The following is a 57,091-nucleotide window of genomic DNA, read 5'->3' on the forward strand; positions in this document are numbered from 1 at the left end:
GCGGGATCGGCGGCGACGCGACCGTGGCGCGAGGCGACCCGTTCCCACTGGGCCTCGTCGAGGTCGACATGGGCGACCTGGCCGGAGGCATGAACACCGGCATCCGTGCGGCCGGCGACGACGAGCCGCGTCTCGGAGCCGACGATGCGCGCCAGGGCATCCTCGATCGTCCCCTGCACCGTGCGCAGCGCCGGCTGTCGAGCCCAGCCGCGGAAATGCGTGCCGTCGTAGGCGATGTCGAGCCGGATGCGCACGACAGCCAGCCTAGGACACCGCTGTCGGCCGACGTGCGCGTCAGATGCCGCCGTCGATCGATCGGATCGTCGCCGACGGCTCGTCCGGCACCATGACCTGCGTGTCGCGGTTGAGGCTCTCGCCGCGGAAGAACCGCTTCGACCGCGGGAAGAGGTACCAGAGCACCATCAGCACGAGACCGATCGCGAGCGAGCCGATGCCGATCACGAACGTGCCGCCGATGCCGAAGAGCACCGTGTAGCCGTAGTCCACGTCGTACATGTCGATCGCCGACTGCACGAAGGCGCCGGTCAACAGCAGGCCCCCGACGAGGGGGAAGAGCCCCTTGAAGAAGAAGTCCCGCGCCGAGCGGAAGATGTCGGCGCGGAAGTACCAGACGCACGCGAACCCGGTGATGGCGTAGTAGAAGGCGATCGCGAGGCCCAGGGACAGGATGGAGTCCTGCAGGATGTTGTCGCTGATGAGCGTCATGCCGACGTAGTAGAGCGACGCGACGACGCCCATCACGATGGTCGAGAACGAGGGCGTGCGGTAGACGGGATGCACCTGCTTGAACCGGGCGGGCAGGGCCCGGTACACGCCCATGGCGAGCGTGCCGCGGGCAGTCGGCAGGATGGTCGTCTGCGTCGACGAGATGGCCGAGATGATCACCGACACCACCAGCACCCACCCGAAGGGTCCGAGCAGGCCGTCTTTGATCGCCAGGAAGAAGTCGTCGGCGTTCGCCTCGTTGCCGAGCCCCGTCCCGTCCTCGCCGAGGCCGGCGTACATCATCGCGGCGATGGTGACCCCGACGTAGGTGAAGAGGAGGATGACCGTGGTGAGGAGGGCGGCGCGACCCGGGATGCGCTGCGGATCCTTCGTCTCCTCGTTGAGCGCGAGACAGGTGTCCCAGCCCCAGTAGATGAACAGCGCGAGCAGGATGGCCTCGGTGAAGCCCGACCAGTCGGAGAAGCCGAACGGGTTGAGCCATGCGATGTCGAACGGCGTGGGGTTCGGGGCGGTGCCGGTGAAGAACTGCCAGAGTGCGGCGACGACGAAGATCGCCAGCGCCAGGTACTGGATCGCCAGCAGGATGTTCTGGATGCGCTCGCCGATCTCGACGCCGCGCCAGCTGACCCAGGTCATAGCGGCGATGAAGGCGACGGCGACCACGACGACGCGCCAGTCGTCGTTCGCGAGATCCTGGCCGATCAGCGACCAGAAGTAGACCGAGGCGATCTGCGCGAGGTTCGCGAGCACGACCATGCCGGCGACCGCGACGCCCCACCCGCCCATCCAGCCCACCCAGGGGCCGAACGCCTTGGTCCCCCACGTGAAGGTGGTGCCGCAGTCGGGCACCGCATTGTTCAGCTCGCGGTAAGCGAAGGCGATGAGCAGCATCGGCACGAAGGCGATGATGAACGCGATCGGGGCCTGCGCGCCCACCGCCAGCACGACGAAGCCGAGCGTCGCCACGAGCGAGTACACGGGCGCGGTGGATGCCAGACCGATGACGGTCGATCCCCAGAGCCCCAGGGTCCCCGCCGCCAGTCCCTTGCCGTCCGGCCTTTCCCAGTGGATGGGCGTCGTTGCTGCCATGCTCAGACAGTAGGGCTATCGCGGTTATCGCGTCAATGACTTTCTGTTCGCCACTGATTCCGCTTCCCTATCTATCTCAGACGACGGATTCCGCAGGTCTCAGTGACGGCCGAGCATATCGTCGGAGTGCTCGGCCACCCACGCCATGAGAGGGAGCATGCGCTCCATCAGATCGCGCCCGAGCGGGGTGAGGCTGTACTCCACGTGCGGCGGGACCGACGGGTAGGCCTCGCGGTGCACCAAGCCGTCGTCGGCGAGCGTGCGCAGCGTCGACGCGAGCATCTTCTCGCTGATGCCATCGACCTCGCGGCGCAGTTCACCCCAGCGGCGCGTGCCGTCCGACAGGGAGGAGAGCACCAGCACGCCCCATTTGCTCATGATGTGGTCGAGCACGACGCGGGTACTGCATCCCTGCTCGAAGATGGACGGCGCACTTTCGCGGATCTGCGCATAACTGACGACCATGTGGGTACCTTACTTCAAAGTGGGTACCCCCGAGCCGGAAGGTATCGCGATGCCGCGCGGTTACGGATGCTGTCATCCCTACGAAAGGAACCCCATGGCCATCCTCGTCACCGGCGCGACCGGACATCTCGGTCGCCTCGTCATCGACAGCCTCCTCGCCCGCGGCGCCTCCCCCGACGACGTCGTCGCCGGCGTGCGCGACCTCGCACGGGCATCCGATCTCGTCGACCGCGGGGTGCGCGCGGTCGTCGTCGACTACGACCGACCCGAGACGATCGCGGATGCGCTGCACGGCATCGACAGCGTGCTCCTCGTCTCGGGGTCCGAGGTCGGCCGTCGGGTCGACCAGCACCGTGCGGTCATCGACGCCGCGGCCGCCGCCGGCGTGACCAAGCTCGTCTACACGAGCGCCCCGAAAGCGACGACCAGCGATCTGGTGCTCGCCCCCGAGCACAAGGCGACGGAGGAGCTCATCGCGGCGTCGGGAGTGCCCGCGGTCATCCTGCGCAACAACTGGTACACCGAGAACTACGCCGGCACCGTCGAGCAGGCACGCGCGACTGGCGCGTTCGCGGCCAGCGTGGGCGACGGTCGCGTCGCCTCGGCGAGCCGACGCGACTTCGCAGAGGCCGCCGCCGTCGTGCTGCGCGAAGACGGACACATCGGACAGGTGTACGAGCTCGGCGGCGACGTGGCCTGGAACTACGACGAGCTCGCGGCCGCCGTCTCCGAGGTCGTCGGCTCTCCGGTCGAGTACCGCCGCGTCACGGCGGACGAGCACCTCGCCCTGCTCGCCGAGGCCGGGCTGGACGAGGGCACCGCCGGCTTCGTCGTGGCGCTCGACGCCGGTATCGCCGGCGGCGCCCTCGCCGACAGCGACGGAACGCTGTCCCGCCTAATCGGGCGGCCGACCACGCCGCTCGTCGAGGGCCTCCGAGCGCTCTGAAGCGCGCTTCGGGCGGGTCGGGCCTCTGACGCCCGACCCGCCGTTCGTCAAGCCCCTGGGGTGCGCGATGCCCTCCCCGCACGATGGGACGCATGGCCAAGAACGTGCGAACCATGGACTGCCGCCCCGCAGACGTCTTCACGGTGCTCGAGAACGGATGGCTCTACCCCTCGTGGGTGGTGGGCGCGTCGCGCATGCGCGACGTCGAGGCGACGTGGCCCCAGGAGGGCTCGAAGCTGCATCATTCGGTGGGTGTGTGGCCCGCGCTGCTCAACGACAGCACGCTCGTGGAGGTGTGGGACCCGCCGCGTCGCATGGTCATCCGCGCGAAGGGGTGGCCGATCGGCGAGGCGCGCGTCACATTGCGCGTGCGGCCGTGGGGAGAAGGCTCGATGGTGCGCATCGACGAGGAACCCGTGAAGGGGCCGGCGACGCTGGTGCCCGGCTTCCTGGCGGCTCCCATGCTGAAGTTTCGGAACGCGGAGACCCTCAACCGTCTCGCCTTCCTCGCCGAAGGGCACGCCCGATGAGGGTCGAGAGGGCGCGGCGCGAGCCCGGGTTCCGCCACCGCTGATGCGTCGAATCCTCCCCTCCCTCAGCTCCGGGGTGCGTGCGGCGGTGGGACCCGCACGACTGCTGCTCGTCGCAAAGACCGCGATCGCCGTGGGACTCGCGTGGACCATCGCGCCGCACATGCCCGGCGTCGTCGACGAGTACCCGTACTACGCGCCGCTCGGAGCGCTGGTGAGCATGTATCCCACCCTCATGGGATCCGCGAAGTCGAGCCTGCAGACCGTGCTGGGGCTGGCGGCCGGTATCGGACTCGCCAGCATCATCGTCCTGACCGTCGGCCCGACCTGGTGGTCGATCCCCCTCGTCGTCGCGTTGGGCGTGCTCGTCTCGGGCACCGGATGGTTCGGGGTCGGCCGCGAGTACGTGCCGATGGCGGCGCTGTTCGTGCTCATCATCGGCGGGCAGAACGCCGACGACTACTCCCTCGGATATCTGTCGCAGATGTCTGTGGGCGTCGTGATCGGACTCATCGTCAACGTCGCGATCGCGCCGGCTCCACTGACCGCGCAGGCGGCGGCGCAGCTGGAGAGCTTCCGCGCGCGCCTCTCCGCGCATCTGCACGACATCGGCGACGCCGTGACCGACTCGTGGCCCCCGGAGCGACAGCAGTGGGCCGACGACGCCGTCTCGCTCGCCGAGACCTCGCGCTCGGTGCGCGCCGCGCTGGTCGAGGCCGACGAGAGCCTGCGCGGCAATCCGCGGGCGTGGCGGCGGCGGCCGTCGACCGACGACGCGCATGCGCAGCTCGAGGCGCTCGACCGGATCTCGCAGCAGATCCGCGACATCTCCGAGACGCTCGCCGACACGATCTGGGACCGCCCCGGCGCGATCGACCTCGATCCCGCGCTTCCCGAGCCGCTCGCCGCTGCCTGTCACGCCGTCGCGGACGCTCTGGTCGTCGACGACCGGGAGTCCGCCGAGGCGCATCGTGCACGCGCACACGCGGCCCGTGCCGTGCGCAGGCTCGTCGAGGCCGTCGACGAGACGACCCGTGCGGCTGGACGCACGATGGGCCCCGGCGTGCTGGCGGCGATGCACCTCCGTCGCATCCTGATCCTCAGTCGGCCGCGTACGGGCGAAAGCCCGGCGGATGCCCCGGAGGCCGAGGAGCCCCGGGCCGACGACCGGGGATGAGTGCTGCGGCCGGTGCGTGCAGACCGGGCGCCCCAGGCAGATACGACAAAACCCCCGGGAGACCGGGGGTTTCATTCTGTAGCAGGAGCGGGGCTTGAACCCGCGACCTCACGATTATGAGTTACATGCGGTGGGCTGGTAGGTGCCGGTTGGTCGCCGATTGCCGCGCGATTCCGCGGATGGTGTCATCTCTGGTCACGGCTGGTTGAAGGTAGTTTCAGCGGAGCTACCGGCACAAAACCGGTACCCTCAAGGTTTCCGTCTGATGACCTCGGGAAGTGAACTGGTTGTCCGCGCCCACTCCGCAGCGTCAGCGGATACCCAGCCGAGCAATTCGAGGGCACGTGCAAAGTCCCCTGCCAGATCGCGGCTATGGATCGGTTCGTGGTGGGCCGCTCTGTTCCGCACAAAGTGAAGTTGCTGGAGGCTCGACTTAACCTCGCGTTGGCGCTGCCGCAGATCCCGAGCCCCATGCGGGAACGCACTGTGAGTCGCGGGGATCCAGAGTGAGGTGAGGTAGCGAGACTCCACGAGGTACCGCCAGAATCCCAACGTTAGTTCGGCGATCACTCTGCCGTGCACTTCGGCACGGCGACCCTTCTGGGTTGCACGGCTTCGGGCTTTAACAACATCAGCGCGCCCCTGTGGGTCCAACGGCACTCTGTCGAACCAAGCGCTCCCGGGGTGCTTGGTTTTCACCCACTGCTGGAGCTCTCGATCAAGCGCATTCCGGACCACGACTTCGACGATCCCGGTGAGTTCCATGACGCTGGCCGCCGCGGCCATGTTCCACTCGTACAGCCGGATCGCGTCGTCGACACTGCTAGACACCCTGAGATAGGAGTCGAGCCTCTCGGCAGTCAGCAGCGGTAGAAGTCTCGAGCGATCAAGTGGCTCCGGCATGCTGCGATCCCTCTAGGTTGACATCAGAAAGAGAATCCGTATGCTTATATGCGAAGACCCCGGAACGATCCCTGACTCCCGTCACATCGCCGGGGTTTCGTCTTTGCACCCGCGGACTAGACTCCCGGCCCTTGGGTGCTTCGCGTGACGGAGTCACCGGGAGTCTAGTCCGCGGGTGCTGTAGTCGAGCTAGGCGCGCCGACATATCTGCAAACTCGGATTGTGCGAATACGCGATCGCTACCGGCTACAACCTACCAACCAAGGATCTGAATCTAAAGCCCTAGATGCTTCGCGACGGTATACAGGTGATGCGAGACCTGCTGACGCTTGTTTCCGGAAAGGTTCGTATAGTTGCCGGACGCACGTTGCGTTTCGTAGCTAGTGAGTCCGGGAGACAGTTCAAAACGAGAGGGTGTCGCCGTGCGCTGGCGCTGAATATCACTCAGAACTTCTCGGAATTTGGTCGCTTGGGGATCGGTCTGCTCATCAGTTGCAGACACAAAGTGCTGAATCCACAGATCGGAACCGAGCTCAAACGTCAGGTGAATCGCGATAGCTCCGACCGGCCCGCCTCCATCCTTGAAGGCCCCGGGAAGCATGGTGAAATCGGAGAAGCCTCGGCGACCCGCCGCGCTCCATGAGGTGTGATTGTTTCCGAGCCACTCCTCGCCAGAGTAGTCCTTGTTCCGGGCTTCGCTGCGGAAATTGTCACTCACGTCGACTGTTCGGTTGGCCCCGAGCGCGGCGAGATAGTTGGCAGAACTCGCAGTCGCCAGAAAGAAGACAGTGTAGTCCGAACCGGAAAGGGCCGTCGAAAGATCCCCAGGTGCGAACTTGCTTGTTGCCAACACGATTCCGATCTTGCGACCTGGGTATGTGGCGACGAAACCCGCGATGTCCTTGAGGGTCGTAGTTGCCGTCTCCTTGAACGTGGGGTAGACCACCGGGTCGGCGAGTGTTGCGGCGAAGTCGCTCTGCCACGCGGCTTCGGCAGTCGCCTTCGAAAGCTTGCCCTGGTGTGGATTCACGATGACGTAGGCGGCCAGCGCTTTCGACTTAAGGTCGGAAAGAGTGGCAATGAGTTTTGCGGCTGGCTCAACCGGCTCGATGAGTGGGACGATGCGCTGCGGGGAGCCGAAAATGGAAGAGACGTCAGAGATCGCGTTGAGTTCCGCCTGACGGCTGTAAAGGTACGGAAAGTACATAGGGGCTCCATCGCTCGATTGGCCTCATGATGGCCTAGCTGAGTCTCCGCGTCAAATCGCGGCGAGCACAGCTTCCACCGGCAAAGTCAACCGTTGCTCAACACGTGCCGCGCCGATCGCCGAAAGCTCACTTCCATATGCCAGCGCCCGAAGGCTTGGCGGGAAAGCGCTGCTCGTCACCAGCCGTCGAGCGCTGACACTGCGTCCCTTGAGTTCTTCGATAGTCGCCGTGTGCGCTTGCTCACAAGGAAGCGTGGCGAAGATCTCATACATCTCATCGCGTGCAAAACCAGGGGCCGCGACTGACCTATGCCCCGTCTGCTTGAAGATGAGCGATTTTGCTTCGCTCGTTCGCAGAAGACGGAAGAGGTCGGCGTGGTGCAGACTTGCAAGGTTCGATGAGGCGGGGCGAACGACAGACAAGGAGCCGCGTCGACGGAGTGCTAGAAGCCCGACCGTTCCTGGGACGAGGCGCTCCGCCGACTCCACCCTTCGCTCGGAAACGACAACGTATACGTATTCGGCGTGACGACTGTAGTCCGCGAGTTGCGCGGGTAGCCGCGCAAAGGAATCTAGGTCGGTCTTCACCTCGTAAACAGTTGAAGTTCCGTTGAGTATCAGGAGATCGGCGACCGATGAACCCATCGGCTGCTCGAGTAGGGCCGAGGCTGTGGATGGCGAGTGCTTACCGACAATGATCTTCGAGACGATTTCGTTCTTGAACGCGTACTCACTCGGATAGCTGGAGAGAAGGCGCGCGTGTGCTGCCTCAAACGCATCGGCGAGCAACGTCGAAGTTGACTCGTCCCTTGCGAGCAACCGAGACACCCGCTCGGCAGCAACGCCGATTTCTGCCTTAGCCAGTGCCTTGAACACTGCTGGGGAGAATGCGGCGGCCAGTGCGCGCAGATCGGAGTTGGGCACGGGGAGAGTCTAAGGCAGTCGATGACGGTGTCGGCTGAGGAGCGCCCGGACCGCAGCGCAGCGAGTGGCGGACGCACCGCAAGTCGGACCCGTCCGGCCGGAGGCCGGGCTTGAACGAGTAAGGAAAGTTCTCACAGACCTGCGCTCATTCGTGCTGTCGAGGACACCTGTGGTGGAGCGGTAGATACATGGCCGCGGACACCGCTTGCCACTCGCTCGGCCTCGGCTGTGTGAGCGACGGGAAGGCTGAGCGTAGTGTTTCAGCGTCGGCGCTTCCGGCAATGAGTGCCTCAATCGCCTGCTGTGTACGTTCGTTGTACCTCCGCGCCAGCCCTTGCGCGTTCGTGTCTAGGGCCCCGGCGATGACAGCGGCCTTTGGACGCGGCACGTGGATGCGATGCGCATATGCGCTCAGCGCGCTGCGCAGGTCCTTCGAGGCAGACGCGAGCTTGTGTGCGGCGGAGATGCTGGCCGCCAATCCGGGCTCGACGTCGCTGTGGCTGGGGATCCGGGCGGCATGCAGGTTCCTCGTCTCCAGGCTGATCTTGAGTTCCAGCACCTCGATGAGGTCTAGGAGGACCAAATGGCACTCCAGACAGCGATCCCGGTGAGCTGCGAGGCGTACTTCCCTCGTGGCGCGTTCATGGTCGGAGAGATCGAGCCGGTCGTGAAGTGGTCTGACGACGGGGAACGTCAGGGCCAGGATCTGGACAAGAACACGGGGCACCCTCTGTGGCAGGTCCGCGTAATCGACGCCGACCCCGACGCACGTAAGGGGCAGAACGAAGTAACGGTGAAGATCTCGAGCATCACTGAGCCGTCGGCACCGCCGGAGGCGCAGGGGCTTCCGTTCCGGCCGGTGTTCTTCGAGGGGCTCTCCGTCACCCCGTACGCGAAGGAAGGGCAGGGATGTTGACGCGTACTTCTCGAAGCGTTGGAAGGCGAGCGTTTCCGACGGGATCCTCAGTTCTTGGACGGCGCTGGCGAGGAGTCTTCGGCTCGAAGTTCGCGGACTAGATGGCGGTGTCATCGTTGCGGGACTTAACGTGCCTGTCTGGGAAGGGTGGACCTGTCTCTTCCGTGTCCACCTTCCTCCAGGCCTCGTGAAGGAGGACCTGGTCTCGGCATCCGAGCACATTGCCCAGGCGTTCGGTGCTATCCGGGCCTCAGTCGAAGGCGATCGTCTCGACGCGCTTGTGATGCGGATTGACTACACCGTTCCCCTCGCAGAATCCTTCTGGTTCCCGCTCGGCGCCCCCTGGGATGGCCACAGCGTGCCGAGGGGACTGGCCGAGGACGGATCTGAACGGCGACTTCCTCTTGGTCCACACACGCTCGTCGCAGGGGCATCAGGGAGCGGCAAGACATCCCTGGTCTGGGGACTGCTTCTCGGTCTCGCACAGCCGATCCGTGATGAATTCGTCGAGGTCTGGGGCATTGATCGCAAGGGCGGCATGGAGCTTGCGATGGGGCGTGAGATGCTCACTCGAGCCGCGGACGATGCTCAGCGATCTGTCGCACTCCTGGAAGAAGCAGTCGAGCAAATGCAAGCACGAGCTCGTTCGCTTGCTGGTCTGACGCGGCAGCATATCGCGACCACGGAGAGCCCGACCATCGTTGTACTGACCGACGAGTTAGCGGCGCTGACGGCCTACGAAACGGACCGGGACATGCTCCGGCGTGCGAACGCCGCGATTGCGACACTCGCCTCTCAGGGGCGCGCAGTCGGCTTCATCGTCTTCGCATGTCTTCAGGATCGGGGCGCGCGCAGCTGTGCTCGCCGACGCCTTACCGGCACAAAACCGGCACAGCCTCCGCCACGGCGCTTCCGAGCAGCCACCCGGATATGACAAAACCCCCGGGGAACCGGGGGTTTCATTCTGTAGCAGGAGCGGGGCTTGAACCCGCGACCTCACGATTATGAGTCGTGCGCTCTGACCAGCTGAGCTACCCTGCCGCGACGCATCCGCGTTCTGCAGGCGGTTGCTGCGAGCCCCGAGTCAGGATTGAACTGACGACCCCTTCCTTACCATGGAAGTGCTCTGCCACTGAGCTATCGGGGCGTGCTGCCCCTCGCGGGGCAACCACACGAGAATACCATCACTGTGGCGTCCTCATGAAATCGAGTCGGTCAATACTCGTATCGACCGGCGTTCGCCTTGAGCCACGGCATCGGGTCGATGGTCGAACCGTTGACGATGAGCTCGAAGTGCATGTGCGCGCCGTAGGAGCGGCCGGTGTTGCCGGTCTTCCCGATGACGGTGCCGACCGTGACCTTGTCGCCGGTCTGCACCTGCAGCGAGCCGTACTGCATGTGCGCGTAGTGGCTCGTGATGACCTCGCCGTCGATCACGTGATCGATGTAGACGGTGACACCGTAGGCGCCACCCTGCTCGGTGGCAATACGCACCGTTCCGTCAGCGATCGCCTGGACGGGTGCGCCGTTGCCGGGCACGAAGTCGATGCCCTCGTGCAGACGGCCGCTGCGCATGCCGTAGCCGTAGCTCATGCCCACACCCACAAGGAACGGCCACTGGATGGCGGCCTCGGGGTCGTTGGTGAAGATCTCGTTGGAGTAGTTGATGCCCTGCTCGGCGGCGACGTCGATCATCGAGATGGTGCTGAAGGCGTCGGACCGGGTGAGAGTCTCGTTCTTCACATCGGACGAGGTGACGAAGGCTTGGATCTCGTCGTCGGCGGCGGACTTCTTCGTGTCTGCCGCGACCAGCGACGTCGACGCCGTGGTGGTGCCCTGAACGGCGGCGACGGCCTCGGCGGGGAGGGTCATCGACACGGCGAGGAGGCCGGCGATCCCCATGACTCCGACGGTCGCGCCGAGAGTGACGACCTTGCGGAGGCGCGTGCGGCGACGGACGACGTGCGGCTTCGAGGCGGCGGCCTCATCGGCAGCGGCGGGGGACGCAGCGGCGTCGGTCGGGGCGGATGCCTCAGCGGCCCGCTCATCGGTCGAGGTCGCGGCGGGGCCGAACGCCGATCCGCGCAGCGCGGCGCATGCCTGCTCGAACGCGTCGACGAGGCTGCTCTCCGCCCCGGCGGGGGCGTCGACCGGCGCAGCGGTCTCTGCGTCGGGGACGTCGGCCGGCTCGGGGCTGGGCGTCTCGAGGACGCCGACGTTCTCGATCTCGTCGACGACGTCTTCGCTCGGCGCAACGGCCGGCGGGGTCATCGAGGTGGCGAGGGCGGCGGCGATGAGTCGCTCGCGTGCGGCTCGACGGGAGGTCGGCGAGGCGGAGGGCTCGGACGAGGATGCTGTCGCGTGCGTCGTCGCTCCCGCCGCGGGGGCCTCGACGGCCGCAGTGCGGAGTCGGCTGGAGCGGCGCGTGGGCGCGGAGTCAGCCTGGGGATTCTCGAAGGGCAAAACGATTCTCTCGGGGTCGTACGTCAAGCTCGGGGGGCTCGTCTGTTCTCCCACCTTCGGGTGGTGAAAGTAACGATCGGATAAACCCTACCCTGCAGCGGCTGGGAAAGCCATGAGTTCTTCAACTTTGGACGATCCTCGCCAGGATCGCGTCGTGCAACGCCGGGGCGCCGGCCACCAGCAGCGGGCGCGAGGTGTCGACGTCGGTCCGTGAGACGGTGCCGCCGGCCTCACGAACCAGCAGCGCGCCGGCAGCGAAGTCCCAGGGCTTGAGCCCGCACTCGAAGTAGCCGTCGAGCCGACCGGCCGCCACGTAGGCGAGGTCGAGCGCAGCCGCGCCCATGCGTCGCAGGTCACGCGCGATCGGCATGACCCGCCGCACGGTGGCGATGTCGCCATCGTGGGTCGCCGGGTCGTAACCGAACCCGGTGGCGAGCAGCGCGCCGGCCTCGTTCTGCGGCGACACCTCGAGACGGACGCCGTCGAGCCACGCCCCTTCGCCCGCCGACGCCGAGAACATCTCCTCGAGGGCCGGGGCGAACACGGCACCCGCGAGATGCTCCCACGTCGCCGGATCCACTCCCCCGCGCACGGCGGCGATGCTGACGTTGTAGGCGGGGATGCCCGCGGCGTAGTTCACCGTTCCGTCGATCGGGTCGACCACCCAGGTGATGCCGCTTTCGCCCGAGGAGGCGTCGGACTCCTCCCCCAGGAAGCCGTCGCGTGGACGCTCCTCCGACAGTCGACGGCGGATGAGCGCCTCGACCTCGCGGTCGGCCTCGGTGACGATGTCGGCGAGGGAGCTTTTGGTGGCCGCGAGACGCACGCCCTCGCGGCGGCGCCGTCGTGCCAGCTCGCCCGCCTCGCGCGCCACCTCGACCGCGAGGTCGCGAAGGGCGCGGGGGGTGTCCGCGCTCATCGCGGGGGCAGCGGAGCGGGCGGCGGCGGGAATGCCCCGGGCTCACCGGGCCTCGGCTCCGTCGACGGAGCGGGCTCGTGGTGCACGGGAGCCTCGGGGCGTGGCGGCACGGTCCGAGACGACGACGACTGCTGCGGCGGCTGCTGCGCCATCGGGGGCTGCTGCGGCCACGTGGGCTGCGCGGGTGCCGGCTGCGCCACGGCGTGTTGCGGATCCATGTAGGCCGTGGCGGGAGCGGGCGGCTCGGGCGCGACGGGGAACGCGGCCGCCGGTACCGCCGGGAGGGCGGCCTGGGCGGGGAATGGCGTGGGCTGCCCCGTGTAGTACGCGTTCCAGTCGGGCGATCCGTCGGGCAGCGCGGGGAGCGGGGTCACGCCGTCGGCGTACGTCGGCCAGGCCAGCGGGGCGCCGGCGTGCGGAGCCGCCGCGGCGGGCTTCTTCGGGGCGAACAGCGCGTTCAGCAGGGGCACGAGCGTGGTGCCCACCGCGGCGAGGATCGTGAGGGCGGTGACGATGCGCCAGTACAGCTCGGGGTAGTCGAAGTTGTCGGGGAACGTGAGGTAGAACACGAGCATCCCCACGAGCGCGCCGAGCAGCACCACCGTGACGATGTGGATCACTCGGTTGAAGGTGCTCGGATGGCGGTACGCCGCCGGGGTGAACAGCCGCACGTGCAGCAGGGCGAGCTGCAGGATGCCGACCACCAGCAGCAGCTGGAAGAAGCGTCCGGCACCGTCGAAGTAGTAGCCCTGCTCGGGAAGCCAGATCTTGAACGCTCCGACGATGAGCGCGAGGATCCACGTCACCATGCTCGTCAGGGCGAGCCAGTCCGGGCGCTTCGGCGCGAGGCTCGCCTCGAGGATCGCGATGCCGGCGAACGCGGCGAAGAGGACGATCGTGAGGAACGCGCGTCCGATCAGTCCGTCCTGGTCACCGATCAGCACCCACACGACGCACACGAGCGCGGCGGCGATCAGTGCGCCGATCGCGATCCAGATCGTACCCCGTATCAGCAGGGATGTGTTCTTCTTCTCGCTGGCCACGGTCTCCGGCTGGGACATGACGATCCTCTCGTTCGGCGGCGATGCCCTCATCCTGCCATGCGAGCCGCTCGCCGCGCGGCCGCACACCCGCCAGAGGAGGAACGCGCAGAGAACGAACGCTGTGGAGGACGAGTCAGTCCGCTCGCCGCGTCGACCCCGCCGCGAACGCGGCGATGCGGGCTTGCGCATCGGGGGTCTCGAGCGATGCACCGATCGTCTGCGCCTCGACCTCCAGCTGCTCGACGAAGGTGCGCTCGGGGCGCGTGCGCACGAGCTGCTTCGCGCGCCCGTAGGCCTCGGCCGCGCCCTGCAGCCAGAAGCGCGCCACCTCCTCGGCTCGCGCGCGCACGGCCGCCCGCTCGGTCTCGGCATCCGCTCCGGCGACCTGCTGGGCGACGAGTCCCCACTCCACGGCCTCGTCGGCCGAGAGCAGACGATCCTGCAACACGAGCTGGAGCGCACGGCGCTGGCCGACGGCCTGCGCGAGCTGCGCGGAGACGGAGAGATCGGGGGTCAGGCCGATGTTCGCGTACAGGCTGCCCAGTCGCGATCGCGACCCGACGACCGCGTAGTCGCTGCTGAGCAGGATGCCGAGGCCTCCGCCGGCGGTCGTGCCGTGCGCGGCGGCCACCACGGGCACGGCCGACTCGGTGAGAGACCGGATGCCCTCGTTGATGACCCGGGCCAGAGCCGTGATCTCGTCGCCGGAGCCCCCGCGCGACGCCATGTCGATCACGTCGCCTCCCGCGCAGAACGAGGGCCCCGCGGCATCGATCAGCACCGCCCGCACGTCGTCGCGCCCGACCGCCTCCGCGGTCGCATCGCGCCATCCGTGCGCGAGGTCGGCGTTGAAGGCGTTCAGCCGTTCCGGCCGATTCAGTGTGAGGCGGGCCAGCCCCTCATCGACGGACAGCAGGATGGCATCGCTCATGGCATCTCCTTCGAGCACGGGACGGTGCCCTCAGCGTATCCGCGATCAGGACTGCTCCCACACGTGCGAGACGAATGTCTCCATGCGCCGTCGTGTGCCGTCGAGGCGGAAGTCGACCTGGCCCGCGGCGCGGATCTCGTTCGGCGCGAGGGGATGCGCCAGCCGCACATTGTCGTGGCACGACAGATCGGCGCACATGTAGGTGCCGAACGAGTTGCCCCGCTCCCCCGCCTCGCCCGCTCGACGGGCCGAGAAGAGGGTCACCTGGTTGCCGGGCTGCATGATTCGGCAGATGTTGCACATCCCCGAGCGGCTGCGCCCGGGATCCGAGGCGCGCAGCACCACCCCGACCACTCGGCCGTCGTGCGGGATGAGCACGTACCCGCGGCGCGAGGCGCCCGGGTCGCGCCAGGCGAAGAAGTCGAGGTAGTCCCAGTCGACGAGAAGGAAGTCGTGCGGCATCTCCATGATGCGCAGGTCCTCGGCATCCGCGTTCACGAACGAGGCACGGACGTCGGCTTCGGTGAGCGGTCGCATCCCTCCAGTCTAGGAAGTCCGCACCGGGGCCGGGGCCGAGCGCCGCGAGGCTGACCCGGCGCACGAGCCGACGGCCTAGCCTGGACGCGGAGGCACACACATGGCACACGCTCTCGTCACCGGGGCATCCCGTGGAATCGGACGGGCGACCGCGATCGCCCTCAGCGCGCGCGGCGACCGCGTGGCCGTGCACTACGGCCGAGACCGCGATGCGGCTGCGCAGACGCTGTCGATGCTGCAGGGCGAGGGCCACCACCTCGTGGGCGGCGACCTCGCCGACCCGCAGACGGCGAAGGACGTCGTCGATTCCGCCTCCACCGCCCTCGGCACCATCGACCTGCTGGTCAACAACGCCGCCACCGCACCGCGTGCGGAGACGTTCCACCGCATCGACGCTATCGACTACGCAGGGTGGCAGCGGGTGTGGCGGCGCATGATCGACGTCGACCTGCTCGCCGCCGCGAACGTCACCTACCTCGTCGCCGCCGCGCTGATCACGGCGAAGCGTCCGGGCACCGTCGTCAACGTCGGTTCTCGCGGCGCCACCCGCGGCGAGCCCGACTTCCCCGCCTACGGTGCGGCGAAAGCCGGGCTGCACGCCTTCGGCCAGTCGATGGCCGTGGCACTCGCGCCGCACGGCATCTCGGTCGCGACCGTCGCCCCGGGGTTCGTGTCGACGGACCGGCAGCAGGAGCGCCTGGCCGGACCGGACGGCGACGCGGTTCGCGCGCAGAGTCCGTTCGGCCGGGTGGGCACCCCCGAGGAGGTCGCCGCGGCGATCCTCTACCTGAGCTCCCCCGAGGCGCAGTGGGCGTCGGGAGCCGTGCTCGACCTCAACGGCGCCTCGCACCTGCGGTGACGACGAAGCCCGGACCTCGCAGGAGGACCGGGCTTCTCGATGGTGGCGAGTGAGGGATTCGAACCCCCGAAGTCGAAGACGGCTGATTTACAGTCAGATCCCTTTGGCCACTTGGGTAACTCGCCAGAGCGCACCCGCCCGACTTGGACAGCCAACCGGGGGCACGAGAATCCATCATACCCGCCGAGGGCGGGCAGATGAAATCGAGCCATCAGCTGCCGAAGACGCCGCGTTCCGACTCCGCCAGCGACTCGGGCGTGCGCAGCAGGCCGCCCTCTGATCGGCAGGTGGCGGCGGCCACGTCCATCGCCCGCACGAGCAGCGCGCGCCAGTCGTCGGGCCCCTGCGGAGGTGCCGACACGAGCCCTGCGGCGACCGCAGCGAGGGTCGCATCGCCCGCGCCGACCGTGTCGACGATGCGCCCGGGCAGCTGCGAGATCGGGGCGGCGGCAATGCCGGCATCCGTCTCGATCACGGCGCCGTCGGCCCCGGCCGTCGCGAGCACCGCCGCCACACCGGAGTCGCGCAGGCGCGAGCGCAGTGCGTCGAGGTCGCCGTCGTAGAGCAGCGTCGCATCGTCGGCCCCGACCTTCACGAGCGCAGCCGACGCGGCGATGCGCTCGAAGCCGTGCACGAACGCCTCGCGGTCGCGCAGCATCCCCGCTCGAGGGTTCGGGTCGATCGCCAGACGAGAACCCGCCACGGCCTCTGCGAGGGCAGCGACCTCGTCGGCCTCGTCGAAGGGGAAGCAGCTGACCGCCACCAGCGCGGCCTCGGCGATGGCCCGGCGGGCTTCGTCGGAGTAACGGATGCTCCGGTTCTGCGCCGCCTCGTTGAAGACGTACTGCGGTTCGCCCGAGGCCGAACGCTCGACGATCGCGCGCGAGGAGCCGTGCGGGGCCTCCCCCGCGATCAGACGCACGCCGTGGTCGTCGAGGTACTCGCGGATGTGGTCGCCGGCCTCGTCGTCGCCGACCATGGCGATGAGGGTCGTCGGCACACCCAGGCGGCGCAGACCGACGGCGACGTTCAGCGCCGCGCCGCCCACCAGTTCACGGATGCCGGATGCGTCGCGGATCTCGTCGATCAGCGCGTCTCCGATGACGACGGCCGACGCCGGGGAAGTCTCAGTGCTCACCCGCCGACACTATCGCGCCGCGCGGATACGACGAAGGCCCCGGGCAGGAGCCCGGGGCCTTCGTTCACATCGTCACCTCCGCGGAGGCGCCGTCACTCAGTTGTACGTGCCGGGGGTGATGTCGTCCGTCGAGAACGCGTCGAAGTCGACGTAGCCGAAGTCGCCGTCGGAGTACGCGCCGTCGGATGCGAAGATCCGGTTCGGGTAGCGCTCGCTCTTGGCTTCCTCGGTCGCCTCGACCGTGACGTTGCGGTACTTCGAGAGACCGGTTCCGGCGGGGATGAGCTTTCCGATGATGACGTTCTCCTTGAGACCGACCAGCGGGTCGCGCTTGCCCTCCATGGCGGCCTGCGTGAGCACGCGGGTCGTCTCCTGGAAGGACGCGGCCGACAGCCACGACTCGGTCGCGAGCGACGCCTTCGTGATACCCATCAGCTCGGGGCGGCCGGACGCGGGACGCTTGCTCTCGCCCACGGCCTCGCGGTTGATCTGCTGGTAACGCTTCAGATCGACCATCTCACCCGGCAGCAGGGTCGTCTCACCGTGGTCGACGACCGTCACCTTGCGGAGCATCTGGCGGACGATGACCTCGATGTGCTTGTCGTGGATCGGCACACCCTGCGAGCGGTAGACGCCCTGGACGCCGCCGACGAGGTACTTCTGCACCTCGCGGGCACCCATGACGCGCATGACCTCCTTGGGGTCGAGCGTGCCGACCTGCAGGGGCTGACCGACCGTGACGTGCTGGCCGTCCTCGACGAGGAGGGTCGCGCGCTTCAGCACCGGGTAGACCACTGCCTCGTCGCCGTTGTCGGGCGTGAGGATGACCTTCTTGGCCTTCTCGGTCTCGTCGATCGTGATGCGGCCATCGGCCTCGGCGATCGGCGACGCGCCCTTGGGGGTACGCGCCTCGAAGAGCTCCTGCACACGGGGCAGACCCTGCGTGATGTCATCCGCCGATGCCGAACCACCCGTGTGGAAGGTACGCATCGTCAGCTGGGTACCGGGCTCACCGATCGACTGGGCCGCGATGATGCCGACGGCCTCGCCGATGTCGACGGTCTTGCCGGTCGCGAGCGAACGGCCGTAGCACTGCGCGCACACGCCGACGGCGGAGTCGCAGGTCAGGACCGAACGGACCTTGATGGTCTCGACGCCCGCGGCGACCAGCTTGTCGATGAGCACGTCGCCCACGTCGTCGCCGGCCGCGGCCAGGACCTCGCCCGCCGCGTTGACCGCGTCGGACGCCAGCGTACGGGCGAACACCGAGTTCTCGACGTTCGCGTCGCGCACCAGCTCGCCCTGCGAGTTCGGAGCGGCGATCGGGAGCTCGAGGCCCTTCGACGTGCCGCAGTCCTCTTCGCGGATGATGACGTCCTGCGAGACGTCCACCAGACGACGGGTCAGGTAACCCGAGTCGGCGGTACGCAGAGCGGTGTCGGCGAGACCCTTACGGGTACCGTGCGTGGCGATGAAGTACTCCGCCACCGACAGACCCTCGCGGTACGAGGAGATGATCGGACGCGGGATGATCTCACCCTTGGGGTTGTTCACCAGACCGCGCATACCGGCGATGTTCCGGATCTGCAGCCAGTTACCACGGGCACCCGACGACACCATGCGGTTGATGGTGTTGTCCTCGGGGAAGTGCGCCTTCATCGCGGCCTGCACCTCGTCGGTCGCCTCGGTCCAGATCTTGATGAGCTCCTGACGACGCTCGGCGTCGGTGGTGAGGCCCTTCTCGTACTGCGACTGGACCTTCGCGGCCTGCTTCTCGTAGCCCGCGACGATCTCCGCCTTGTTCGGCGGGGTGAGGATGTCGCTCAGCGCGACGGTCACACCCGAGCGCGTGGCCCAGTAGAAGCCGGCGTCCTTGATGCGGTCCAGCGTCGCCGCCGTCTCGACCTTGGGGTACTCCTCGGCCAGCTTGTTGACGATCTGCGACAGCTTGCCCTTGTCGGCCTGCTCGCGCACGAAGGGGTAGCCCTTCGGCAGCGCGTCGTTGAAGATCGCCTGACCCAGCGAGGCGTCCACGAGACCGTGACGCTCGTAGCCCTCGGGCGCTTCGCCCTCGAGGAACGTCAGGCCGGGGATGCGGATGCGGACCTTGGCCTGCAGGTCGAGGGAGCCCTCGTCCTTCGCCAGGATCGCCTCGGAGACCGACCCGAACGCACGACCCTCACCGGCAGCGCCCTCCTTGACCGTGGTCAGGTGGTGCAGACCGATGATCATGTCCTGCGAGGGCAGGGTGACCGGACGGCCGTCCGACGGCTTGAGGATGTTGTTCGAGGCGAGCATCAGCACGCGGGCCTCGGCCTGGGCCTCGACCGACAGCGGCAGGTGCACGGCCATCTGGTCGCCGTCGAAGTCGGCGTTGAACGCCGCGCAGACGAGCGGGTGCAGCTGGATGGCCTTGCCCTCGACGAGCTGAGGCTCGAAGGCCTGGATGCCCAGGCGGTGCAGGGTGGGGGCGCGGTTCAGCAGCACCGGGCGCTCGCGGATGATCTCCTCGAGCACGTCCCAGACCTCGGGACGGGTGCGCTCGACGGCGCGCTTGGCGGCCTTGATGTTCTGCGAGTGACCGAGGTCGATCAGGCGCTTGATCACGAACGGCTTGAAGAGCTCGAGCGCCATCTGCTTGGGCAGACCGCACTGGTGCAGCTTCAGCTGCGGGCCGACGACGATGACCGAACGGCCCGAGTAGTCGACGCGCTTTCCGAGCAGGTTCTGACGGAAACGACCCTGCTTGCCCTTGAGCATGTCGCTGAGCGACTTCAGGGCGCGGTTGCCGGTACCGGTGACGGGGCGACCACGGCGGCCGTTGTCGAACAGTGCGTCGACGGCCTCCTGCAGCATCCGCTTCTCGTTGTTGACGATGATCTCAGGAGCACCGAGGTCGATCAGACGACGCAGACGGTTGTTGCGGTTGATCACGCGGCGGTACAGGTCGTTCAGGTCGGAGGTCGCGAAGCGGCCACCGTCGAGCTGCACCATCGGACGCAGCTCCGGCGGGATCACCGGCACCACGTCGAGGACCATCGCGGCCGGGCTCATGCCGGTCTCGAGGAACGAGCTGACGACCTTGAGGCGCTTGATCGCACGGATCTTGCGCTGGCCCTTGCCCTCCGAGATCTGCAGGCGCAGGTTCTCGGCCTCGGCGGCCAGGTCGAACGACTCCAGGCGGCGCTTGATTGACTCGGCGCCCATGTGGGCCTCGAAGTACTGACCGAAGCGGTCCTGCAGCTCGTGGAAGACGTCGTCCTCGGGGCGGAGCGCGCCGACCTCGAGCGTGCGGAAGTCCTCCCACACGCGCTCGAGCTTGGCGATCGCGTCGTCTGCACCCTTGCGGATGAGCGACATCTCCTTCTCGGCGGCGTCCTTGACCTTCTTCTTGGCGTCGGCCTTCGCACCCTCGGACTCGAGAGCGGCCAGCTCCTCCTCGAGGCGCGCGAGGCGCTCGGCGATCTTGGCGTCACGGCGGTCGCCGAGCGTCTTGATCTCGAGGCGGATGTTGTTCTCCTGCGTGCCCAGGTCGCGGTGACGAGCATCCTCGTCGACCGAGATCACCATGTACGCGGCGAAGTAGATGACCTTCTCGAGGTCCTTCGGCGCCATGTCGAGCAGGTAGCCCAGACGCGAGGGCACACCCTTGAAGTACCAGATGTGGGTGACGGGCGCGGCGAGCTCGATGTGGCCCATGCGCTCACGACGGACGGAGGACTTGGTGACCTCCACGCCGCAGCGCTCGCAGACGATGCCCTTGAAGCGGACGCGCTTGTACTTTCCGCAGGCGCACTCCCAGTCGCGGGACGGTCCGAAGATCTGCTCTCCGAAGAGGCCGTCCTTCTCGGGCTTGAGGGTGCGGTAGTTGATGGTTTCGGGCTTCTTGACCTCGCCGTAGGACCACGCGCGGATGTGGTCTGCGGTCGCCAGGCCGATGCGAAGCTCATCGAAAGTTGTGGACTCGAGCACTAGTTCTCCTGTGTCGGAAATTCTGTTTGAGAAGTCTGCGCCGGTGCGCCCGGGGGTTGGCCCGGGCGCACCCGCGGATTAGATCTCGTCGATCGAGGCGGCCTCGAAACGGCTGGAGATGTTGATACCGAGTTCCTCTGCGGCGCGGAACGCCTCGTCGTCGGTGTCGCGGAGGTTCACCAGCGTGCCGTCGGCCGAGAGCACCTCGACGTTCAGGCAGAGCGACTGCATCTCCTTCATGAGCACCTTGAAGGACTCGGGGATGCCCGGCTCCTGGATGTTCTCGCCCTTGACGATCGCCTCGTACACCTTGACGCGGCCGAGGATGTCGTCGGACTTGATCGTGAGGAGCTCCTGGAGCGCGTATGCGGCGCCGTAGGCCTCGAGGGCCCACACCTCCATCTCACCGAAGCGCTGTCCACCGAACTGCGCCTTACCACCGAGCGGCTGCTGGGTGATCATCGAGTACGGACCCGTGGAACGTGCGTGGATCTTGTCGTCGACCAGGTGGTGCAGCTTCAGGATGTACATGTAGCCGACCGAGATGGGCGCGGGGAACGGCTCGCCGGAGCGGCCGTCGAACAGCTGCGTCTTGCCCGACGAGTCGATCAGGCGCACGCCGTCGCGGGTCGGGAGCGTCGAGTCGAGCAGACCCGAGATCTCCTCCTCCGACGCACCGTCGAACACCGGGGTCGCGACCTTCGTGCCGGGCGCGGCCTCGAAGGCCTGCTCCGGGAGACGCGCGGCCCACTCCGGGGTGCCCTCGACCTTCCAGCCCTGCTTCGCGATCCACCCGAGGTGGGTCTCGAGCACCTGGCCGAAGTTCATTCGACCGGGGATGCCGAGCGGGTTCAGCACGATGTCGACCGGGGTTCCGTCCGCGAGGAACGGCATGTCCTCGATCGGGAGGATCTTCGCGATGACACCCTTGTTGCCGTGACGGCCGGCGAGCTTGTCACCCTCGGTGATCTTGCGCTTCTGGGCGATGTAGACCACGACGCGGCGGTTCACGCCGGAGCCGAGCTCGTCGTCGCCGTCCTCGGCGTTGAACTCCTTGACGGCGATGATCGTGCCCTGCTCACCGTGCGGCACCTTCAGCGACGTGTCGCGCACCTCGCGGCTCTTCTCGTTGAAGATCGCGCGGAGCAGACGCTCCTCGGCCGACAGCTCGGTCTCGCCCTTCGGCGTGACCTTGCCGACGAGGATGTCGCCGGGGCGCACCTCGGCGCCGATGCGGATGATGCCGCGCTCGTCGAGGTCCTTCAGCAGCTCGGGGCTGACGTTGGGGAGGTCACGGGTGATCTCCTCCTTGCCGAGCTTCGTGTCGCGGGCGTCGACCTCGTACTCCTCGATGTGGATCGAGGAGAGGGTGTCGTCCTTCACCAGGTCCTGGCTGAGGATGATCGCGTCCTCGAAGTTGTAGCCCTCCCACGTCATGAACGCGACGAGGAGGTTCTTGCCGAGGGCGAGCTCGCCGTTCTCGGTGGCGGGGCCATCGGCGATGACCTCTCCGACCTCGACGCGCTCACCGGCGCTGACGACGACCTTCTGGTTGTACGACGTGCCCTGGTTGGAGCGGTCGAACTTGCGCAGGTGGTACTCCTGCGTGCCGCCCTCGTCGAGCATGACGACGACGCGGTCGGCCGAAACCTCCGAGACGACACCGGCCTTCTCGGCGGTGAGCACGTCACCGGCGTCGATGGCCGTGTAGCCCTCCATACCGGTTCCGACGAGCGGGGAGTCGCTGCGCAGCAGCGGCACGGCCTGACGCTGCATGTTGGCGCCCATGAGCGCGCGCTGCGCGTCGTCGTGCTCGAGGAAGGGCACGAGCGAGGTCGCGACCGACACCATCTGGCGCGGCGAGACGTCGATGTAGCCGATCTCCTCGGGCAGGAACAGGTCGACCTCGCCGCTGCCGCCCTTGGGGCGCGCGAGCACGTGGCTCTCGCGGAAGCGACCCTTCGCATCGAGCGGCGCGTTGGCCTGCGCGATGTTGAAGTCGACCTCCTCCGACGCGGTGAGGTAGTCGATCTGCTCGGTCACGACACCGTCGACGACCTTGCGGTACGGGGTCTCGATGAAGCCGAACGAGTTGATGCGCGCGAAGGTCGCGAGCGCACCGATCAGACCGATGTTCGGGCCTTCCGGGGTCTCGATCGGGCACATGCGGCCGTAGTGCGAGGGGTGCACGTCACGGACCTCGACGCCGGCGCGGTCACGCGAGAGACCGCCGGGGCCGAGCGCCGAGAGGCGGCGCTTGTTGGTCAGACCCGCGAGCGGGTTGTTCTGGTCCATGAACTGCGACAGCTGCGAGGTTCCGAAGAACTCCTTGATCGCGGCGACGACGGGGCGCACGTTGATCAGGGTCTGCGGCGTGATGGCCTCGATGTCCTGCGTGGTCATGCGCTCGCGGACGACGCGCTCCATGCGGGACAGACCCGTGCGGACCTGGTTCTGGATCAGCTCGCCGACCGCGCGGATGCGACGGTTGCCGAAGTTGTCGATGTCGTCGGTGGCGATGCGGATCTCGGCCTTCTTGCCGCCGCGGATGCCCTCGAACGTCTCGGTGCCGGCGTGGATGCGCACCAGGTACTTGATGGTCGCGACGATGTCCTCGACCGTGAGCACCGAGTCGGTGAGCGCGGCGTCGAGGCCCAGCTTGTGGTTGATCTTGTAGCGACCCACCTTGGCCAGGTCGTAGCGCTTCGGGTTGAAGTAGAAGTTGTCGAGCAGCGCGCGAGCGGCCTCGGCGGCGACCTGCTCGCCCGGACGCAGCTTGCGGTAGATGTCGCGCAGCGCGTCTTCCTTCGTGACGATGGTGTCCTTCGCGAGCGTCTCCTCGATGGAGGGGAAGCCGGCGAACTCGGCGAGGATCTCCTCGCTCGTCATGCCCAGAGCCTTGAGGAAGACGGTGACCGACTGCTTGCGCTTGCGGTCGATGCGCACGCCGACCTGGTCGCGCTTGTCGATCTCGAACTCGAGCCATGCACCGCGGCTCGGGATGACGCGCGCCGAGACGATGTCCTTGTCGGACGTCTTGTCGGGGGTCTTGTCGAAGTAGACGCCGGGCGAACGCACGAGCTGCGAGACGACGACGCGCTCGGAGCCGTTGATGATGAACGTGCCCTTGTCGGTCTGCAGCGGGAAGTCGCCCATGAAGACCGTCTGGGTCTTGATCTCACCCGTGAGGTGGTTCATGAACTCGGCCTCGACGTACAGCGGGGCGGCGTAGGTCTTGCCGCGCTCCTTGCACTCCTCGATCGAGTACTTCTCGGGCTCGAGGTACGGGTTCGTGAACGAGAGCTGCATGGTCTCGCCCAGGTCCTCGATCGGGGAGATCTCCTCGAAGATCTCGCCCAGACCGCTGACCTCGTTGACGTCGGTGCGACCGGCGGCCTTGGCCTCGGCGACGCGGGCCTTCCAGGCCTCGTTGCCGACGAGCCAGCCGAAGGACTCGGTCTGCAGGGCCAGGAGGTCGGGGACAGTCAGCGTGTCGGAGATCTTGGCGAACGAGAGGCGGGAAGCTCCGCGTCCGTTCTTGGTGGTGGTGGATGTGGATGCGTTGCGAGCAGCAGCCAAGGGAATAACCTCCGTGAGCCCCGCAGGGCTTCTCGATTCCTTTGTCGTCAGGTGGAGTGTGCGCTCAGAAGCTCAGAGGAATGCCGACCACCATATGAGGGCATGGAGAAGCGAGCGCAACTACCAACTATAGACAGGAATCCGCGACATGGCAAGCGCGATCCTTGACCAATCTCGAATGCTGCGGTATTGGCATCCTGTCGTCCCCCGTCAGGAGGCCCCGTCAGGAGGCGATGTGCAGCTCGTTGCCGGGGATCGACGCCAGGAGGCGCCGCGTGTACGGGTCGCGCGGGTTCGTGAAGATCTCTTCCGAGGATGCCGCCTCGACCAGCGCGCCGTCCTTCATCACGCACACGTAGTCGCTGATCAGACGCACCACGGCGAGGTCGTGCGAGATGAAGAGGTAGCTCAGCCCGTACTCGCGCTGCAGATCGCCGAGCAGCGTGAGGATCTGATCCTGCACCAGCACGTCCAGCGCCGACACCGGCTCGTCGCACACGATGAGATCGGGCGAGAGCGCGAGTGCCCGCGCGATCGCGACGCGCTGCCGCTGACCGCCCGACAGTTCGGACGGGTACCGGCGCAGCATCGACTGCGGCAGGGCCACGTCGTCGAGCAGCTGCCGCACGCGGGCACGGCGCTCGGCGCTGCTCTCCCGCTTGTAGAAGTCGAGCGGCTCGGCGATCAGGCGCTCGATCGTGAACATCGGATTCAGGCTCGAGTACGGATCCTGGAAGATCGGCTGCACCCGCTGCCGGAAGTCGCGCGTCTCGGCACGGCTGAGCGACGAGACGTCCTTCCCCTCGAAGCGGATGAGACCGCTGGTCGGCTCGATCAGCTTCAACAGCATCCGCGCCGTCGTCGTCTTGCCGGAGCCCGACTCCCCCACGATCGCCACCGTCTCGCCGCGCGGGATCGCCAGCGAGACGTCCTTCACCGCGACGAAGTCCTCGCCGCGACCGCGCACCGGGTAGACCTTGGTGAGTCCCTCGATCTCGACGATGTGGTCGGTCGGGGCATCCGGGGTCTCCTGCGCCGTTCCCGCCTCGGCCGCGAAAGCCTCGGGGCGCAGACGCGCGACCGCCACCGACGGCGCCGCCTGCACGAGGGACTGGGTATACGGATGCTGCGGCGCCTCGAGGATCTGCCGCGCCGGCCCCTGCTCGACGACCTTGCCGCGGTGCATCACGACGACCCGCTCCGCGCGCTCCGCCGCGAGCCCGAGGTCGTGGGTGATGAGCAGCACGGCGGTGCCCAGCTCGCGGGTCATCGCGCCGATCTGGTCGAGGATGGTCTGCTGCACCGTCACGTCGAGGGCACTGGTCGGCTCGTCGGCGATGAGCAGGCGCGGTTTGCAGGCCAGGCCGATAGCGATGAGGGCGCGCTGCCGCATGCCGCCGGAGAACTCGTGCGGGTACTGCTTCGCACGGCGCTCCGGGTCGGGCAGCCCCGCGGCGGTCAGCGCCTCGAGGACCTTCGACTGCACGTTCTGCCGCGTGGCGAGTCCGTGCGCGAGCAGCGTCTCGGCGACCTGCGTGCCGATCTTCGCCACGGGGTTCAGGTTCGACATCGGGTCCTGCGGCACGAGTCCGATGTCGCGTCCGCGGATCTGCCGCAGCTCGCCCTCGGACGCGTGCGAGATGTCGCGGCCGTCGAGGCGGATGCTCCCGCTCGCGACCTTCCCGCCCCCGGCGAGGAGTCCGATGATGGCCATGGCCGTGGTCGACTTGCCCGACCCGGACTCGCCGACGATCGCGACCGTCTCGCCCGGCCGGATCTCGAGGTCGACGCCTTCGACCGCGTGCACGACGCCGTCGATGGTGGTGAAGTCGACGGCGAGGCCCTCGACCGACAGCAGCGGCTCGCCGCTCATGGTGTTCTCCTGAATGGTCATCGGGCGCGGGTCCTCGGGTCCATGGCCTCGCGGAGCGCCTCGCCGAGCAGCGTGAAGCCGAGGGCGGTCACCGCGATGCAGATGCCGGGGAGGAACGCCAGCCACGGGGCGATCGACAGCTCGGCCTGCGCATAGGTGAGCATGCGGCCCCATTCGGCGGTCTCTGGACGTCCGCCGCCGAGGCCGAGGAACGACAGCGCCGCGGCGTCGATGACCGCGGTCGCCAGCGTCAGCGTGCCCTGCACGATCACGGGGCCGATGGCGTTCGGCAGCACGTGCGACATCGTGATCCGCCCGCGGCCGAGCCCGAGGGTCTGGGCCGAGAGCACGTAGTCGCTGGAGCGCTGCTGCAGCATCGACGCCCGCAGCAGACGGGCGAAGATCGGCACCTGCGATGCGCCGATCGCGATCATGACCGCGAACGGCGTCTGCCCGAGGATCGCGGCGATCGACACGGCGAGCAGCAGGTTCGGCACCGACAGGATGATGTCGACCACGCGCATGATGATCGTGTCGACCCAGCCGCCGAAGGTGCCCGCGATGAGCCCGAGCAGCATGCCGCCGACCAGACCCATGGCCGTCGAGATGACGCCGACGAGCAGCGAGGCCCGCGCGCCCCAGATCAGCTTCGAGAGCACGTCGCCGCCGAAGCGGTCGAGGCCGAGCGGGAACTGCGCGAGCTCCCCCGGGCCGGGGATGTACGTCGGGGTGATGAACTTCGCCCCGGGGAGGGCTGTCTCGGGGTACGGCGCGAGCAGCGGGGCGAGACCGGCGACGAGCAGGAACGCCAGCACGATGACGGCGCCGATCCAGGCCGTGGGGTTGTGGCGGATGCGACGGAACACGTCGCGCCAGAAGCCGCCGGGCCCCTCTGCGAGTCCGGCCTGGGCGACGGCGACGGTGTCGATGACCTGGCCGCCCTGGGCGGGTGGGAGTGCGACGCTCATGCGACGGCCTCCTTTCGATGGGTGGCGAACGTCATCACTGCACCCTCACTCTCGGGTCGATGAGGCTGTACGAGACGTCGACGGCGAGGTTGATGAGCGCGTAGGCGATCGCGATGAAGATGATGAAGCCCTGCAGCACCGGGAAGTCGCGGGTGAAGATGGCGCGGGCGAGGAACGACCCGATCCCGGGGAACGCGAACACCGTCTCGGTGAGCACGGCGCCCGAGATCAGCAGACCGGTCTGCAGACCGATCGTCGTGATGACGGGCAGCATGGCGTTGCGCAGGATGAACCGGTTGCGCAGGATCGACGACCCGACGCCCTTGGCCCGCCCTGTGCGCACGTAGTCGGCGTTCTGCACCTCGAGCACGCTCGCCCTGGTGATGCGCACGATGATCGCCAGGGGGATCGTGCCGAGGGCGAGCGCCGGCAGGATCAGGTGCAGGATCGCGTCCCACGAGGCGTCGAACTCGCCCGTGATGATGCCGTCCCAGACGTAGAAGCCGGTGACGTGCGTGGCGTCGATCCTCGGATTCTGACGTCCGTCCGACGGCAGCCAGCCCAGCTGCACGGCGAAGACGTACTTCAGGATGAACGCGAGGAAGAACACCGGAATCGTGATGCCGATGAGGCTGAGCACGACCGAGGCGTGGTCGCTGAACTTGCCGTGCCGTCGGGCGGCCCAGTAGCCGAGCGGAATGCCGACGCCCACCGCGAAGATGAGCGCCGCGACGCTGAGTTCGAGCGTCGCGGGGAAGCGCCGCAGGAACTCCTCGACGACCGGACGGTTCGTCTGGATCGACGTGCCGAAGTCGCCCTGGATGAGGCGGGTGACCCACACGAAGTACTGCTCGAGGAGGGGACGGTCGAAGCCGTACAGCTCGTTGACCCTGGCGATCGCGTCGGGCGTCGCCTTCTCGCCGAGGAGGGCGACCGCGGGGCCGCCGGGGAGGGCCCTGACCCAGGCGAACAGCAGGATGCTGAGGCCGAGCAGGGTGGGGATGAGGAACAGCAGTCGCCCGCCGATGGTGCGCAGCACAGAGATCTCCGTAGATCGGTGCATCACGGCCCCGGGGCCCGCCGTGCAGGTCGGGCCCCGGGTCGCGGTGCGTCGGTCGTGTTACTCGCTGAGGACGATGTCCGTGAAGACCTCGTCGTTCACCGGGCTGGCGGGGTAGCTGTCGACGCGGGGGTCGAACGCCAGGGTCGGAGCCGGGTGCGCGAGCGGGACGCCGGGGATGAACTCGGCGACCATCTCGTTGATCTCCTCGTAGAGCGCGGTCTGCTCGTCGAGGTTCGAGACGCCGCGCGCCTCGGTGAGCTTCTGGAACAGCTCGGGGTTGTCGAAGCCCCACTCCGAGCTCTGCTGGCCGAAGAAGACGCCGACGAAGTTGTCGGTGTCGTTGTAGTCACCGGTCCAGCCGAGCAGGTGGATGCCGTGGTCGGACGTGCCGGTCGTGCGGTCGAGGTACTCGACCCACTCCTCGGACACCGGCGTGGTCTCGACGCCGACCTCGGCGAGCTGCGACGACAGCACCGTGAAGATCTGCTCGGGGTCCGGCATGTAGGGACGCGAGACGTTGACCGGGTAGTTGAAGGTCAGGCTCAGCGGGTTCGACTCGTCGTAGCCGGCCTCGGCCAGCAGCGCCTTCGCCTTCTCGGGGTCGTAGTCGTAGGTCGTGACGTCGGGGTTGTAGCCGTTGACGACCTCGGGCACGAACTGGGTGGCCTTCTCGGTGCCCTCGGGGAGCACCTGGCTGATCAGGGCATCCTTGTCGATCGCGTACGACAGCGCCTCGCGTACCTTCGGGTCCTGCAGCTCGGGCAGGGCCTGGTTGAACGCCAGGTAGAGGATGGTGAACGGCGGACGCGAGACCATGGTGAAGCCGTCGTCCTCGAGTGCCTTCGTGTCGGCGGGACCGACCAGGTCGTAGCCGTCGATCGAGCCGGATTCGAGCGCCTGGCGACGCGCGGTGGGGTCGTCGATGGTGCGGAAGATGATCTCGTCGATCTGCCCCGCCTCGCCCCAGTAGTCGTCGTAGGCCGAGAGCGTGACCTGCTCGCCCGGCGCCCACTCATCGAACTTGTAGGGGCCGGTACCGACGGGGTGCCCCATCGCGTACTCCGAGAGCTGCGGGGCCTCGGCGGAGCCGCCGACCTCGTCGGCGCCGAACTCCTGCATGGCCGAGGGGCTCTGCATCGAGAACGCCGGGAGCGACAGCGAGGCGACGAAGCCGGCGAAGGGCTTGTTCAGCTCGATCGTGACCGAGTTCTCGCCGTCGGGCGTGCACGACTTGTAGACCGCGTCGTCGGGCGTGGAGGCGTAGCCCTTGTAGAGCTTGTTGTAGTAGTAGCCGAAGGCCTCGGAGGCGGCCAGGCCCTCCCAGTTGTACCAACGGTCGAAGTTCGCGCAGACGGCCTCGGCGTTGAACGGCGTGCCGTCGTGGAACGTCACGCCCTCCTTGAGCGCGAAGGTGTGCGACATGCCGTCCTCGGACGACTCCCAGCTCTCGGCGAGCAGGGGCGCCGGGTCGGCCGTGCCGGGCTCGGTACCGACCAGGCCCTCGAAGATCTGACGCGAGACGCGGAAGCTCTCGCCGTCCTGCGCGAACGCCGGGTCGAGGCTGGCCGGGTCGGACGATGCCGCGAAGACGAACGTGCCGTCGACGTCGCCGGAGCCTTCGCCGCTGTCATCGCCGCGCTCGCTCGCGACGCAGCCCGCGAGGGCGAGGGCGACGACCGTCGCCCCGGTGAGGGCGGCGAGACCGCGTCGTCGGAGGTGTGACTTGTGCATGGTGCGTGCCTTCCCGATGGGGGATCTGGGGCGCGTGAGCAGAGCCTCGTCGCTCCGTCACGATGATTTCTCGACCGTACCCAGCAAATTCCAAGATGCCAAGGGTTTCGCCCTCACCGATCGATTCCAATTCGGTATCGGCCGTCACGGAACCGAGTCCCACGCCGGGAGGGGTCGAGAAACAGCGGCCCGCGAGGGCCGCCGCACCGGCACCCGCCTCAGACGGCGGCGCTCACCAACCGCTCGCGCGCGGCCGCGGCACCGAGCCTGCTGGCTGCACCCACCTCGATGGTGGGCAGGGGCAGCGCCCGCTGCACGGCCAGACCCACGTTCACCACGACCGCCTGCGGATCGCGGCGCGCCGCGTTCTCCACCAGTGCGCGCTGCGCGGCATCCGCATCGGGACGGTCGACGAGCACCACCGTCGTGCCGTCCGCGGCGATCGCCTCGTCCAGCGCCCGGTCCTGCTCCTCCGCCGTGGTGCGCGCGACATCGAGGCGCGCACGGTACCCACCCGCGGCGAGCACGTCGGAGACGTAGGCGGACGCGCTGTCGACCGCGAGGGTCGAGCGGCGACGAGCGTCGACGACCGACAGAACGGATGCCGTCGGCGGAGCACCGTGCACGCGCAGGGCGCGGCGCACGACCTCGAGCGCGTCGAAGGCCGGCGCGGAGTCGAGCGACAGCTCACCCGCGGCGGTGCGCAGCGAGCGGCCGAGAGCCGACACGCGTGCAGCCGCCTCCTCGACCCGCGCCCGCGGAAGCGAGCCGTCGCGGATCGCCGCGACGATGCCGTCGCGGGCGGCGCGGAAGTCGCGCTCGTCCTGGTCGGGCAGGGCTGCGTCACCGGGGTTGGTGGGGTTGCCGATGCAGAGCAGGTCGGCACCCGCGGCGAGAGCCTGCGCCGCTCCCCCGCCGAGTCCGACGGTCTCGCGGATCGCGGCCATGTCGAGCGCATCGGTGATGATGACGCCCTCGAAACCCCAGTCCCGGAGCATGCCGAGCACGCGCGGGTTGAGGGTCGCCGGCTTCTCACCCCAGGCCGGGACCACGATGTGCGCGGTCATGATGGTGTCGACCCCCGCGTCGATCGCGGCGCGGAACGGGGCGAGGTGAACGCGCTCGTACTCCTCGACGTCGAGCTCGATGACCGGCAGGGCGTGGTGCGAGTCGAGGTGCGTGTCGCCGTGGCCGGGGAAGTGCTTGATGCACGCCGCCACGGCGCCGTCCTGGATGCCGTCGACCTCGGCGATCACATGGCGCGCGACGAGCTCGGGGTCGGAGCCGAACGAACGCACACCGATCACCGGGTTGCGCGGGTCGGTGTTCACGTCGGCGACAGGACCCAGGGCGACGTTCGCCCCGGCCGCCCGCAGACGCCGGGCCAGTTCCGCGCCGGTGCGCTCGGTCGCGGTGACGTCGTCGAGCGCGCCGAGCTGCGCGGCGCCGGGCAGCGTCGACCCGCCGGACGACTCGAGCCGCGTGACGCTGCCGCCCTCTTCGTCGACGCCGATGAGGGCATCCGGGTTCGCGTCGAGGATCTCGGCGCTGAGGGCGGCGACGCCGTCGCCGACGTTCTGCGCGAAGTACACCACCCCGGCGAGACCATCGCGGAGCTCGTCGCGGAGCCACGCGGGCACGGTCGTTCCGAAGAAGCCGGGCCAGAGCACGCCGTTGGCCAGGCGCTCGAGCTCGTCGGTCATCCCTTCACCGCACCCGCGACCATGCCGGCGGAGAGCCGGCGCTGCACGATCACGAAGAAGATCATGACGGGCACCGTGATGATCGTCGACGCGGCCATGATGCTGCCCCAGTCGTTCGCGTACAGGCCGAAGAACGACTTCAGACCGATCGAGACTGTGTACTGGTCGGTCTGCGCACCGAGGATCGTCATCGCGAAGATGAACTCGTTCCACGCGGTGATGAAGCTGAAGATGCTGGTCGCGACGAGGCCCGGCATGACCAGCGGCAGCAGGATCGACCGGAACATGCGCCACCAGCTCGCGCCGTCGATGTACGCGGCCTCCTCGAGCTCGACGGGCACGGCGGCGACGAATCCCCGCAGCATCCAGATGCCGAAGGCCAGCGAGAGCGCGACGTAGACGACCATGAGGCCGATGATGCTGTTGAGCAGGCCGAGGCTCTTGACCTGGAGGAACAGCGGGATGACGAGCGCCTCGAGGGGCACCATCTGCACCACGAGGATCATCATGAGGATCGTCGTGCGGAACTTGAAGCGGAAGCGCGCGACCGCGACGGCCGCGAGCAGGCAGACGAGCGCACTCACCAGCACCGTGACCAGGGCCACGATCGCGGAGTTGCGCAGGTAGGTGCCGAACCCGCCCTCGGTGAGCACGAACGCGAAGTTGTCGAAGCTGAACTCCTGCGGCAGCAGCGACTGACCGCCGCTGGACGCCTTCTTGTCGAGGGCGCTGGCGACCATCCAGTAGACGGGGAACAGCGTGAAGATCAGGACGGCGGCGACGCCGATCCCGACGCCGATCCGGGAGCGGAGCCGGGGCTTCGGGTTCACAGCTCGTCCTCCTTCATGAGCGATCGGATGTACACGATCGTGATACCGATCAGCACGAGGGTCAGGAGCACGGCGAGGGCCGCGCCGAAGCCGTAGCGGTTCTGCCCGAACGACTCGACGTACGACCAGACGCCGAGGTTCAGCACCTGGCGGTTCCCGCCGCCGCCACCGGGCATGAGGTAGACCTGGGCGAAGACCTTGAAGTCCCAGATCGTCGACAGGATGATGACGACCGAGAAGACGGGCTTGAGCGTGGGGAAGATGATCTTCCAGAACCGGCGCCATGCGCCCGCGCCGTCGAGGGCCGCTGCCTCGAGCATCTCCTTCGAGACGCCGAGGAGCCCGGCGAGCACGGTGATCGCGACGAACGGGAATCCGTGGTGCACGACGTTCAGCAGCACGATCGCGTAGAACGACCACTGGTTGGTGAACCAGTTGACCGCCCCGTCGATGAGGCCGAGGTTCTGCAGCACGCTGTTGAAGATGCCGCGGTCGGCATCGAAGATGAAGGTCCAGACGTAGGTGCCGGTCACGGCGGGCATGGCCCACGCGACCATGATGCAGCTGGAGACAATGGTGCGCCAGACGGTGCCGAGTCGCGCGAGCAGCAGGGCGACCAGCGTGCCGACCGCCACGGTGACGAAGACCGCCACCGCGGCGAAGCCGACGGTGTTCGGGAGCACGACCGTCCAGAGGGTCGGGTTGGTGAGCGCCTCGACGTAGTTCTGCAGGCCGATCCAGTTGCTCTCCCCGGTGTTGATCTCGCGGAGGCCGTAGTCCTGCAGCGAGTAGATGAACACCTGGATGAGCGGCCAGAGCATGAGCACCGCGAGGATGATCAGCCCGGGCGCGAGGAGGAGCCAGGGGCGGGCCGCGACGATCGAGAGACCGCGACGCGGCCGGCCGCCGGCCACGGAGACGGAGGGGGACTCCGTCTTCGTGGCCGGCAGTGGCGCTTGCACCATCGACATGGAGGAAGTGCTTCCTTACTTACTGGTTGAGCAGGTCCGTCATCTCAGCGGCGGCGTCCTTCGTCGCGGTCGCGACGTCCTTCTGCCCGCTGAGGATGGCCTGGATCATGGAGTTGGTCGTCTTCTTCGCCTGGACGGCGCCGAAGTTCGGGGTGACCGGGACGGATGCTCCGCCGTCGACCATCTGCTCGGCGAACGGCGCGACGAGCGGGTCGGTCGAGGCGAGGGCCTCTTCCATGGCCGACTGCACGCCGGGGAAGTAGCCGGTCTCGTTCGACCACTGCTCGGCGAACTCACCGGTGGTCATGAGCTTCACGAACTCCCACGCGAGGTCGGCGTTCTTGGTGGTGTTGAAGACCGAGAGGTGCGATCCGCCCAGCACGGAGGGGGCGATGCCGCCGTCCTCGCCCGGGATGACCGCGGCGCCGATCTTGCCCTCGAGCTCCGGGTTGGCCTCGATGAGCGACTTCGGCGTCCACGAGCCCGAGAGCATCATGGCGACGTTGCCCTGCGTGAAGGCGTCGCGGAGGTCGGTCTCCTTCCAGGTCGTCGCACCGGCCGACGAGAAGCCGTGCTCGGTCGCGAGACCCGTGTAGAACTCGATGCCGGCCTGCGACTCGGCGCTGTCGAGCTCGCTGGTCCAGGTGTCGCCGTCCTTCGTGGCGACCTCGCCGCCCGCGCCCCAGACCCAGGGGTAGACCTGGAACTCGGCGTCACCCGGAACCGGGAACGGGAGCATGTCGGGCTTGGCGGCCTTGATGGCGTCACCCGCGGCGATGATGTCGTCCCACGTCTTGGGGACCTCGAGGCCGAGCTCCTCGAAGACGTCGGCACGGTAGACGAGCGAGCGGACGCCGGCGTACCACGGCATGCCGTAGAGCTCGTCGTCGTAGGTGCCGGCGACGGCCAGGCCCTCGACGAGGTCGTCGCGCAGGCCGTCCTCGGCGTCGACGTACTCGTCGAGCGGGAGGAGAGCGCCGGCGTCGGCGAACTCGGCGGTCCAGGTGGTGCCGGTCTCGGCGATGTCGGGGGTGGTGCCGCCGGCGATCGAGGTCACGAAGCGGTCGTGGGCGTCGGCCCACTGGATCTCCTCGATGTTGACCGTCGCGCCGGTCTCCTCCTCGAAGGCCTTCGAGACCTTGTCGTAGAAGGCGGTGGAATCGGGGTTGGTGCCCTTCATGATCCAGACGGTGAGTTCCTGCCCCTCTCCGTCTGCTGCTCCGCCGCCGTTGTCGCCGCTGCCTCCTGCGCAGCCTGCGAGCGCGATCGAAGCCACGGCGCCGAGCGCCACGACCGGAAGAATGCGCTTGTGCATCAGTGGATCTCCTCTTTGAAACGTCCTGGGGGATGGACGAGTGGGTGCTCGCCCTTTCGAATAAGTATCCACGACTAACTAATTGCCTGCAAGTGGTTCACACGATCGTCACATGCTTGTGACAATCGTTTCCGGAGCGGTCTCCCAGGCATCCTCGCCGGGCCCGTCGCTATGCTCGCGGGATGCCACGACGCGCCCGAGACTCCGACCGCACGCCGGTCGCCCGCCACGCGACGCCCGCGCCCGCCCGACCGGTGCGCCGCTTCCTCAAGGTGGGCGGCATCGTCGTCGCCATCCTCCTCACGGCCTCCCTCGCCGTCGCGGCCTTCGTGGCGGCGGACTACATCAACCGCCTCAACGACGGCGCCGTGACCCTCGAAGACGCGCCGGAGGTCGAACCGCCGGCGATCAGCGCCTACCCGGGCGAGTTCAGCGTGCTGCTGGTCGGCACCGACGAATGCGGCGAGGTCTCGAGCGGCCTCCTCGGCGATCGCTGCACGAAGGCCGACGGCGGCGTGCTCAACGATGTGAACCTGCTCGTGCACGTCTCGGCCGAACCCCGCGCCGTGACCGTCGTCTCCTTCCCCCGCGACCTGATGATCCCGACATCCGAGTGCACCCGCACCGACGGATCGACGGCGTCGGCGACCAGGAAGTCGCAGATCAACTCGATCTACGACAACGCCGGCGTCTCGTGCGTCGCCAAGACGATCACCGAGCTCAGCGGGGTCGAGATCCCGTTCGCCGCGGAGATCGACTTCGACGGTGTCATGGCGGTCACCGACGCGATCGGCGGCGTCGAGGTGTGCATCGGCGGCGACGGCATCCGCGACGACCAGACCGGCCTCGACTGGGAGCCCGGCCCGCGCACGGTCTCGGGCTACGAGGCCCTGCAGTTCATCCGCACGCGGTACGGCGTCGGCGACGGCAGCGACATGGCGCGCGTGTCGAACCAGCAGCAGTACATGTCGCGTCTCGTGAAGAAGATCATGAGCGACGAGGTGCTGAACGACCCCGGCAAGGTGCTGAGCCTCGCGAACACCGTGGTCGACAACATCGACCCGAGCACCGAGCTGGGCAACCCGGTCCGCATCGCGCAGCTGGCGCTGTCGATCAAGGACGTGCCCTTCGAGGACTTCGTCTTCGTGCAGTACCCCGTCTTCCCCGACCCCGACGACTCCGACCGCGTGATCCCGAACTACGACGCGGCGGAGACGCTGTGGAGCGCCCTCGCCGCCGGCCAGCCGGTGCAGATCACCGGCGACGCGTCGAACAACGGCGGCGTCGAGCTCGTCGATCCGGGAACCGGGGCGACCGACGGGGCGACGGACGGAGCGGAGGCGACCCCCGGCGACGAGGCGCCCGCCACCGAGGCGCCCGCCACGGATGCTCCCGCTCCCCGGGCGACGCTCGATCCGAGCATCTCGGGGCAGAGCGCAGACCAGGAGACCTGCGCCGGGGGCCGGGGGTGACCGCGTTGCGGAACGCGTAGGCTCGCACGCATGGGACGGATCCGGCAACGCGACGCGGAGAATCCGCAGGCGCGGCTCGACCACGGCGGCATGGCGAGCATCGTGCCGTCGGAGTTCACGTCCGGCTTCGAGCTCATCGTCGACGGCACCCCGCAGTCGCACGTCGATCTCGACGACCCCACGCACCTGCACTTCGAGTACATCGTGCGCATGGGCGCCGTGATCGATCAGCTCCCGGACGGCCCGATCACCGCCGTGCACCTCGGCGCCGGGGCGCTGACGCTCCCCCGCTACATCGATGCCACCCGCCCGGGTTCGCGGCAGCAGGTGATCGAGTGGGAGGCGCCCCTCGCCCAGCTCGTGCGCGAGCACCTTCCGCTCCCTCGCGCCGCGTCGATCCGCATCCGCATCGGCGATGCGCGCGAGGGCGTCGGCCGACTCCCCGCGGCGCTGCGCGGCTCGTGCGACCTCGTCGTGTCGGACGTCTACTCCGGAGCGCAGACGCCCGCCCACCTCACGAGCGTCGAGTTCTACCGCGAGGTCGCGGAGTTCCTCGCCCCGGGCGGCATCCTGCTCGTCAACGTCGCCGACGGACCAGGACTCGCCTTCGCCCGACGCCAGGTCGCCACCGTCGCCGAGGTTCTGCCCGAGACGGCGGTGCTCGCCGACACCCAGGTGCTCAAGGGACGCCGTTTCGGCAACCTGGTGATCGCGGCGTCCGCCACTCCCCTGCCCACCGCATGGCTCCCCCGCGTGCTCGCCGCCGGACCCCACCCGGCGAAGATCGCCCAGGGCGCGGAGGTGCGCACGTTCACCCAGGGTGCGGCGGTGGTCACCGACGCGGACGCCGTGGCCTCGCCTCGGCCCGACTCGTCGCTCTTCCTGCGCTGATCCGACGGCCGGGATCGACGCTCGCGGGCGTGCCGCGCCGGGGTCGGCCGAGGCCCGGGAGAGACTGTTCCAGGGACGCGGCGGAAGGAGAGCAATGAGTTTCATCCGGGGATACGACCGGGAGAACCTCCGTGAACTGGTCGACATCGACGAGTGCGCGGTGCGCCTCGAGGAGATCGAGACGCAGCGCAGCCTCCCGGCCCTGCTCGAGCGGGTGTGGCTGTTGAAGGTTCTCGGGCGTCTCGACGAGGCGCTGGTGCTCGCCGAGACGACCGTGCGTCAGGCGCGCATGGCCGGCACCCGCAAGGATCTGCTGCGCGCCCGTGTGCTGCATGCGACGGTGCTGCAGTACCGCGGCGCCCACGCCGCCGCCGATCAGGAGCTCGGGGCGTGCGCCGAGGAGGCCGAGGGCCAGGGCTGGATCACGGTGGCCGCCTTCGCGCACCAGCATCAGGGAAAGAACGCCTTCGACGCGGGCGACTACGAAGCCGCTCGCGAGAGCTTCAAGCGCTCGCTGTTCCTGCGCCGAGAGGCCGGGGCGGAGGACCGCGAGCTCGAGGTCGCCCTGCTCGCCATCGACGCGGTGGAGCGTCGGCGCACGACCGAGCTCGTCGCCGGCTGACGCATCGCGCCGTCCGTTGCGATGCGCCGGGCCGCGGTGTCGGCGGCATGTCTTAGTCTGAGCACATGGCCGATCTCGACCGCGTCCGCGTCTGGGCCGAGGCGCTCATCACGATGCACCTCGACGACTCGTGGTCGTTCGCTTTCGACAACGCCAAGCGCCGCGCGGGCCAGTGCGACTACACCCGCCGGCGCATCACGGTGTCGCGGTACCTGGCGGCCCGGTTCGACGACGACGAGATCCACCAGGTGCTGCTCCACGAGGTGGCGCACGCGCTGGCCGGGCACACCGCGGCGCACGGTCCCGCATGGAAGCGCACGGCTCGAGACCTCGGCTACGTCGGCGGCACGACGCACCGCGGCGAGACCGCCGTCGAGCTCGCGCCCTGGATCGGCCGCTGCCCGCGGGGCCACGAGACGTTCCGCCACCGCCGCCCCACGCGCCCCACATCGTGCGCCGCCTGCTCGCGCAGCTTCGACGAGCGCTACCTGTTCACCTGGGCGCGACGCGAGATCACCGCGGCCACACGGCTCGCGGCTCAGTCCCCGCGCTGACCGCTCCCGCGCTCGCCCGCGTCCGATGCCTCCGCCGCAAGCGGGGGCTCGGTCTGCGCCGTCGGCTCAACTACCGCGGGTTCTTCGGGTCCCTCGGTTCCCTCGTCGGTCACGGGGCCTGCGATGCGACGGCGACGCACCAGCGCCGCCGCGGCCCGCCACCCCACCAGCAGCACCCCGAGCACGAGCGTCGCGACAATGATGAACGGCACCTGGGCCGTGTCGCCCGTCGCGAGACGCAGAAGCATGCCGCCGGCGACCGTGACGACCCAGACGACGATGCCCCAGGCCACGGACCATGGGCGACGGGGACGCGACGGCAGCAGCGCGGCGAGCACATGACCGATGAGCAGCGCCACCAGGAACGGCCAGGCGGTCAGGAGGAATCCGGCGGGCCCCTCGTCGTGCGACGCACGGCCGATGACCGCGAAGACCAGCACCAGCACGACGTCGACGATGACTGCGGGGAGGTACCTCATGCCACGACCCTACGCGCGGTGGGCCGCCCGGATGCCCGACCCGCCGCGGTCACCGGCACCCTCGCCCCGCATGCATCCCCGGACCGCATCCGATCGCGGTCTCGCTCGTCAGGAGAAGGCGGCGAAGGAGCGCTCACGGAACACCGGGACCGCGGTGACCGCGTCGACGCGCGCAGCGGCCGCGACCGCCGCGGCGTCGTCGACCTGTCGGCCCGAGCCGCTCGCCGAGACGAGGTGCCCGAGCGCGCGACGCAGCGCGCGGAAGCCCTCCGCCGCCACCGCCGCATCCGGCGCCGTGTGATCGATGCCGAGGTCGGTCAGCGCGGCCGCGATCGCTCCCGCCGCGAGCTGGTCCTCGACCGTGAAGCGCACGTCGTTCGACGCGTCGCGCTCCCCCGTCGGCACGATCGCCACCGAGGTCCTGGCCTGGCGCGTCTCCTGGATGCGCTGGATCGCGTGGGCCACGGCCGAGGCGTTGCGCAGGCATCCGACCAGCACCGTCGACCCGGCCGCGTCGGCGGTGACCGCGAGCGCGGGGGCGACCGAGTCGGGCGACCACTCCGCGGCATCGGCGAGCGCGACGGTGGGGCCCGCCGCCACCGCATCGGTCACCGCGGTCGAGAAGGAGAGCACGTCGACGATCACGACCACATCGGCGTCGGCGAGGCGTTCGAGCCCCGCGAGTCCCCAGTCGAGACGGACCTGGTAGACGGACTGATCGAGGGGTGACGGCATCCCTCCACCCTATTCGGGCACCGCACGCTCGCGCGCGTGCCGCGCGCCCGCGGGGGGCCACGACACGCCGTGTGCGCACCTTCCGTGCGACGTGTCGTGACCCCTCACGCGGGGCGCCCCGGCGCTCAGTCGGCGGCGAGCGCCTCGACCGGCGCGACGCGCGTCGCGAGCCGGGTCGGCGTCGCGGCGGCGACGAGGGTGAGCAGCGCGGTCGCAGCCACGATCGCGACCACGGGAATCCACGGCACCTGAGGAGCGATGAGGCCCGCCGGGGTGAACTCCGGCAGCACGGGCACCGAACCGAGCAGCGACTGGGCGGCGATCCACCCGTAGGCGATGCCGAGCACGAGCCCGGTGAGCGTCGCGGCGACGGTGATGTGCGTCGCCTCGAGCAGCACCATGCGGCGCACCTGCCGGTTCGACAGCCCGATCGACCGCAGCAGGCCGAGTTCGCGGCGCCGCTGCACCACTCCGATCGTCAGAAGGTTCACGAGCCCGACCGCCGCGATCACGGCCGAGACGGTGACGAGCACCATCATGATCGACGCGAAGGCGTCGTACGGCGCGAAGAACTCCGGCGGGATCTCCTCCGTGGTCTGGCTCGTCATCAGCCGCTTCGAGGACTCCAGCGCGACGGCGAACATGGTCACGAGCGTCACGCCCATCACCACGCCGATCGCCATGCGCGACGAGCGCTCGGGGTAGCGGAGGGCGTTCTCGGCGGCGAGTCGGGCGGTCGCGCTCGACCCGAACATGCGGCCCACCAGTCGCAGCACGGGCGGCATGAACAGCACCGACCCGAGCGCGAGGCCGGTGAACGAGAGCAGCCCGCCGAAGAACGCGACGACGACGCCGAGGGGCGTGACGAGCCCGACCAGCACCCCGCCGACCAGCAGCGCGGCGCCCGCGATGAGCAGCACCCAGGCGCCCACGTGCCGACGCGCGCGGTCGGCGAGCTCGTCGTGCGTGCGCTCCACCGAGCCCCCGAGCGCCTGCAGCGGCGTGACCGAGAGCACGCGCCGCGATCCCACCCAGGCGGCGAGCCACGTCGTGAGCGCGACGCCGACCGCCGGCAGCACGAGGGCGGGCTGCGCGAGCGAGAAGTCGGCGGGCACGTTGTCGATCAACATCCGTCCGACCTGCACGCCGATCGCCGAGAGGCCCACGCCGACGCCGAGGCCGACGAGCGCGCCGATGACCCCGACCACGATCCCCTGGCGTCCGACCTCGGCACGCTGCGACCGTGCGGTGGCGCCGATCAGACGCATGAGGGCGATGCGGCGGGTGCGGCCGGCGATGATCGTCGAGAAGGTGTTGGCCGTGACGATCGCGGCGACGTACATCGCGACCGCGGTGAGCAGCACCGAGAGCAGGGCGACCACGACGGCCAGCGTCCCGCTGTCGCCGATGAACGGGTCGTTCTGCAGCACGGCCCCGATGAACGCGGTCACCTCGACGAGCACCACGCCGAAGCCCGCCGACAGCGCCGCCACGAGGATGCTCGCCCCCATGCCGCGCTCCCGCAGCCAGGCGAGCCGCGGCGCGGTGGCCGCGGTCTCGGGAACGACGGTCGAGACGGCCGAGGCGACGGCGGTCATGCCGACACCTCGGCGGCGAGCATGTACGCCGAGATCTGCTCGGCAGTCTGCCGGGGGTGGTCGGCGACGATGCGGCCGTCGCCGAGGTAAAGCACGCGGTCGGCGTGGCTCGCGGCGATCGCGTCGTGCGTCACCATCGCGATGGACTGGCCGTGCTCACGGCTGGCCTGCGCCAGCAGCCGCAGGACCTCGCGGCCCGTCTGCGAGTCGAGGTTGCCGGTGGGCTCGTCGGCGAAGACCAGGTCGGGGGCGGTGGCGAGCGCCCGAGCGATCGCGACGCGCTGCTGCTGACCGCCCGACAGCTGGTGCGGCCGGTGCCGCAGTCGGGCGCCCAGGCCGAGGGTCTCGACGAGACCGTCGATGCGGGCGCGCTCGATCGCGCTGGGACGACGGCCGTCGAGCTCGAACGGGAGCAGGATGTTGCCGAGCGCGTCGAGCGTGGGCACGAGGTTGAACGACTGGAAGATGAAGCCCACCCGACGGCGGCGCAGGATCGTGAGTTCGAGGTCGCCGAGCCCGGTGATCTCGGTGTCGCCGATGAACGCCTTCCCCTCCGTCGGGGTGTCGAGGCCGGCCATGATGTGCATGAGGGTCGACTTGCCCGAGCCGGACGGACCCATGATCGCGGTGAACTGGCCGCGGCGGATGCCGACGCTCACGTCGTCGAGCGCGCGCACGGTCCCCTCGCCCGAACCGTAGGTCTTCTTCAGGTGCTGGACGCGGGCGGCGAGGCCCAGGTCGGTGGTCGTGATCTCCATGCCTTCCACGCTAGGAAGCGGCGCGGTTCGGGTCGTCGGCCCGCGGATGCATCCCCGTACATCGTCAGGATGATCCGCGTGCGCCCGAGATCCCCCGGACGGAGAGGAGGATGCTCAGGCGAGCCCGTGCTCGAAGGCGAAGACGACGAGCTGCACCCGATCGCGCAGGGCGAGCTTGGTGAGGATGCGACTGATGTGCGTCTTGACGGTGGCTTCGCTGAGGAACTCGCGCGCGGCGATCTCGGCGTTCGAGAGGCCACGCGCGGCCAGCGCGAAGATCTCGCGCTCGCGCTCGGTGAGCGCGTCGTAGGCGGGCGGGGTCGGACGCGGGGCCTCGGCGAAATGCGCGAAGAGCTCGCGGGTCGCCGACGCGGCGATCACGCTCGACCCCGCGTGCACGGTGCGGATCGCGGCGAGCAGGAACTCCGGGTCGGCGTCCTTCAGCAGGAAGCCGCTGGCCCCCTGACGGATGGCGCGGGCCGCCGCCTCGTCGAGGTCGAAGGTCGTGAGCATGACCACGCGGGGCGCATCGGGCCGCGCGAGGATCTCGGCGGTCGCGGTGAGTCCGTCCATCACCGGCATGCGGATGTCCATCAGCACGACGTCGGGGCGCGTTTGGGCGACGACGGTGAGCGCCTCGCTCCCGTCGCCGGCCTCGCCGACGACCTCGAGGTCGGGCTGCGAGGCGATGAGCATGCGGATGCCGGCGCGGAACAGCGCCTGGTCGTCGACGAGCACGACGCGGATCATGAGGGGGCTCCGATCGGGAGGCTGCCGTGGACGTGGAATTCGGACCCTCGGCGCTCGGCGTCCAGACTGCCGCCGACGAGCTGGGCGCGCTCGCGCATGCCGACCACTCCGTGCCCTGTGCCCTGCCCCAGCTGCGGCGCACGACCTTCGGCCACCGCGTTGCGCACGTCGATGTCGACGCGATCGGGCAGCCACGAGAGCCGTACGTCGACCGAGCCGTCGCCGTGCCGGATCGCGTTGGTGAGCGCCTCCTGCAGGATGCGGTAGACGGCGAGCTGCACCGCGGCCGGGGGTTCGCCCGGCGGCATGGGGTCGACGGTGATGCGCGGGTCGACGCCCGCCTGCCGCACCTGGCCGAACAGGGTCTCGAGATCGGCGAGGGTGGGCTGGGGGCCGTCGCCCTGCCGGTGCCGCAGCTGCGTGAGCAGCATCCGGACGTCCGACAGCGCACCGCGCGCGGTCTGTGCGATGGTGCCGAGCGCCTCGGTCGCCATCTCGGGCTTCACCGCGGCCGCATACCGGGCGCCGTCGGCCTGGGCGATCACCACCGCGAGCGAATGCGCCACGATGTCGTGCATGTCGCGTGCGATGCGCACGCGCTCCTGCTCCTCCGCGGCGAGCAGCTCGGCCTGCGCGCGCGCCACCTGGGTCGCCCTGCCCGCGACGACCACGCGCCACAGCAGACCGGCGCCCCACGACATCACCATCGCCAGCACGAACACCGAGCCGAGCAGCGCGGCGGTCACGGCCGCGCGCATCGCGCTGGCCGCGTCGGTGACGAGCTCGCCCGACCAGGCCACGCCGAAGTACGCGCCGCCGATGAGGCCGCCGCCGAGCGCCGATGCCCCGCCGAGCCACAGCAGCCGCCGGCTCCCCCATGCCGCCGTCGCGAAGAGCACGACGAGGATCGCCGCGTCGTACGGCACCGGGGGCAGTCCCATCGCCATCTGCGCGATCGCGCCGAACCAGGCGATGCTCAGCGCGAGCGCCGGCGAGAGACGGGAGATGGCCGCCGCACCCCAGAGCACGACCCCGACGACGACGTACGCGGTGGTCGACGACACGCCGTCGGCGATCCACGCGCTGAGCCCGTTCGCCCCCGGAACGAGAGGAACGCCCGCCGTGAGCAGGAAGCCGAGGATCGAGCACACGACGTCGGCGACGATCCAGGTGCGGGAGACGGGGCGGAACACCCCTCCACGCTACGCGAGCTCGACGAACGCCCGCGTCCGTCGCGAGATGTATCCCCCGTCGTGCGCGGGACGTTCGACGGTCAGGCCCGGGCGAGGATCTCGCCGTGCGGGACGAGGTACCAGCCGTCCCCGGCGTCCGCCCAGCGCTTCCAGGCGTCGCTGATGCCCCGCAGGTCGTCGCGCGTGGCCATGTCGGCATCGACCAGCTGACGCGCGAGCGCGGACTCGAGGATGCGGTCGGCCCACATGCCGCCCCACCATGCGCGCTCCTCGGGGGTGGCGTAGCACCACGACGACGCCGTCGCGGTGATGTCGGTGAAGCCCGCCGCGCGCGCCCAGGAGAGCAGTCGCCGGCCGGCGTCGGGCTCGCCGCCGTTCGCACGCGCCGCGGCGCGGTACAACCGCAGCCACTCGTCGAGTTCGGGAAGGAGCGGGAACCACACGAACCCGGCGTAGTCCGCATCGCGCGCCGCCACCGCACCGCCGGGCACCGTCACGCGTCGCATCTCGCGCAGGGCCTGCACGGGATCGGCGACGTGCTGCAGCACCTGATGCGCGTGCACCACGTCGAAGGTGTCGTCGGCGAAGGAGAGCCGATGCACGTCCTCGACCGAGAACGAGATGTTCGAGATCTCGCGCTCCGCGGCGAGCGCCCGCGACAGCGCGAGGGCGCCCTCGTCGATCTCGGTCGCGGTGACGTGGGCGACATGGCGGGCGAAGTCGACGGTGATGCTCCCCGGTCCGGCGCCGACGTCGAGCATCCGGGTCTCCGGCGTGAGGTGCGGGCGCAGATAGGCGGCGGAGTTCGCGATGTCGCGCACGCTGTGCGACCGGAGCACCGACTCGTGATGCCCGTGGGTGTAGATGGCCATGCCTCAGTCTGGCATCACCCCAGAGCCCGCCCCGACGCGTCGGGAATCAGTGCCGTTCGGCCGCCAGCCGCCGGATCGCCTCGCGGTCGGGCTTGCCCGAGGAGAGGGTGGCGATCTCGTCGACGAGGACGAGCCGCGACGGTCGCGCCGCCTTGCCGATGCCCGCCGCGACGGCCTCGCGCGCCTGCTCCAGCTGATCCGCCTCGGTGCGGCGCAGCACCTCTCCGCGCGGTGCGACGATGACGGATGCCTCTCCCCACCGTTCGTCGGGAACACCGACCACGACGGCCTGATGCAGCCCGGGGATCTGTCGCACGAGTCGTTCGACGCGGTCGAGGGAGACGTTGATGCCGCCCGAGACGATGACGTTGTCGGCACGCCCGTGTACCCGCACGACGCCCTCGTCGACGAGTCCCAGGTCGCCGGTGCGGTACCAGCGGATGCCGTGCTCGTCGCGCACGAACACCCGATCGGTGAGCGACTCGTCGCCGAGGTAGCCGTCGGCCAGCTGGGGGCCGGCGATGCGCAGCTCGCCGTCGACCGCGCGCACCGAGACCGTGTCGAGCGGCACACCGTCGTACACGCAGCCGCCGCTCGTCTCGGTGGAGCCGTAGGTGCGCACCAGCCGCACCCCCAGATCGGCCGCCCGTTCGCGCAGGGGCTCGGGGAGCGCCTGCCCTCCGACGAGCACCGCCCGATAGGCCTGCAGTGCCGCCCGCACGGCGACGTCGTCGGCCGCGTCGAGCAGCGTCGCGACCTGCGCGGGGACCAGCGAGGTGTACAGCGCCTCGTCACCGTGCCGCAGCATCGACAACGTCGCCTCGGCGAAGGACACGGGTGTGAAGCGCCCCTCGAGCATCGCCGGCTCGGTCCGCGCGAGGATCGACCGCACGAGCACCTGCAGGCCGGCGACGTATCCCGTGGGCAGCGCGAGCAGCCAGCGCCCGGCACCGATGCGGGTGGCCGTGGCGTCGGCGCTGGCCCGCAGCGCCTCCCCGCTGATCGCGACCCGCTTGGGGATGCCGCTCGACCCCGATGTGGCGATCACCACCGCGGTCCCCGCGGGCACCCGCGGGGGCACGTCGGCGAGCATGCCGAACCCGAGCGCCGGCCCCCCGTCGAGCGCCCGTCGCAGGGCGAGCCCCAGCGGAACCGGGTCGTCGGCCTCGACGGGGATCAGCGCGGTCATGGGCGTGCCTCAGTAGTGCCAGGGGAACGACGACCAGTCGGGGTCGCGCTTCTCGAGGAACGAGTCGCGCCCCTCCACGGCCTCGTCGGTGCCGTACGCGAGGCGCGTCGCCTCGCCCGCGAACACCTGCTGACCCACGAGTCCGTCGTCGACCGCGTTGAACGCGAACTTGAGCATGCGGATGGCGGTGGGCGACTTGGTGAGCACCGTCCGCGCCATCTTCAGCGCCTCGCGCTCGAGATCGTCATGCGGCACGACGCGGTTCACCGCCCCCATCTCGTAGGCGCGCTGCGCCGAGTACTCCTCGGCGAGGAAGAACACCTCGCGGGCGAACTTCTGGCCGGTCTGGCGCGCCATGTAGGCCGAGCCGTACCCGGCGTCGAAGCTTCCGACGTCGGCATCCGTCTGCTTGAAGCGCCCGTGCTCGGCGCTGGCGATCGTCAGGTCGCAGACCACGTGGAGCGAGTGTCCGCCGCCGGCCGCCCACCCTGGCACCACCGCGATGACGACCTTGGGCATGAAGCGGATGAGGCGCTGGACCTCGAGGATGTGCAGGCGACCGACGGCCGCCTGCGACGCCCCGCTGACGACGGCCGTCTCGGTGTCGGAGTACTTGTAGCCGTCGCGCCCCCGGATGCGCTGGTCGCCGCCGGAGCAGAACGCCCACCCGCCGTCCTTCGCGCTCGGCCCGTTACCGGTGAGCAGCACGGCGCCGATGCGGGAGTCCTGCCGCGCGATGTCGAGGGCCCGGTAGAGCTCGTCGACCGTGTGCGGCCGGAACGCGTTGCGCACCTCGGGGCGGTCGAACGCGATGCGGGCGACGCCGCCGTCGTGCGAGACGTGCGCGGTGATGTCGGTGTAGCCCTCGGCGCCGGGGGCGAGCACCCATTCGGCCGGGTCGAACAGGTCGGAGACGGATGCGCTGGTCACTTCTCCAGCCTATTCCCGCCCGGCCCGGCGCGCCCGGATCCACCCGTCGGCGATGTCCCACGCCGGGAAGGCGACGAGGCCGGCCCCGGTGACGATCGCCAGGATGCGGAGCGTGTCGGCGCGGAGCCCGCCGTCGCCCGCGAGCACCTCGATGAAGGCAGGATTCACGAGCGCGCCCTGCGTCAGGAGCACGAGCCCCCACACCGCGAACGCCACCGCGAGCAGCGTGTTGACGACGGCGAGCGTGCGCGTCCACCGCCCGCGGGCGTAGACGGCGACGGCGAGCAGCGCCTCGGCACCGATCAGCACGAGCAGCACCGTGATGCCCCAGGGCCAGAGGTCGGGGTGCAGCACCGGGATCGGGGCGCCGTCGGTGGGGAAGAATCCGCGGAGCACGTCCCAGAACACGGCGCCGGCGGCGAGTACGAGGAAGATCAGCGACGCGATGACATCGGCGCGGGCCGACCCGCGATCGGCGGACTCCGGCAGCTGGTCGACGGTCCAGGCGGGCAGGGCCGCGGCGTTGCCGGTGCGTTCGAGGATGACGAACACGAGCGTCACCCAGAAGGCGACGTGCACGATGGTCCCGAGACCGGCGACGACCGCCGACCCGATGACCTCGCCGACCGAGGCTCCGGCGAGCGTCTGCCCCAGGGCGACGCCGCCCATGGCGCAGATCGGGATGATCAGCAGCAGCACCTTCAGCAGGCGCCACCAGGAGAGGTAGAAGCGGGGGCCCACGAGGTGCAGCGGGCGCTCCGCGTAGCCGGCGGCGAGGATGCCGGGGTCGCCGAGCTGCGTCAGGACCGCGCGTTCGGCGTCGGCGCGGTCGTCGCCCTGATCGAGGCGGGCCTCGACCGCGTCGACGATCGACCCTTCGAGCTCGGTGCGCACGTCGTTCTGCGCGCTCGCGGGCAGGCTGCGGATGACGGCGGAGATGTAGCGCTCGGTGAGGGGGCCGGTGATGGTCATGTCAGTGCTCCTCTGCAGGGAGGTCGGCGATGGCCGCGGTGAGCGCGCGCCATTCTTCGGTCAGGGTGTCGGCCAGACGGATGCCCGCGGCCGAGGTGCGGTAGAACTTGCGGGGCCGCGCCTCGTCGGTGTTCCACTCGCTCGTGAGGTACTCCTGCTTCTCGAGGCGGCGCAGCAGGGGGTAGAGGGTGTTGGCGTCGGTGGAGAATCCCCGAGCTTCGAGCTCCTCGAGCAGGCCGTAGCCGTAGCCCGCCGTGCGCAGCAGCTGAAGGCAGGCCAGCACGACGGTGCCGCGCCGCAGCTCCTGCAGGTGCGTGTCCAACGTTTCGTTCATGTGCACCACATTACTGTGTGACGCACACCATAGTCAATGACACATTGTCGGATCGTCGACCTCCGGCCGCGCGGGGGCATGATGGGGACATGACGCCGGACCTCCAGGACATCGTCGCGAGCGCGCGCGTGGTCGCCCTCCCGTTGCACACCCGCTTCCGCGGCATCGACACCCGCGAGGCGCTGCTCTTCGAGGGTCCGCAGGGCTGGGCCGAGTTCTCGCCCTTCGTCGAATACGGCGACACCGAGGCGGCCACGTGGCTCGCGGCCGCGATCGACTTCGCCTGGACCGCCCAGCCGACGCCGCTGCGCGACCGCATCCGGGTGAACGCCACGGTGCCCGCGGTCGACGCCGCAGCGGTGCCCGCGGTGCTCGCCCGTTTCGCCGGCTGCCGCACCGCGAAGGTCAAGGTCGCTGAACGCGGGCAGACGCTCGCCGACGATGTCGCCCGCGTGCGGGCCGTGCGCGACACCCTCGGCCCCGAAGGGCGCATCCGGGTCGACGCGAACGGCCTCTGGAACATCGACGAGGCCGAGCACGCCGTGCACGCGCTCACCGAGTTCGACCTCGAGTACATCGAGCAGCCCTGCGCGACCGTCGCAGAGCTCGCCGAGCTGCGCACCCGCGTGCACTACCTGGGCATCCCCGTGGCCGCCGACGAGAGCATCCGCAAATCCGACGACCCCCTCGCGGTGGCCCGTTCAGACGCCGCCGACGTGATCGTCGTCAAGGCGCAGCCGCTCGGCGGAGCCGTGCACGCCCTGCAGATCATCGCCGCGACGGGGCTGCCCGCCGTCGTGTCGAGCGCCCTCGACACCGCCGTCGGCCTCTCGCAGGGCGCCGCGCTGGCGGCCGCGCTCCCCGAGCTGGAGTACGACTGCGGTCTCGGCACCGCGTCGTTGTTCGCCGACGACGTGGCCGACCTGCGCCCCCGCGACGGCGCGATCCCGGTGGAACGCGTGACGCCGGATCCCGCCGCTCTCGACCGCCTCAGTGCGGAGCGCGAGCGACGGGAGTGGTGGCTCGACCGCCTCGCGCGCTGCCACCGCGTGCTGGCCGAGGGCTGACCCTCACTCGAGCAGCAGGTCGACCAGGCGCCCCAGCTCCTCGCTGCCGGAGCGGCGCAGCTGCGCGTCGTCCTGCCCGGCCATCGCCCCTCGCACCGTCATGCCCTCCCAGACGATCATGAGGATACGCCCGGCGACCTCCGCCGGCACGCGCAGTCGCAGGCCGCCGGCGTCGACGATGTCCGTCACGATCTGAGCGATGCTGCCGACCATCTCGCCCTCCTGCGCGAGGTAGGCCGCACCGAACGACGGATCGCGGAGCGCGCGGATGCGGATCTCGCTCATGAGCATCACGCCCGCGCGGTCGTCGCTGCCGGAATCCATCACCTTCTGCAGCAGATCGGTGGGGTCGCACCCGGGCGCGAGTCCTCCCTCGGCGGTGATCTCGGCGACGCGTTCGCGCACCGCATCCACCCGCCGGCGGGCCACGCTCGCCGCGAGCATGAGGAAGAGCTCGTCCTTCGACTCGAAGTTCGAGTAGAACGCCCCGCGCGTGAAGCCCGCGCGCTCGCAGACGGCCTCGACCGATGCGCCGTCGAGACCGGCTTCGGCGAAGACCTGGGCCGCCGCCTCGATCAGCCGGGCGCGCGTGTTCTCGCGACTGCGGGTTGCCGGCATCGACATCGAGACCTCCTGTGCTCGCGAACATCGATTCTCACATCACGCACACAGATTTCCGAATGCGAGGGAACTTACGATACATCTATGTATTGAATACATCTGTGTATCCAATCCACGACCCTGCGGAGGAATCGCGTGTCCACTCTCCTGTCGTCGCTCGGGCGCTGGTCGTTCCGGCACCCCTGGCGCGTGCTCGGCTCGTGGCTCATCGTGCTCGCCCTGGCCGGTTCCGGAGCGCTCGTGCTCGGCACCGGGACCGACAACACCTTCTCGATCCCCGGCACCGAGTCGCAGGCGGGCCTCGAGCAGCTCTCGCGCTCGTTCCCCCAGGTGAGCGGCACGAATGCGCAGTTCGTCGTCGTCGCCGCCGACGGCGATCGGGTCACCGACGACGCGTACCGCGACGACATCGAAGACGCGGTCGACGGACTGGGCGACCTCGACGGCGTTCTCGCCGCGACGTCGCCGTTCGACGAGAACGTCAGCGGCATGGTGAACGACGACGAGACGGCCGCCATCGTGCGACTGCAGTTCGACGGGCAGTCCACCGACGTGTCGGCCGAGACGAAGGACGAGCTGAACGCGGCGGTCGACGACCTCGCCGCTCGGCTGCCCGACGGCGCGACCACGGCGCTCGGCGGCGACCTGTTCGCGGCCTCCGTGCCCGGCGTGACGCTCACCGAGGCCGTCGGGCTGCTCATCGCCCTCCTGGTGCTCGTCGTCACCTTCCGGTCGTTCGTCGTCGCGGGCCTCCCCCTCCTCACCGCGGTGCTCGGGGTGGGCATCTCGATGGCGGGGATCTTCGCAGCGACGGCCTTCGCCACCGTGTCGTCGACCACTCCGCTGCTCGCCCTCATGCTCGGACTCGCCGTCGGCATCGACTACGCGCTCTTCATCATGGCCAGGCACCAGGACCAGGTGCGCGACGGCGTCGACCCCGAGGAGTCCGCCTCGCGCGCCGTCGGCACGGCCGGCTCGGCGGTGGTCTTCGCGGGCGTCACGGTGCTCATCGCCCTGATCGGACTCGGCTTCGCGGGCATCCCGTTCCTGACCACCATGGGGGTCGCTGCGTCCGTCGCGGTCGCCATCGCGGTCATGATCGCCGTCACGCTGACACCCGCGGTGCTCGGTTTCCTGAAGGGCAGGATCGTCGGTCGGCCGCGCCGCGCTCCCCGTGCACGCAAGGGTCGCGCGACGGTCGCGCCCCGTCGCTCGTTCAGCGAGCGCTGGGTCGGCGGGGTGACGCGGCATCCGGTCGTGGTCTCGATCGCGGTCGTGCTCGGGCTCGGCATCGTCGCGGTGCCGGCCCTCAGCCTCGACCTCGCCCTGCCCAACGCCGGCGTGCTTCCGAAGGACTCCGAGGCCCGGCAGAGCTACGACATCGTGGGCGAGGAGTTCGGGCCCGGGTTCAACGGGCCCCTGATCCTCACCGGCACGATCGTCACCTCCACCGACCCGCTGGGCCTCATGGAAGACCTGGGCGCCGCCGTCGAGAAGATCGACGGGGTGAAGGAGGTCGCCCTCGCGACCCCCAACGAGACCGCCGACACCGGCATCGTGCAGATCGTGCCCGAGACCGCGCCGGACGACCCGGCCACCGCCGACCTCGTGCGCGAGCTGCGCTCCCACCACGACGAGTGGCTCGACGAGTTCGGGATCGACCTGAAGGTGACCGGCTTCACCGCCGTCGCCATCGACATCTCCGACCAGCTCGGCCGCGCGCTCGTGCCGTTCGGCGTCTTCGTGATCGGTCTCTCGCTCATCCTCCTGACGATCGTGTTCCGCTCGATCTGGGTGCCGGTCACGGCCGCCCTCGGCTACCTGCTCTCAATCGTCGCCGCATTCGGCATCGTGGGCGCCGTGTTCGAATGGGGCTGGTTCGCCGACCTGCTGCACGTCGCCAAGGTCGGGCCCATCATCAGCTTCATGCCGATCGTGCTGATGGGCGTGCTGTTCGGCCTGGCCATGGACTACCAGGTGTTCCTCGTCTCCCGCATGCGGGAGGACTACGTGCACGACCCGGACTCGCGATCCGCCTCCCGCGGCGAGCGCCGGGCGGCCGCTGTACGCGCCGTGCGCAGCGGCTTCACCGGGTCGGCGAAGGTCGTCACCGCGGCCGGGCTGATCATGTTCGCCGTGTTCGTCGCCTTCGTTCCCGAGGGCGACTCCTCTCTCAAACCGATCGCGCTGGGCCTCGCGGCCGGTATCGCGATCGACGCCTTCCTCGTGCGGATGACGCTCATCCCCGCGCTCATGGCGATCCTCGGCGAGCGGGCGTGGACCCTCCCGGCCTGGCTGCAGCGGATCCTGCCGCACGTCGACATCGAGGGCGAGGCCGTGGAGCGCGAACGCCGACTCGCCTCCTGGCCCGGAGACGGCTCGGTCATCGCGGCCGATTCCCTCGCGCTCGGCGGGGACGACCCCCTGCTCGCCGGCCTCTCGCTACGGGTACCCCCGGGCGGCGCTGTCGTCGCCACCGGCGGAGACCCCGAGGCACGGCGAGCCCTCGCGCTCGCGATCGCGGGACGGGTGCCGGCCGAGCACGGTTCGCTGCGCGTCGCCGGCCACCTGTTGCCCGGACGGGCGGCGTGGGTGCGGGCGCACGTGGGGTGCGTCCTCGTCGACGAATCGGATGCCGCGCTCGACGATCTCGTCGAGGCGCTGCGCGGGCGGTCGGAGGTCGTCGTCATCGACGGGATCGACCGGCTCGCCGGCAGCCGGCTCGATCAGACCACCGCCCTCCTCCGCGATGCGGCGTCGTCCCGCGCCCTCGCCGTGTTCGCCACGGCATCCGACCCCTCCGCCGCCCGCGCCGCCCTCGCCGCCGCCGGATGGCCGGACCCCGCCCTTCTCGACATCACCGCCCCGCACCGGGCGACCGAAGACTCCGAGGTGACCGCATGACCCTCCCCCTCGAGCGCGCCCGCTCGCGCCGCCCCATCACGTGGCTCACGATCCTCGGCATCCTGCTGCTGCCCGCGGCGATCGGCGGCCTCCTCGTCTCGTCGCTGTACAACCCGACCGAGCGACTCGACTCGATGACGGCAGCGATCGTCAATCTCGACGAACCGGTCGAGATCGACGGGCAGACGGCCCCGCTGGGTCGGCAGCTCGCCGCCGGGCTGGTCGAGGGCTCGGACGAGCTCGACTCGAACCTCACCTGGGTCATCTCGAACGAGGACGACGCCGCCGAGGGCCTGAAGAACGGCGACTACCAGGCGGTCATCACGATCCCCGAGAACTTCTCCGCCGCGGCGACGTCGGCGGGCACCGCGATCTCCGAAGGAGGCGGCGACGCCGAGAAGGCGACCATCGAGGTGTCGACCCCCGACGACGGACTCGTCGCCGACGACCTCATCACCGGGCAGATCGCCGACGTCGCGGCCTCGACCCTCGGCACGACCCTGTCCGAGGCCACGACCGAGAACATCCTGGTCGGCTTCACGACGATCGGCGATCAGATCGGCGACGCGGCCGACGGCGCGCTGGAGCTGGCGGAGGGCGCACGCACTGCGGCCGACGGTGCGACGGCGATCCCCGAGGGCGCCACGCAGCTCGCGACCGGGGCGACCGAGCTCGGCACCGGGGCGACGACGCTCGCCACCGGGCTCGACACCATCGCCGCCACCACGCGGCAGCTGTCGACGGGCGCGTCGACGCTCGGCGCGGGTCTCACCGCGGGCTCGACGGCGCTCACCGATCCGAACGGCGACTTCGCGAAGCTCGTCGGCGCGGCGACCACCGGAGCCCCCTACCTGACCGCAGCCGCGGCCGACACGCAGACCACGGCCGTATCGATCGGCACACTCGCCCAGAGCTGCGCGGCGTCGGGAGCATCCGCCGAATTCTGCACCGACCTCGCCGAGGCCGCCGGGCAAGCCGGCACCGCGGCGACATCCACGGGAACCGCTGCCGCCTACCTCAGCCCCGTCGCGGCCGGTCTCCCCACGGCCGCGACCAGCCTCGCCACGAGCCTCAGCGACGCGGGCACGGGCGCACAGCAGATCGCGAGCGGCCTGTCGCAACTCGCCACCGACGGCGTCGACCAGTCGGCGGCGGGCGCACGAGCCCTCGCCACCGGCGCCGGGCAGCTCTCGTCTGGCGCCACCGAGCTCGCGACGGGCGCGACCGACCTCGCCACCGGCCTCGACACCCTCGCCACGGGCACCGGCGACCTCGCCGGCGGCCTGCGGCAGGCATCCGATGCGCTGCCCTCGTTCAGCGACACCGAGTCGGCGTCGCTGGCCTCGGTGATCGCCGACCCCGTCGAGACCGATGCGTCGATGGATTCGCTCTTCGGCCCCACGGCGACCCCGCTGCTGACCGCCGCGGTGCTGTGGTTCGGGTCGCTGGCGACCTTCCTCGTGCTGCGGGCGCACACCGCGCGCACTCTCACATCGCGTCGCACCTCGCTCGGCCTGACGCTGCGCGGGTTCTGGCCGGCGGCGCTGATCGGTGCCGTTCAGGGCGTGCTGCTGTCGATCATCGTGCAGTTCGTCGCCTCGTACGAGGCCGGCGCGTGGTGGGCGTTCGCCGGGACGGCCGTGCTGACGGGCGTGGCGTTCGCGGCCGTGCATCAGGCGCTGGTGTCGGTGCTGGGCGGAGTCGGTCGCTGGATCGGTGCGCTGGCGGGCGTGCTGGCGGTGGCGACCGGACTGATCTCGACGGTCCCCGGCTGGCTCGCGTCCCTCGGCGCCGCGCTGCCGACCGCGCCCGCGTTCGCCGGGCTGATCGCCGCGAACGGCTCCGCCATCACGGCGCTCGTGGTCTGGGCCGTGCTGTCCCTCGTCGCCACCACCCTCGCCGTGACCGTGCGCCGCACCACCTCGCCCCGGGCCCTCACCGCCTGACACCCCCCGCCCTTCTTCGAAAACGGAGAGGTTCTGCGTCCGGGCCGGCGTGTCCGCGTCCGGCACACCGCTGTCGCAGCATCTCGTCTCCGTTTTCACCTACGGGGACGGGGAGACGACGGCGCCCCGCCCCTCGGGAGAGGGACGGGGCGCCGGAGGATGGGTGCTCAGGACAGGCCGGAGTAGGCGTGCAGGCCCTTGAAGAAGACGTTGACGATGGTGAAGTTGAACAGCACCGCCGAGAAGCCGACGATCGCCAGCCACGCCGACGGGTTGCCCCGCCAGCCCCGCGTCGCCCGCGCGTGGATGTAGCCCGCGTACAGCACCCAGATCACGAAGGTCCAGGTCTCCTTGACGTCGAAGCCCCAGAAGCGGCTCCATGCGTAGTACGCCCAGATCGACCCGGCGATGAGGGTGAAGGTCCACAGGATGAACCCGATGATCGTGAAGCGGTACGCCATGCTCTCGAGGCGCTCCGAGCCGGGGAACGTGCGGAGGAACCCGGGGCCGGTCTTCGCGGCGCCCTCGCGCACGAGCCGCTCGCGCCGCGACTGCATCAGCTGGATGACCGACAGTGCGAAGGCCAGGGCGAAGAACGCGGTGCCGAGCGAGGCGACGAAGACGTGGATGACGAGCCACACGCTCTTGAGCGGGTCCATGAGCGGCGACACGTCGACGTAGAAGTTGGTGGCGGCGAGTCCGAGCAGCACGACCACCAGGCCGGTGATGAACGTTCCGAGGAAGCGCAGATCGACCTTGACGAGCACGACGAGGTAGACGGCGACGATGAGCAGCGTGCCGATCATGGCGAACTCGTAGAGGTTCGCCCACGGCACGCGCCCCGCCGCGAAGCCGCGCGTGAGCGTGGCTCCGAGATGGAAGATGAAGCCGAGCACCGTGAGCGACGTTCCGATACGTCCCATCACGAAGCGCGGAGCGGGGGTCGCGACCGGCGCTGCGGAGGCGACCGGCACGGACGACCCGCGCACGCCCGCCCCGACGAGCTCCTTCTCGGCCGCGACCTTGGCGTCGGCGGTCAGCTGCGAACGGCGGGCGAGATCGAAAGCGAAGGCGATGAACGCGCCGGCGTAGATCGCGATCGCCGTCCACAGGAGGACGGGCGAGATCACTTCGAGATCGAGCATGATGTCAGTCTACTTTCGGGGTTCCGGATGCGGCCGGGTCGGCGTCCGCGGAGGTGTCGTCTGGGGCGCTCTCGGCCTCGACGGGCGCACGTGCGACGGTGCGTCCGTCCGCGTCGAGCAGACGTGCGTGACCGGAGACGAGGTCGTCGAGGGCGATCGCGATGGTCGGGTCCTCGCCGCGGGCCAGCCCGGCGTACTCCAGCGAGACGGCGGAACCGTCGGCCGTCGCCTTGACCCACATGCGACGCCGCGGCACGAACAGCGCGAGCATGAGTCCGCCGAGGGCGAGCAGCGCGAACGCCAGGACCCACACCCCCGACTCGTCGCGGTGGATCTGCAGCGACGCGAAGCGCTTCACCGACTGCGAGGCATCCGTCGCCCCCTCGGGCGATTCGTCCTCGAAGGTGACCGTGCCCATGCCGTTGGGCAGGTCGGCGGTCTCCCCCGGCGCCAGCTCGATCGACTCCTTGCCGATGGCGCGGCCGGTGAGCTGGGTCAGGTCGGTGGTGTCGAGCACGTACACCGACCGGGGCACACCGTCGTTGATGCCCAGGTCGCCGGCGAACACATCGAGCGTGAGCGTGGGGTTGGTGAGGTCGGGGTAGGCCGAGAAGAAGGCGCCGCTCTCGAGCACCCCTGTCGTCGGATAGAAGAAGCCGCGCAGCCCGAGCTGCTCGGGCAGGCCGTCGGTGATCTTCACCACGCCCAGCGAGGTCATCGCGTTGTCCTGCGGCAGGAACGGCACGCTGTTCGTGAACACGACCTCGCCGTCGGCGTTGCGCACGGTGATGGTCGGGGCGTAGCCGTTGCCGAGCAGGAACACGTCGTCGTCGGCCACCGCCAGCGGCTCGTTGACCTTGACCGCACCGGTGCGCTCCTGCCCGTTCTCGCTCACGGTGACGTTCGCCGAGAAGTCGCCCGCCTGGCCGGAGCCGGGTTCGTTGAACGGCTGGTAGGTCACGTCGAACGAGTCGAGGCGCATCGAGTAGGGCGCGAGGGCGTCGTCGCCGACGAAGCGCCCGCGGTTCATCGAGTCGTAGTCGACGAGCGTGTTCGCGAAGGTCTCGCCCTCGACCAGCACCCGCTGCCCGGTGTACGCGAAGCCGCCGCCGACGCCGACCGTGACGAGCACGCCGACGAGGGCGAGGTGGAAGAGCAGGTTGCCGGTCTCGCGCCAGTACCCCCGCTCCGCCGACACCGAGAAGGTGCGGCCGCGGTCGTAGCGCTCGACGCGGTACCCGAGCGCCTTGAGCTGCTTCT

50 protein-coding genes and 3 tRNA genes (2 of these 53 running past the window's edge) are annotated in these 57,091 nt (G+C 69.4%); 13 read left to right on the plus strand and 40 right to left on the minus strand.

All coding sequences use genetic code 11. The features are described from left to right. The 3 genes from truA to AC3A3J_RS14085 all read right to left on the minus strand — a co-directional run. Positions 1-254, minus strand: the beginning of a protein-coding gene (gene truA / locus AC3A3J_RS14075) for a tRNA pseudouridine(38-40) synthase TruA (protein ID WP_487672860.1). It extends 601 nt beyond the left edge of the window; only the first 254 of its 855 coding nucleotides appear in the window; its start codon is at positions 252-254; the stop codon falls past the left edge of the window. Between the two features lie 40 nt (positions 255-294). Further along, positions 295-1,836, minus strand: a complete 1,542-nt coding sequence (locus AC3A3J_RS14080; protein ID WP_487672861.1) for an APC family permease — start codon at positions 1,834-1,836, stop codon at positions 295-297. Between the two features lie 99 nt (positions 1,837-1,935). Further along, entirely contained in the window at positions 1,936-2,301 is a 366-nt protein-coding gene (locus AC3A3J_RS14085; RefSeq protein ID WP_487672862.1) for a winged helix-turn-helix transcriptional regulator, read from the minus strand. 94 nt (positions 2,302-2,395) lie between these two features. Between AC3A3J_RS14085 and AC3A3J_RS14090 the strand changes: the two genes are divergently transcribed. The 3 genes from AC3A3J_RS14090 to AC3A3J_RS14100 all read left to right on the plus strand — a co-directional run bounded on the left by AC3A3J_RS14090 (position 2,396) and on the right by AC3A3J_RS14100 (position 4,954). Next, entirely contained in the window at positions 2,396-3,247 is an 852-nt protein-coding gene (locus AC3A3J_RS14090; protein ID WP_487672863.1) for an SDR family oxidoreductase, read from the plus strand. A 92-nt stretch (positions 3,248-3,339) separates the two neighbouring features. Beyond that, positions 3,340-3,777 (plus strand): SRPBCC family protein, encoded by a 438-nt coding sequence (locus AC3A3J_RS14095; protein ID WP_487672864.1) that lies wholly within the window; start codon positions 3,340-3,342, stop codon positions 3,775-3,777. A gap of 43 nt (positions 3,778-3,820) precedes the next feature. Continuing rightward, the gene (locus AC3A3J_RS14100) at positions 3,821-4,954 is read left to right on the plus strand and encodes an FUSC family protein (RefSeq protein ID WP_487672865.1); all 1,134 of its coding nucleotides are present in this window, start codon (positions 3,821-3,823) and stop codon (positions 4,952-4,954) included. A gap of 249 nt (positions 4,955-5,203) precedes the next feature. Here the strand turns inward: AC3A3J_RS14100 and AC3A3J_RS14105 are convergent, their stop codons facing one another. The 4 genes from AC3A3J_RS14105 to AC3A3J_RS14120 form a co-directional block, all read right to left on the minus strand. After that, positions 5,204-5,857 (minus strand): hypothetical protein, encoded by a 654-nt coding sequence (locus AC3A3J_RS14105; protein WP_487672866.1) that lies wholly within the window; start codon positions 5,855-5,857, stop codon positions 5,204-5,206. A gap of 274 nt (positions 5,858-6,131) precedes the next feature. Beyond that, positions 6,132-7,064: a sce7725 family protein gene (locus AC3A3J_RS14110; protein ID WP_487672867.1), complete on the minus strand. Its 933-nt coding sequence runs from the start codon at positions 7,062-7,064 to the stop codon at positions 6,132-6,134. 51 nt (positions 7,065-7,115) lie between these two features. Next, positions 7,116-7,988 (minus strand): sce7726 family protein, encoded by an 873-nt coding sequence (locus AC3A3J_RS14115; protein ID WP_487672868.1) that lies wholly within the window; start codon positions 7,986-7,988, stop codon positions 7,116-7,118. 145 nt (positions 7,989-8,133) lie between these two features. After that, positions 8,134-8,547, minus strand: coding sequence for a hypothetical protein (locus AC3A3J_RS14120; RefSeq protein WP_487672869.1), 414 nt, complete (start codon positions 8,545-8,547; stop codon positions 8,134-8,136). A gap of 24 nt (positions 8,548-8,571) precedes the next feature. Here AC3A3J_RS14120 and AC3A3J_RS14125 point away from each other — a divergent pair, with 24 nt between their 5' ends. Continuing rightward, a complete protein-coding gene (locus AC3A3J_RS14125) occupies positions 8,572-8,904 on the plus strand; it encodes a hypothetical protein (RefSeq protein WP_487672870.1) in 333 nt (110 codons plus the stop codon). A 187-nt stretch (positions 8,905-9,091) separates the two neighbouring features. Further along, positions 9,092-9,838, plus strand: coding sequence for an FtsK/SpoIIIE domain-containing protein (locus tag AC3A3J_RS14130; RefSeq protein ID WP_487672871.1), 747 nt, complete (start codon positions 9,092-9,094; stop codon positions 9,836-9,838). Positions 9,839-9,871: 33 nt separating this feature from the next. Here AC3A3J_RS14130 and AC3A3J_RS14135 read toward each other — a convergent pair. The 7 genes from AC3A3J_RS14135 to AC3A3J_RS14165 all read right to left on the minus strand — a co-directional run bounded on the left by AC3A3J_RS14135 (position 9,872) and on the right by AC3A3J_RS14165 (position 14,797). Next, positions 9,872-9,945 (minus strand) — tRNA-Met (locus AC3A3J_RS14135). A 34-nt stretch (positions 9,946-9,979) separates the two neighbouring features. Then, positions 9,980-10,051 (minus strand) — tRNA-Thr (locus AC3A3J_RS14140). Between the two features lie 68 nt (positions 10,052-10,119). After that, positions 10,120-11,367, minus strand: a complete 1,248-nt coding sequence (locus tag AC3A3J_RS14145; RefSeq protein WP_487672872.1) for a M23 family metallopeptidase — start codon at positions 11,365-11,367, stop codon at positions 10,120-10,122. 121 nt (positions 11,368-11,488) lie between these two features. Then, positions 11,489-12,286, minus strand: coding sequence for an inositol monophosphatase family protein (locus AC3A3J_RS14150; RefSeq protein ID WP_487672873.1), 798 nt, complete (start codon positions 12,284-12,286; stop codon positions 11,489-11,491). Next, complete coding sequence (locus AC3A3J_RS14155) at positions 12,283-13,347, minus strand: hypothetical protein (protein WP_487672874.1); 1,065 nt, start codon at positions 13,345-13,347, stop codon at positions 12,283-12,285. Before AC3A3J_RS14155 ends, AC3A3J_RS14150 begins: the two co-directional genes overlap by 4 nt. Positions 13,348-13,462: 115 nt before the next feature. Beyond that, positions 13,463-14,260, minus strand: a complete 798-nt coding sequence (locus tag AC3A3J_RS14160) for an enoyl-CoA hydratase/isomerase family protein (protein WP_487672875.1) — start codon at positions 14,258-14,260, stop codon at positions 13,463-13,465. A 45-nt stretch (positions 14,261-14,305) separates the two neighbouring features. After that, the gene (locus tag AC3A3J_RS14165; protein WP_487672876.1) at positions 14,306-14,797 is read right to left on the minus strand and encodes an FBP domain-containing protein; all 492 of its coding nucleotides are present in this window, start codon (positions 14,795-14,797) and stop codon (positions 14,306-14,308) included. 100 nt (positions 14,798-14,897) lie between these two features. Here AC3A3J_RS14165 and AC3A3J_RS14170 point away from each other — a divergent pair, with 100 nt between their 5' ends. Further along, a complete protein-coding gene (locus tag AC3A3J_RS14170) occupies positions 14,898-15,656 on the plus strand; it encodes an SDR family NAD(P)-dependent oxidoreductase (RefSeq protein ID WP_487672877.1) in 759 nt (252 codons plus the stop codon). 40 nt (positions 15,657-15,696) lie between these two features. Here the strand turns inward: AC3A3J_RS14170 and AC3A3J_RS14175 are convergent. The 12 genes from AC3A3J_RS14175 to AC3A3J_RS14230 form a co-directional block, all read right to left on the minus strand. After that, a tRNA-Tyr gene (locus AC3A3J_RS14175) sits at positions 15,697-15,781 on the minus strand. Positions 15,782-15,867: 86 nt separating this feature from the next. Continuing rightward, positions 15,868-16,794 carry a PfkB family carbohydrate kinase gene (locus AC3A3J_RS14180; protein ID WP_487672878.1) on the minus strand — a complete coding sequence of 309 codons (927 nt, stop codon included), beginning with the start codon at positions 16,792-16,794 and terminating at the stop codon, positions 15,868-15,870. 96 nt (positions 16,795-16,890) lie between these two features. After that, positions 16,891-20,766, minus strand: coding sequence for a DNA-directed RNA polymerase subunit beta' (rpoC, locus tag AC3A3J_RS14185; protein WP_487672879.1), 3,876 nt, complete (start codon positions 20,764-20,766; stop codon positions 16,891-16,893). A gap of 78 nt (positions 20,767-20,844) precedes the next feature. Next, the gene (rpoB, locus tag AC3A3J_RS14190; RefSeq protein ID WP_487672880.1) at positions 20,845-24,345 is read right to left on the minus strand and encodes a DNA-directed RNA polymerase subunit beta; all 3,501 of its coding nucleotides are present in this window, start codon (positions 24,343-24,345) and stop codon (positions 20,845-20,847) included. A 223-nt stretch (positions 24,346-24,568) separates the two neighbouring features. After that, positions 24,569-26,239, minus strand: a complete 1,671-nt coding sequence (locus AC3A3J_RS14195) for an ABC transporter ATP-binding protein (protein WP_487672881.1) — start codon at positions 26,237-26,239, stop codon at positions 24,569-24,571. After that, positions 26,236-27,186: an ABC transporter permease gene (locus tag AC3A3J_RS14200; RefSeq protein ID WP_487672882.1), complete on the minus strand. Its 951-nt coding sequence runs from the start codon at positions 27,184-27,186 to the stop codon at positions 26,236-26,238. The genes AC3A3J_RS14195 and AC3A3J_RS14200 overlap by 4 nt, the downstream gene beginning before the upstream one ends. A 34-nt stretch (positions 27,187-27,220) precedes the next feature. Then, a complete protein-coding gene (locus AC3A3J_RS14205) occupies positions 27,221-28,225 on the minus strand; it encodes an ABC transporter permease (RefSeq protein WP_487672883.1) in 1,005 nt (334 codons plus the stop codon). Between the two features lie 81 nt (positions 28,226-28,306). Further along, a complete protein-coding gene (locus AC3A3J_RS14210) occupies positions 28,307-29,980 on the minus strand; it encodes an ABC transporter substrate-binding protein (protein WP_487672884.1) in 1,674 nt (557 codons plus the stop codon). A gap of 218 nt (positions 29,981-30,198) precedes the next feature. Continuing rightward, complete coding sequence (locus tag AC3A3J_RS14215; RefSeq protein ID WP_487672885.1) at positions 30,199-31,683, minus strand: glycoside hydrolase family 3 protein; 1,485 nt, start codon at positions 31,681-31,683, stop codon at positions 30,199-30,201. Next, positions 31,680-32,513, minus strand: coding sequence for a carbohydrate ABC transporter permease (locus AC3A3J_RS14220; RefSeq protein WP_487672886.1), 834 nt, complete (start codon positions 32,511-32,513; stop codon positions 31,680-31,682). Before AC3A3J_RS14220 ends, AC3A3J_RS14215 begins: the two co-directional genes overlap by 4 nt. Next, positions 32,510-33,484, minus strand: a complete 975-nt coding sequence (locus AC3A3J_RS14225; RefSeq protein WP_487672887.1) for a carbohydrate ABC transporter permease — start codon at positions 33,482-33,484, stop codon at positions 32,510-32,512. The genes AC3A3J_RS14220 and AC3A3J_RS14225 overlap by 4 nt, the downstream gene beginning before the upstream one ends. A 19-nt stretch (positions 33,485-33,503) precedes the next feature. Beyond that, entirely contained in the window at positions 33,504-34,799 is a 1,296-nt protein-coding gene (locus AC3A3J_RS14230; RefSeq protein WP_487672888.1) for a sugar ABC transporter substrate-binding protein, read from the minus strand. A 182-nt stretch (positions 34,800-34,981) separates the two neighbouring features. Here AC3A3J_RS14230 and AC3A3J_RS14235 point away from each other — a divergent pair, with 182 nt between their 5' ends. The 4 genes from AC3A3J_RS14235 (at position 34,982) to AC3A3J_RS14250 (ending at position 38,338) form a co-directional block, all read left to right on the plus strand. Then, positions 34,982-36,271 (plus strand): LCP family protein, encoded by a 1,290-nt coding sequence (locus AC3A3J_RS14235; protein WP_487672889.1) that lies wholly within the window; start codon positions 34,982-34,984, stop codon positions 36,269-36,271. A 30-nt stretch (positions 36,272-36,301) separates the two neighbouring features. After that, the gene (locus AC3A3J_RS14240; protein WP_487672890.1) at positions 36,302-37,162 is read left to right on the plus strand and encodes a spermidine synthase; all 861 of its coding nucleotides are present in this window, start codon (positions 36,302-36,304) and stop codon (positions 37,160-37,162) included. Between the two features lie 94 nt (positions 37,163-37,256). Further along, on the plus strand, positions 37,257-37,784 hold the full coding sequence (locus tag AC3A3J_RS14245) for a hypothetical protein (RefSeq protein WP_487672891.1): 528 nt from the start codon (positions 37,257-37,259) through the stop codon (positions 37,782-37,784). Between the two features lie 65 nt (positions 37,785-37,849). Next, positions 37,850-38,338, plus strand: a complete 489-nt coding sequence (locus tag AC3A3J_RS14250; RefSeq protein WP_487672892.1) for a SprT-like domain-containing protein — start codon at positions 37,850-37,852, stop codon at positions 38,336-38,338. Here the strand turns inward: AC3A3J_RS14250 and AC3A3J_RS14255 are convergent. The 11 genes from AC3A3J_RS14255 to AC3A3J_RS14305 form a co-directional block, all read right to left on the minus strand. Then, positions 38,323-38,817, minus strand: coding sequence for a DUF3054 domain-containing protein (locus AC3A3J_RS14255; RefSeq protein ID WP_487672893.1), 495 nt, complete (start codon positions 38,815-38,817; stop codon positions 38,323-38,325). The two genes, AC3A3J_RS14250 and AC3A3J_RS14255, sit on opposite strands and share 16 nt — an antisense overlap. Before the next feature lie 108 nt (positions 38,818-38,925). Further along, positions 38,926-39,552 carry a 2-phosphosulfolactate phosphatase gene (locus AC3A3J_RS14260; RefSeq protein WP_487672894.1) on the minus strand — a complete coding sequence of 209 codons (627 nt, stop codon included), beginning with the start codon at positions 39,550-39,552 and terminating at the stop codon, positions 38,926-38,928. Positions 39,553-39,677: 125 nt separating this feature from the next. Continuing rightward, positions 39,678-41,150, minus strand: a complete 1,473-nt coding sequence (locus tag AC3A3J_RS14265) for an ABC transporter permease (RefSeq protein ID WP_487672895.1) — start codon at positions 41,148-41,150, stop codon at positions 39,678-39,680. After that, a complete protein-coding gene (locus AC3A3J_RS14270) occupies positions 41,147-41,908 on the minus strand; it encodes an ABC transporter ATP-binding protein (protein WP_487672896.1) in 762 nt (253 codons plus the stop codon). The genes AC3A3J_RS14265 and AC3A3J_RS14270 overlap by 4 nt, the downstream gene beginning before the upstream one ends. Before the next feature lie 114 nt (positions 41,909-42,022). Beyond that, entirely contained in the window at positions 42,023-42,658 is a 636-nt protein-coding gene (locus tag AC3A3J_RS14275; protein ID WP_487672897.1) for a response regulator, read from the minus strand. Further along, positions 42,655-43,851, minus strand: a complete 1,197-nt coding sequence (locus tag AC3A3J_RS14280; protein WP_487672898.1) for a sensor histidine kinase — start codon at positions 43,849-43,851, stop codon at positions 42,655-42,657. Before AC3A3J_RS14280 ends, AC3A3J_RS14275 begins: the two co-directional genes overlap by 4 nt. 80 nt (positions 43,852-43,931) lie before the next feature. Continuing rightward, positions 43,932-44,723 carry a class I SAM-dependent methyltransferase gene (locus AC3A3J_RS14285; RefSeq protein WP_487672899.1) on the minus strand — a complete coding sequence of 264 codons (792 nt, stop codon included), beginning with the start codon at positions 44,721-44,723 and terminating at the stop codon, positions 43,932-43,934. A gap of 46 nt (positions 44,724-44,769) precedes the next feature. Further along, positions 44,770-45,912 carry an AMP-binding protein gene (locus AC3A3J_RS14290; protein WP_487672900.1) on the minus strand — a complete coding sequence of 381 codons (1,143 nt, stop codon included), beginning with the start codon at positions 45,910-45,912 and terminating at the stop codon, positions 44,770-44,772. A 9-nt stretch (positions 45,913-45,921) separates the two neighbouring features. After that, positions 45,922-46,842: a 1,4-dihydroxy-2-naphthoyl-CoA synthase gene (locus AC3A3J_RS14295; protein ID WP_487672901.1), complete on the minus strand. Its 921-nt coding sequence runs from the start codon at positions 46,840-46,842 to the stop codon at positions 45,922-45,924. 9 nt (positions 46,843-46,851) lie between these two features. Then, positions 46,852-47,814: a permease prefix domain 1-containing protein gene (locus AC3A3J_RS14300; protein WP_487672902.1), complete on the minus strand. Its 963-nt coding sequence runs from the start codon at positions 47,812-47,814 to the stop codon at positions 46,852-46,854. Position 47,815: 1 nt separating this feature from the next. After that, entirely contained in the window at positions 47,816-48,148 is a 333-nt protein-coding gene (locus tag AC3A3J_RS14305) for a PadR family transcriptional regulator (RefSeq protein WP_487672903.1), read from the minus strand. A gap of 89 nt (positions 48,149-48,237) precedes the next feature. Here AC3A3J_RS14305 and AC3A3J_RS14310 point away from each other — a divergent pair, with 89 nt between their 5' ends. Continuing rightward, on the plus strand, positions 48,238-49,215 hold the full coding sequence (locus tag AC3A3J_RS14310) for an o-succinylbenzoate synthase (RefSeq protein WP_487672904.1): 978 nt from the start codon (positions 48,238-48,240) through the stop codon (positions 49,213-49,215). Positions 49,216-49,218: 3 nt separating this feature from the next. On the opposite strand, the gene AC3A3J_RS14315 is transcribed toward AC3A3J_RS14310, so the two are convergent. After that, positions 49,219-49,839, minus strand: coding sequence for a TetR/AcrR family transcriptional regulator (locus AC3A3J_RS14315; protein WP_487672905.1), 621 nt, complete (start codon positions 49,837-49,839; stop codon positions 49,219-49,221). Positions 49,840-49,971: 132 nt separating this feature from the next. Here AC3A3J_RS14315 and AC3A3J_RS14320 point away from each other — a divergent pair, with 132 nt between their 5' ends. Continuing rightward, positions 49,972-52,740 (plus strand): MMPL family transporter, encoded by a 2,769-nt coding sequence (locus AC3A3J_RS14320; RefSeq protein WP_487672906.1) that lies wholly within the window; start codon positions 49,972-49,974, stop codon positions 52,738-52,740. After that, complete coding sequence (locus AC3A3J_RS14325) at positions 52,737-54,686, plus strand: YhgE/Pip domain-containing protein (protein ID WP_487672907.1); 1,950 nt, start codon at positions 52,737-52,739, stop codon at positions 54,684-54,686. Before AC3A3J_RS14320 ends, AC3A3J_RS14325 begins: the two co-directional genes overlap by 4 nt. A gap of 167 nt (positions 54,687-54,853) precedes the next feature. Here the strand turns inward: AC3A3J_RS14325 and ccsB are convergent, their stop codons facing one another. Both ccsB and resB read right to left on the minus strand, forming a co-directional pair. After that, positions 54,854-55,831 carry a c-type cytochrome biogenesis protein CcsB gene (gene ccsB, locus AC3A3J_RS14330; RefSeq protein WP_487672908.1) on the minus strand — a complete coding sequence of 326 codons (978 nt, stop codon included), beginning with the start codon at positions 55,829-55,831 and terminating at the stop codon, positions 54,854-54,856. A 4-nt stretch (positions 55,832-55,835) separates the two neighbouring features. After that, a protein-coding gene (gene resB, locus AC3A3J_RS14335; RefSeq protein WP_487672909.1) for a cytochrome c biogenesis protein ResB crosses the window boundary here: on the minus strand, positions 55,836-57,091 show its 3' portion. Its footprint extends 511 nt past the window's final position; 1,256 of the gene's 1,767 nt are visible here — the last part of the coding sequence; its start codon lies off the right edge, out of view — the gene reads right to left on this strand; its stop codon occupies positions 55,836-55,838.

It is taken from the genome of Microbacterium sp. Soil_N32 (assembly GCF_057655505.1).

What these genes read in the sequence shown, in the direction of transcription:
- AC3A3J_RS14310 (WP_487672904.1), top strand. Translation starts at nt 48,238, where the DNA reads ATGACGCCGGACCTCCAGGACATCGTCGCGAGCGCGCGCGTGGTCGCC.
- AC3A3J_RS14285 (WP_487672899.1), bottom strand. Translation starts at nt 44,723, where the DNA reads ATGGCCATCTACACCCACGGGCATCACGAGTCGGTGCTCCGGTCGCAC.
- AC3A3J_RS14255 (WP_487672893.1), bottom strand. Translation starts at nt 38,817, where the DNA reads ATGAGGTACCTCCCCGCAGTCATCGTCGACGTCGTGCTGGTGCTGGTC.
- AC3A3J_RS14150 (WP_487672873.1), bottom strand. Translation starts at nt 12,286, where the DNA reads ATGAGCGCGGACACCCCCCGCGCCCTTCGCGACCTCGCGGTCGAGGTG.
- AC3A3J_RS14275 (WP_487672897.1), bottom strand. Translation starts at nt 42,658, where the DNA reads ATGATCCGCGTCGTGCTCGTCGACGACCAGGCGCTGTTCCGCGCCGGC.
- AC3A3J_RS14125 (WP_487672870.1), top strand. Translation starts at nt 8,572, where the DNA reads ATGGCACTCCAGACAGCGATCCCGGTGAGCTGCGAGGCGTACTTCCCT.
- AC3A3J_RS14235 (WP_487672889.1), top strand. Translation starts at nt 34,982, where the DNA reads ATGCCACGACGCGCCCGAGACTCCGACCGCACGCCGGTCGCCCGCCAC.
- AC3A3J_RS14225 (WP_487672887.1), bottom strand. Translation starts at nt 33,484, where the DNA reads ATGTCGATGGTGCAAGCGCCACTGCCGGCCACGAAGACGGAGTCCCCC.
- AC3A3J_RS14200 (WP_487672882.1), bottom strand. Translation starts at nt 27,186, where the DNA reads ATGAGCGTCGCACTCCCACCCGCCCAGGGCGGCCAGGTCATCGACACC.
- AC3A3J_RS14160 (WP_487672875.1), bottom strand. Translation starts at nt 14,260, where the DNA reads ATGAGCGATGCCATCCTGCTGTCCGTCGATGAGGGGCTGGCCCGCCTC.
- AC3A3J_RS14250 (WP_487672892.1), top strand. Translation starts at nt 37,850, where the DNA reads ATGGCCGATCTCGACCGCGTCCGCGTCTGGGCCGAGGCGCTCATCACG.
- AC3A3J_RS14195 (WP_487672881.1), bottom strand. Translation starts at nt 26,239, where the DNA reads ATGACCATTCAGGAGAACACCATGAGCGGCGAGCCGCTGCTGTCGGTC.
- AC3A3J_RS14245 (WP_487672891.1), top strand. Translation starts at nt 37,257, where the DNA reads ATGAGTTTCATCCGGGGATACGACCGGGAGAACCTCCGTGAACTGGTC.
- AC3A3J_RS14260 (WP_487672894.1), bottom strand. Translation starts at nt 39,552, where the DNA reads ATGCCGTCACCCCTCGATCAGTCCGTCTACCAGGTCCGTCTCGACTGG.
- AC3A3J_RS14165 (WP_487672876.1), bottom strand. Translation starts at nt 14,797, where the DNA reads ATGCGACCGCTCACCGAAGCCGACGTCCGTGCCTCGTTCGTGAACGCG.
- AC3A3J_RS14325 (WP_487672907.1), top strand. Translation starts at nt 52,737, where the DNA reads ATGACCCTCCCCCTCGAGCGCGCCCGCTCGCGCCGCCCCATCACGTGG.
- AC3A3J_RS14100 (WP_487672865.1), top strand. Translation starts at nt 3,821, where the DNA reads ATGCGTCGAATCCTCCCCTCCCTCAGCTCCGGGGTGCGTGCGGCGGTG.
- AC3A3J_RS14240 (WP_487672890.1), top strand. Translation starts at nt 36,302, where the DNA reads ATGGGACGGATCCGGCAACGCGACGCGGAGAATCCGCAGGCGCGGCTC.
- AC3A3J_RS14315 (WP_487672905.1), bottom strand. Translation starts at nt 49,839, where the DNA reads ATGTCGATGCCGGCAACCCGCAGTCGCGAGAACACGCGCGCCCGGCTG.
- AC3A3J_RS14170 (WP_487672877.1), top strand. Translation starts at nt 14,898, where the DNA reads ATGGCACACGCTCTCGTCACCGGGGCATCCCGTGGAATCGGACGGGCG.
- AC3A3J_RS14080 (WP_487672861.1), bottom strand. Translation starts at nt 1,836, where the DNA reads ATGGCAGCAACGACGCCCATCCACTGGGAAAGGCCGGACGGCAAGGGA.
- AC3A3J_RS14270 (WP_487672896.1), bottom strand. Translation starts at nt 41,908, where the DNA reads ATGGAGATCACGACCACCGACCTGGGCCTCGCCGCCCGCGTCCAGCAC.
- AC3A3J_RS14290 (WP_487672900.1), bottom strand. Translation starts at nt 45,912, where the DNA reads ATGACCGCGCTGATCCCCGTCGAGGCCGACGACCCGGTTCCGCTGGGG.
- AC3A3J_RS14095 (WP_487672864.1), top strand. Translation starts at nt 3,340, where the DNA reads ATGGCCAAGAACGTGCGAACCATGGACTGCCGCCCCGCAGACGTCTTC.
- AC3A3J_RS14215 (WP_487672885.1), bottom strand. Translation starts at nt 31,683, where the DNA reads ATGACCGACGAGCTCGAGCGCCTGGCCAACGGCGTGCTCTGGCCCGGC.
- ccsB (WP_487672908.1), bottom strand. Translation starts at nt 55,831, where the DNA reads ATGCTCGATCTCGAAGTGATCTCGCCCGTCCTCCTGTGGACGGCGATC.
- AC3A3J_RS14230 (WP_487672888.1), bottom strand. Translation starts at nt 34,799, where the DNA reads ATGCACAAGCGCATTCTTCCGGTCGTGGCGCTCGGCGCCGTGGCTTCG.
- AC3A3J_RS14085 (WP_487672862.1), bottom strand. Translation starts at nt 2,301, where the DNA reads ATGGTCGTCAGTTATGCGCAGATCCGCGAAAGTGCGCCGTCCATCTTC.
- AC3A3J_RS14090 (WP_487672863.1), top strand. Translation starts at nt 2,396, where the DNA reads ATGGCCATCCTCGTCACCGGCGCGACCGGACATCTCGGTCGCCTCGTC.
- AC3A3J_RS14155 (WP_487672874.1), bottom strand. Translation starts at nt 13,347, where the DNA reads ATGTCCCAGCCGGAGACCGTGGCCAGCGAGAAGAAGAACACATCCCTG.
- AC3A3J_RS14105 (WP_487672866.1), bottom strand. Translation starts at nt 5,857, where the DNA reads ATGCCGGAGCCACTTGATCGCTCGAGACTTCTACCGCTGCTGACTGCC.
- AC3A3J_RS14110 (WP_487672867.1), bottom strand. Translation starts at nt 7,064, where the DNA reads ATGTACTTTCCGTACCTTTACAGCCGTCAGGCGGAACTCAACGCGATC.
- AC3A3J_RS14300 (WP_487672902.1), bottom strand. Translation starts at nt 47,814, where the DNA reads ATGACCATCACCGGCCCCCTCACCGAGCGCTACATCTCCGCCGTCATC.
- AC3A3J_RS14210 (WP_487672884.1), bottom strand. Translation starts at nt 29,980, where the DNA reads ATGCACAAGTCACACCTCCGACGACGCGGTCTCGCCGCCCTCACCGGG.
- AC3A3J_RS14305 (WP_487672903.1), bottom strand. Translation starts at nt 48,148, where the DNA reads ATGAACGAAACGTTGGACACGCACCTGCAGGAGCTGCGGCGCGGCACC.
- AC3A3J_RS14265 (WP_487672895.1), bottom strand. Translation starts at nt 41,150, where the DNA reads ATGACCGCCGTCGCCTCGGCCGTCTCGACCGTCGTTCCCGAGACCGCG.